45 protein-coding genes and 1 tRNA gene (2 of these 46 only partly in view) are annotated in these 57671 nt (G+C 49.7%); 26 read left to right on the forward strand and 20 right to left on the reverse strand.

Translation table 11 applies throughout. The features are described 5' to 3' along the window. Positions 1 to 483 carry the 5' end (the start) of a diguanylate cyclase gene (locus AT746_RS01415; RefSeq protein ID WP_197414308.1) on the reverse strand. 1203 nt of this gene lie to the left of the window's left edge, so the window shows 483 of its 1686 coding nt (coding positions 1–483); the start codon lies at positions 481 to 483; the stop codon falls past the left edge of the window. Between the two features lie 185 nt (positions 484 to 668). Between AT746_RS01415 and AT746_RS01420 the strand changes: the two genes are divergently transcribed. The 5 genes from AT746_RS01420 (at position 669) to AT746_RS01440 (ending at position 9136) form a co-directional block, all read left to right on the forward strand. Then, complete coding sequence (locus AT746_RS01420; RefSeq protein ID WP_062475429.1) at positions 669 to 3512, forward strand: PAS domain-containing protein; 2844 nt, start codon at positions 669 to 671, stop codon at positions 3510 to 3512. Next, positions 3512 to 5455 (forward strand): ATP-binding protein, encoded by a 1944-nt coding sequence (locus AT746_RS01425; protein WP_062475433.1) that lies wholly within the window; start codon positions 3512 to 3514, stop codon positions 5453 to 5455. The genes AT746_RS01420 and AT746_RS01425 overlap by 1 nt, the downstream gene beginning before the upstream one ends. 72 nt (positions 5456 to 5527) lie before the next feature. After that, positions 5528 to 6397: a hypothetical protein gene (locus tag AT746_RS01430; protein WP_062475436.1), complete on the forward strand. Its 870-nt coding sequence runs from the start codon at positions 5528 to 5530 to the stop codon at positions 6395 to 6397. Beyond that, the gene (locus tag AT746_RS01435; protein WP_062475438.1) at positions 6394 to 7017 is read left to right on the forward strand and encodes a UPF0149 family protein; all 624 of its coding nucleotides are present in this window, start codon (positions 6394 to 6396) and stop codon (positions 7015 to 7017) included. The genes AT746_RS01430 and AT746_RS01435 overlap by 4 nt, the downstream gene beginning before the upstream one ends. Before the next feature lie 106 nt (positions 7018 to 7123). Beyond that, entirely contained in the window at positions 7124 to 9136 is a 2013-nt protein-coding gene (locus AT746_RS01440) for a TonB-dependent receptor plug domain-containing protein (RefSeq protein ID WP_156413597.1), read from the forward strand. A gap of 7 nt (positions 9137 to 9143) precedes the next feature. On the opposite strand, the gene folE is transcribed toward AT746_RS01440, so the two are convergent. Beyond that, a complete protein-coding gene (folE, locus tag AT746_RS01445) occupies positions 9144 to 9698 on the reverse strand; it encodes a GTP cyclohydrolase I FolE (RefSeq protein ID WP_062475443.1) in 555 nt (184 codons plus the stop codon). 267 nt (positions 9699 to 9965) lie between these two features. Here folE and AT746_RS01450 point away from each other — a divergent pair, with 267 nt between their 5' ends. After that, a complete protein-coding gene (locus tag AT746_RS01450) occupies positions 9966 to 10655 on the forward strand; it encodes a DUF2982 domain-containing protein (protein WP_062475446.1) in 690 nt (229 codons plus the stop codon). Positions 10656 to 10684: 29 nt separating this feature from the next. On the opposite strand, the gene AT746_RS01455 is transcribed toward AT746_RS01450, so the two are convergent. Continuing rightward, complete coding sequence (locus AT746_RS01455) at positions 10685 to 13822, reverse strand: hybrid sensor histidine kinase/response regulator (protein WP_062475449.1); 3138 nt, start codon at positions 13820 to 13822, stop codon at positions 10685 to 10687. A 213-nt stretch (positions 13823 to 14035) separates the two neighbouring features. Between AT746_RS01455 and parC the strand changes: the two genes are divergently transcribed. Beyond that, the gene (gene parC / locus AT746_RS01460) at positions 14036 to 16336 is read left to right on the forward strand and encodes a DNA topoisomerase IV subunit A (RefSeq protein ID WP_062475450.1); all 2301 of its coding nucleotides are present in this window, start codon (positions 14036 to 14038) and stop codon (positions 16334 to 16336) included. A 437-nt stretch (positions 16337 to 16773) separates the two neighbouring features. Here the strand turns inward: parC and AT746_RS01465 are convergent, their stop codons facing one another. Beyond that, positions 16774 to 17922, reverse strand: coding sequence for an HD domain-containing phosphohydrolase (locus AT746_RS01465; protein WP_062475453.1), 1149 nt, complete (start codon positions 17920 to 17922; stop codon positions 16774 to 16776). Between the two features lie 175 nt (positions 17923 to 18097). Between AT746_RS01465 and AT746_RS01470 the strand changes: the two genes are divergently transcribed. Both AT746_RS01470 and rraB read left to right on the forward strand, forming a co-directional pair. After that, positions 18098 to 18826: a 1-acylglycerol-3-phosphate O-acyltransferase gene (locus AT746_RS01470; RefSeq protein WP_062475457.1), complete on the forward strand. Its 729-nt coding sequence runs from the start codon at positions 18098 to 18100 to the stop codon at positions 18824 to 18826. Positions 18827 to 18912: 86 nt separating this feature from the next. Continuing rightward, positions 18913 to 19260 (forward strand): ribonuclease E inhibitor RraB, encoded by a 348-nt coding sequence (rraB, locus tag AT746_RS01475; RefSeq protein WP_062475460.1) that lies wholly within the window; start codon positions 18913 to 18915, stop codon positions 19258 to 19260. A 35-nt stretch (positions 19261 to 19295) separates the two neighbouring features. On the opposite strand, the gene AT746_RS01480 is transcribed toward rraB, so the two are convergent. From AT746_RS01480 to AT746_RS01495, 4 genes are all read right to left on the reverse strand, one after another. Then, positions 19296 to 19481 (reverse strand): hypothetical protein, encoded by a 186-nt coding sequence (locus AT746_RS01480; protein WP_062475463.1) that lies wholly within the window; start codon positions 19479 to 19481, stop codon positions 19296 to 19298. A gap of 70 nt (positions 19482 to 19551) precedes the next feature. After that, the gene (locus AT746_RS01485) at positions 19552 to 19767 is read right to left on the reverse strand and encodes a hypothetical protein (RefSeq protein WP_156413598.1); all 216 of its coding nucleotides are present in this window, start codon (positions 19765 to 19767) and stop codon (positions 19552 to 19554) included. A gap of 7 nt (positions 19768 to 19774) precedes the next feature. After that, positions 19775 to 19975 carry a DUF4177 domain-containing protein gene (locus AT746_RS01490; protein WP_062475468.1) on the reverse strand — a complete coding sequence of 67 codons (201 nt, stop codon included), beginning with the start codon at positions 19973 to 19975 and terminating at the stop codon, positions 19775 to 19777. 9 nt (positions 19976 to 19984) lie between these two features. Continuing rightward, positions 19985 to 20836 (reverse strand): SPFH domain-containing protein, encoded by an 852-nt coding sequence (locus AT746_RS01495; RefSeq protein ID WP_062475471.1) that lies wholly within the window; start codon positions 20834 to 20836, stop codon positions 19985 to 19987. 126 nt (positions 20837 to 20962) lie between these two features. On the opposite strand from AT746_RS01495, the gene AT746_RS01500 reads away from it, so the two are divergent. Further along, positions 20963 to 21520 (forward strand): hypothetical protein, encoded by a 558-nt coding sequence (locus tag AT746_RS01500; protein ID WP_062475473.1) that lies wholly within the window; start codon positions 20963 to 20965, stop codon positions 21518 to 21520. Positions 21521 to 21665: 145 nt separating this feature from the next. Here AT746_RS01500 and AT746_RS01505 read toward each other — a convergent pair whose 3' ends face one another. The 5 genes from AT746_RS01505 to pepA all read right to left on the reverse strand — a co-directional run bounded on the left by AT746_RS01505 (position 21666) and on the right by pepA (position 28596). After that, a complete protein-coding gene (locus tag AT746_RS01505; protein ID WP_062475476.1) occupies positions 21666 to 22118 on the reverse strand; it encodes a host attachment protein in 453 nt (150 codons plus the stop codon). Between the two features lie 129 nt (positions 22119 to 22247). Further along, positions 22248 to 23696: a GGDEF domain-containing protein gene (locus AT746_RS01510; RefSeq protein ID WP_062475479.1), complete on the reverse strand. Its 1449-nt coding sequence runs from the start codon at positions 23694 to 23696 to the stop codon at positions 22248 to 22250. Between the two features lie 158 nt (positions 23697 to 23854). Beyond that, a complete protein-coding gene (locus tag AT746_RS01515; RefSeq protein WP_062483852.1) occupies positions 23855 to 26623 on the reverse strand; it encodes a valine--tRNA ligase in 2769 nt (922 codons plus the stop codon). After that, positions 26616 to 27077: a DNA polymerase III subunit chi gene (locus AT746_RS01520; RefSeq protein ID WP_062475482.1), complete on the reverse strand. Its 462-nt coding sequence runs from the start codon at positions 27075 to 27077 to the stop codon at positions 26616 to 26618. Before AT746_RS01520 ends, AT746_RS01515 begins: the two co-directional genes overlap by 8 nt. Before the next feature lie 7 nt (positions 27078 to 27084). Continuing rightward, positions 27085 to 28596, reverse strand: a complete 1512-nt coding sequence (gene pepA, locus AT746_RS01525) for a leucyl aminopeptidase (protein ID WP_062475484.1) — start codon at positions 28594 to 28596, stop codon at positions 27085 to 27087. 294 nt (positions 28597 to 28890) lie between these two features. Between pepA and lptF the strand changes: the two genes are divergently transcribed. Both lptF and lptG read left to right on the forward strand, forming a co-directional pair. Continuing rightward, positions 28891 to 29997, forward strand: coding sequence for an LPS export ABC transporter permease LptF (lptF, locus tag AT746_RS01535; protein WP_062475490.1), 1107 nt, complete (start codon positions 28891 to 28893; stop codon positions 29995 to 29997). Continuing rightward, the gene (gene lptG, locus AT746_RS01540; RefSeq protein WP_062475493.1) at positions 29994 to 31055 is read left to right on the forward strand and encodes an LPS export ABC transporter permease LptG; all 1062 of its coding nucleotides are present in this window, start codon (positions 29994 to 29996) and stop codon (positions 31053 to 31055) included. Before lptF ends, lptG begins: the two co-directional genes overlap by 4 nt. A 294-nt stretch (positions 31056 to 31349) precedes the next feature. Here the strand turns inward: lptG and AT746_RS01545 are convergent, their stop codons facing one another. Next, entirely contained in the window at positions 31350 to 31805 is a 456-nt protein-coding gene (locus AT746_RS01545; RefSeq protein ID WP_062475496.1) for a c-type cytochrome, read from the reverse strand. A gap of 225 nt (positions 31806 to 32030) precedes the next feature. Here AT746_RS01545 and AT746_RS01550 point away from each other — a divergent pair, with 225 nt between their 5' ends. Continuing rightward, complete coding sequence (locus tag AT746_RS01550) at positions 32031 to 33170, forward strand: GGDEF domain-containing protein (RefSeq protein WP_062475500.1); 1140 nt, start codon at positions 32031 to 32033, stop codon at positions 33168 to 33170. Here the strand turns inward: AT746_RS01550 and AT746_RS01555 are convergent. Both AT746_RS01555 and AT746_RS01560 read right to left on the reverse strand, forming a co-directional pair. Next, positions 33167 to 33676, reverse strand: coding sequence for an RDD family protein (locus AT746_RS01555; RefSeq protein ID WP_082633109.1), 510 nt, complete (start codon positions 33674 to 33676; stop codon positions 33167 to 33169). The genes AT746_RS01550 and AT746_RS01555 overlap by 4 nt on opposite strands. Before the next feature lie 68 nt (positions 33677 to 33744). Continuing rightward, the gene (locus AT746_RS01560; RefSeq protein ID WP_062475503.1) at positions 33745 to 34662 is read right to left on the reverse strand and encodes an SMP-30/gluconolactonase/LRE family protein; all 918 of its coding nucleotides are present in this window, start codon (positions 34660 to 34662) and stop codon (positions 33745 to 33747) included. A 642-nt stretch (positions 34663 to 35304) separates the two neighbouring features. On the opposite strand from AT746_RS01560, the gene AT746_RS01565 reads away from it, so the two are divergent. The 5 genes from AT746_RS01565 (at position 35305) to AT746_RS01585 (ending at position 40643) form a co-directional block, all read left to right on the forward strand. Next, positions 35305 to 35391: transfer RNA gene (locus AT746_RS01565), tRNA-Leu, on the forward strand. A 316-nt stretch (positions 35392 to 35707) separates the two neighbouring features. After that, complete coding sequence (locus AT746_RS01570; protein ID WP_062475506.1) at positions 35708 to 36859, forward strand: N-6 DNA methylase; 1152 nt, start codon at positions 35708 to 35710, stop codon at positions 36857 to 36859. A gap of 3 nt (positions 36860 to 36862) precedes the next feature. Then, positions 36863 to 37759, forward strand: coding sequence for a hypothetical protein (locus AT746_RS01575; protein WP_062475509.1), 897 nt, complete (start codon positions 36863 to 36865; stop codon positions 37757 to 37759). Beyond that, entirely contained in the window at positions 37759 to 39726 is a 1968-nt protein-coding gene (locus tag AT746_RS01580) for a hypothetical protein (protein WP_062475512.1), read from the forward strand. Before AT746_RS01575 ends, AT746_RS01580 begins: the two co-directional genes overlap by 1 nt. After that, on the forward strand, positions 39723 to 40643 hold the full coding sequence (locus tag AT746_RS01585; RefSeq protein ID WP_062475515.1) for a hypothetical protein: 921 nt from the start codon (positions 39723 to 39725) through the stop codon (positions 40641 to 40643). The genes AT746_RS01580 and AT746_RS01585 overlap by 4 nt, the downstream gene beginning before the upstream one ends. 81 nt (positions 40644 to 40724) lie before the next feature. Here the strand turns inward: AT746_RS01585 and AT746_RS01590 are convergent, their stop codons facing one another. Beyond that, the gene (locus tag AT746_RS01590) at positions 40725 to 41603 is read right to left on the reverse strand and encodes a WYL domain-containing protein (RefSeq protein WP_062483857.1); all 879 of its coding nucleotides are present in this window, start codon (positions 41601 to 41603) and stop codon (positions 40725 to 40727) included. Then, complete coding sequence (locus AT746_RS01595) at positions 41603 to 42973, reverse strand: helix-turn-helix domain-containing protein (RefSeq protein ID WP_062475518.1); 1371 nt, start codon at positions 42971 to 42973, stop codon at positions 41603 to 41605. Before AT746_RS01595 ends, AT746_RS01590 begins: the two co-directional genes overlap by 1 nt. Positions 42974 to 43270: 297 nt before the next feature. On the opposite strand from AT746_RS01595, the gene AT746_RS01600 reads away from it, so the two are divergent. The 4 genes from AT746_RS01600 to AT746_RS01615 all read left to right on the forward strand — a co-directional run bounded on the left by AT746_RS01600 (position 43271) and on the right by AT746_RS01615 (position 45821). Further along, positions 43271 to 44050: a restriction endonuclease gene (locus AT746_RS01600; RefSeq protein ID WP_062483859.1), complete on the forward strand. Its 780-nt coding sequence runs from the start codon at positions 43271 to 43273 to the stop codon at positions 44048 to 44050. Further along, positions 44047 to 44793, forward strand: coding sequence for an NYN domain-containing protein (locus tag AT746_RS01605; protein WP_062475521.1), 747 nt, complete (start codon positions 44047 to 44049; stop codon positions 44791 to 44793). The genes AT746_RS01600 and AT746_RS01605 overlap by 4 nt, the downstream gene beginning before the upstream one ends. Before the next feature lie 261 nt (positions 44794 to 45054). Further along, positions 45055 to 45342 (forward strand): hypothetical protein, encoded by a 288-nt coding sequence (locus AT746_RS01610; RefSeq protein WP_156413599.1) that lies wholly within the window; start codon positions 45055 to 45057, stop codon positions 45340 to 45342. An 89-nt stretch (positions 45343 to 45431) separates the two neighbouring features. Then, positions 45432 to 45821: a hypothetical protein gene (locus AT746_RS01615; RefSeq protein ID WP_156413600.1), complete on the forward strand. Its 390-nt coding sequence runs from the start codon at positions 45432 to 45434 to the stop codon at positions 45819 to 45821. A 56-nt stretch (positions 45822 to 45877) separates the two neighbouring features. Here the strand turns inward: AT746_RS01615 and AT746_RS20255 are convergent, their stop codons facing one another. Both AT746_RS20255 and AT746_RS01625 read right to left on the reverse strand, forming a co-directional pair. After that, the gene (locus AT746_RS20255) at positions 45878 to 47116 is read right to left on the reverse strand and encodes an ABC transporter permease (protein ID WP_420480309.1); all 1239 of its coding nucleotides are present in this window, start codon (positions 47114 to 47116) and stop codon (positions 45878 to 45880) included. 1234 nt (positions 47117 to 48350) lie between these two features. After that, the gene (locus AT746_RS01625) at positions 48351 to 49049 is read right to left on the reverse strand and encodes an ABC transporter ATP-binding protein (protein WP_062475535.1); all 699 of its coding nucleotides are present in this window, start codon (positions 49047 to 49049) and stop codon (positions 48351 to 48353) included. Between the two features lie 352 nt (positions 49050 to 49401). Here AT746_RS01625 and AT746_RS01630 point away from each other — a divergent pair, with 352 nt between their 5' ends. From AT746_RS01630 to AT746_RS01645, 4 genes are all read left to right on the forward strand, one after another. Further along, entirely contained in the window at positions 49402 to 53898 is a 4497-nt protein-coding gene (locus AT746_RS01630) for a PAS domain S-box protein (RefSeq protein ID WP_062475539.1), read from the forward strand. 186 nt (positions 53899 to 54084) lie between these two features. Continuing rightward, entirely contained in the window at positions 54085 to 54549 is a 465-nt protein-coding gene (locus tag AT746_RS01635) for an ester cyclase (RefSeq protein WP_082633111.1), read from the forward strand. A gap of 197 nt (positions 54550 to 54746) precedes the next feature. After that, positions 54747 to 57443, forward strand: a complete 2697-nt coding sequence (locus tag AT746_RS01640) for a hypothetical protein (protein ID WP_062475542.1) — start codon at positions 54747 to 54749, stop codon at positions 57441 to 57443. Further along, positions 57443 to 57671: the 5' portion of a hypothetical protein gene (locus AT746_RS01645; RefSeq protein WP_156413601.1), read on the forward strand. Its footprint extends 23 nt past the window's final position; 229 of the gene's 252 nt are visible here — the first part of the coding sequence; it begins with the start codon at positions 57443 to 57445; the stop codon falls past the right edge of the window. Before AT746_RS01640 ends, AT746_RS01645 begins: the two co-directional genes overlap by 1 nt.

A 57671-nucleotide genomic window follows, 5' to 3' on the forward strand; every position in this document is an offset into this window, starting at 1 on the left:
ACCGTAGTGTTTAAGCTCCTCCTGCAAAGAGGTATAGAAGGCCCCCTGGTGCTCAACCAATACCAATAGGGCATCTTCGTTGTCGTGGTTCTGACGTTCAGATATTGCGGCAGATTTTGGTGCTGAATCTCCCAGTAACCTGTCTAAGTCCTTCAGTTCCGGCAGAATCCTATGTTGGAGCTCTGAATAGATAGCCGGCCATTTATCACCCTTATTGTGAGGTTGCTGTAAAAGTCCTTTGACGAGTTGTTCCAGAGTCCGGCTTTGGTGACTGAATTGTTGCAAACCAAAGGTGCCTGCTGAGCCTGTGAGTCGATGCAATACCTGATGCAGGTATTCCAATAGTTCCCAGTCGCCATGTTGCTCGTCTGACTGACCGATTTTGTGTCTCAGATCATCCAGTTCCCGGGCAGTTCTGTGGCTGAAGCGCTGCGATAACAGCCTTAATTTATCTTCAACTGAGTCAGACGGATTTTCTGCCATGATCTTGGTTACCGTGTTCAGCCAGGGGCTTTTGATAGAAGAGTTCACTGGATTATTTAAAGTTAACAGACGGACCGGCATTCGTCATATCTTTCTCAAACTCTGCCATGCTCGACTATATTCGATATTTGTGATCTAAAGAGATATCTTCAATATCAATCATTTCGGTGATCAAAGGACAATCTATGCAACCTCCAGCTATTCCGGAAAATGAGCAGTTGAGGCTTCGGGCTCTGGTAGAATCAGGGTTGCTGGACTCTGCACCGGAGGAACGTTTTGATCGGCTCACGGCCATGGCTAAAGCCCTTTTCTCGGTACCCATAGTATTGGTATCACTGGTAGACAGGGACAGACAATGGTTTAAATCCAGGCAGGGTCTGGATGCCACAGAAACCCCCCGCGATATTTCTTTTTGCGGCCATGCCATCTTGCAGCACCAGCTTTTTGTTGTTGAAAATGCACTCGAAGATCCCCGTTTCAGCGACAACCCTCTGGTTGTCGGAGCACCACATATCCGCTTTTATGCCGGCGCGCCAATTCGGGACGAAGGGGGCTACAACCTGGGGACACTATGTCTTATTGGCACCGAACCGCAGCAGCTCAGTAAAAAGCAACAAAGCATGCTGCGGGATTTGGCAGTGTTAGTAGAAAAGGAAATTCAGTATCAGGATGTGCGCAGGCTAAACCGTCAGTTACGGGAGAGTCGCGATCAATATGCGTCGCTGGTGGAAAATATCCCCGGTATTACCTATCGCTGTTTGCATGATAAAAGCTGGACAATGTTGTTTATGAGTCGCGAGATCGATCCGCTGACCGGCTATCCTGTCAGCGACTTTATTCAGAACGCGAAACGAAGTTATGCCAGTCTGATCCCTGAAGAATATCATCAATATTTGAGTGATATGGTAGACAAGGCTATTGCGCAGAAAGACGCCTGGCATATTGAGTACCCGATACGACATGCCGACGGAAAGCTTCGATGGATAGAGGAGCGCGGTAATGCCATCTATGATGAGGACGATAATGTCAGTTGCCTGCAAGGCTTTTTGCTGGATATCAGCCGCGAAAAAGCCGCCAGAGATAAGTTACAGCGTCAGAACCAGGCGTTGAATTTGCTCAATAAGATCAGTTTTGAACTCAGTGGTGAGCTCCAACAGGTCATTGAGCGGGCATTAAAGCTTGGCTGTGAATTCTTAAATATGGATATGGCCATTGTCAGTGAAGTTCTGGCGCAAACCTATGTGGTCCGTTGGTTTCATAGCCATGAGCCCGGCCAGTTGCATCACGAACAACGCTTCGCTCTGGCTGAGACATATTGTGATATTACGCTTAGCCAGGGGAAGCAGGTGGCCATAGCGCATATGCGCGAATCGGCCTTCAGTTCACACCGTTGTTATCAGACTTTTGGTATGGAGAGCTATATTGCTCAACCGCTAAAGGTGGATGGCAAACTCTTCGGTACCCTGAACTTTACCTCTGCCAGTCCAAGACTCGGGGGGTTTGATGAAATCGACCGACTTTTTGTCAGTTTACTGGAGCGCTGGCTGGGGGCAAAACTCGACTGGCATCAGCAGCGCCGCAAACTGAAAAATCTGGTGGAGCAGGTGCCGGGGATGATCTATCAGTATCGACAATGGCCTGATGGTCGGATTTCACTGCCTTATGCCAGTCCCGGTATTGAGGAAATCTACGGATTAACAGCACAAGAACTGGAGCACGATGCCTCAGCCTTATACTCCAGAATCCATAACGAAGATGTTGAGCGGGTCAGTCAGGGGATTGCGCAATCACAACAGCAATTATCGCTCTGGCATCAGCAGTACCGGATCACCAATGCCGCTGGTGAGGTGGAGTGGATAGAGGGTCGGGCAGTACCGGTCAGATTAGAAGATGGCAGTACCGACTGGTATGGTTATATCGCCAGTATTCAGGCTGCCAAGCAGATAGAGCTGACGCTGGAAAGCAGTGAACAACGCTTACGGGCGCTATTTGAACTCAGTCCTATTGGCATTGCCCTGATAGACTTCAGTACTGCCAGGCTTCTTGATTGCAATGCGGCGTTGTTGCATCCTTCCGGCTATCGCCGTGGTGAATTGTTGGAGCTGCATATGATGGATCTCGTGCCCCCGGACTATCAGTATCTGCGCCATCAGATCCTCGAACAGTTGCAGTCTCAGGGGCGTTTTGATCCCGTTGAAGCCGAGTTGCAGTGCAAGGGAGGCCGTACCTATCCGATACGTTTGCAAGGAGTAAAAATAACTGACCAAGAACAAAACCCGCTGCTTTGGTGCCTGGTTGAAGATATCTCAGAACATAAGCGTATCGAACGAATGCAGAAGGAGTTTATTGCCACAGTGAGTCATGAGTTGCGCACGCCACTGACCTCAATTAAAGGTGCGCTAAGCCTGCTTGGTGGTGGCATGGTAGAGAATCTCCCGGAAAAGGCAAAGTCGTTGCTATCTGCTGCCTACAGAAATAGCAACCATCTGGGTGAGCTTATCGATGATATTCTGGACTTAGAAAAGCTTACCGCCGGGGCGATGATATTTGATACGCAAACTCTGCAGGTATCTGAAGTGATGCGGGAAGCCAAAGAGCTGTATCAGCATTACGGCCAGAAAAGAGGCATCCGTGTAAGGTTGCTACAGCCTGAGGGCGGGCATCATGTCAGGGCAGATAAGAAACGTCTATTGCAGGCGCTGGGGAATTTACTGTCAAATGCGATTAAATTTTCTCCTGAACAGGATGAGGTAACCGTTTCTGTCATCAATGAGCAGCAACAGGTACGCATACTGGTGCAGGATCAGGGGCCCGGGATCGCAGAGGCGTTTAAAGACCGGATCTTCAGCCGCTTTGCCCAGGCAGACAGCTCCGATACCCGTAAAAAAGGTGGAACTGGCCTGGGGCTGGCTATTACCCGTGAGTTAATGGAACAAATGGGTGGCAGTGTGGACTTCGTATCCGTTCCCGGACAAGGAACAACCTTTTGGCTGCAATTACCCCAAGCTGAACAACAACTGGAATCATGATGCCTCAGTTCAATATCTTCCGGCAGAAACACGACCTGTTTATTCCGCTTGTGTGGTTATTGCGCATTGCGATACCAGTCTTACTTGTTGTGGTGATGTATTTTGTCGATCGTCTGTACCTGCTTCAGCATCAGGAGCAGCAAAGGGAAGATGTCAGTCAGAAAATGACAAAGTTGAAGTGGCAACTTGAAAGTCAGATCCTGCAGAATATTCAGGTAGTGCAGGGGTTGACTGCCAGCATTGCCACAGAGCCTGATATGAATCAACAGCGCTTTGCCGAACTGGCTCAGATTATCCTGCAAGGGGGGCCGCAACTGCGCAATGTTGGTGCTGCGCCTGATCTGATTATGCAGCTTATATACCCTCTTGAAGGAAATGAGGAAGTGCTGGGCCTCGATTTTCGTGATTTGGCCGAGCAATGGCCTGGCGTTAAGCGGGCGGTTGAGAGTGGTGAAATGGTGTTTGCCGGGCCGGTTAATCTGGTTCAGGGCGGGCAGGGGCTGGTCGGGCGTATTCCTGTTTACACACAGAAAACCGGTGAGCTGTGGGGAGTGATTTCCGCGGTAATTGATATGGATGCCTTGTATCAGAGTGTTGGGCTGGAAGATGTAGAAGATCTGCGGTTACGGCTTGCCAGGGAGGACGCCTTTGGTCAGCCAGGAGAGATATTTTGGGGGGACAAGGAAAGCCAATGGCAAAAGCCGGTAATTAACCGCATTTATATTCCGGGAAATAACTGGCTGATGATGTCGATGCCGGCTCAGAGATGGTCCAGACAGGCCCCGGAAACACCCTGGTTAAGAGGAGCATTGATAGTGCTGTGGCTGGTACTCAGTGCGGCGGTATTCTGGCCGACTCGCCTGATGTTGCGGGAGCGTCAGACTCAACAGCGCTTTCAGGCATTATTCCGTTTTTCTCCGATCGGCATGGCGCTTAAAGATTGTCAGGATGATCGTCTGGTGGCGGTTAATCCGGCCATGGCGGCGATGCTGGAGTATGAACCGGCGGCACTTTTAGGCCGACAGGAACAAGAATTACAGGTTGGAGAACCAACGCCCAAAAAGAACAAACAAAGACAACGAGATTTTTCCAGGCAAGGCTATTCGGGCCCTTTTGAGAGGCAGTACTTAAACAGATGGCAGCAACCGGTTGATAGTAAATGCTATGAACTCTTAATTGATGAGGGCAGTAAAAGGAAGCTGGTATGGTTGGTGGCAGAGGACGTATCACATCAAAAACGCACCGAGAGGATGCAACAGGAGTTTATCGCCACCGTCAGCCATGAGCTGCGTACCCCCTTAACTTCCATTGCAGGTTCTTTGGGTCTGATCGCCAGTGGTAAGCTGGGAGAGCTGCCAGAAAAAGCACAGAACCTGATCAATATTGCTATGCGCAATACTCAACACTTACATCTGCTGATTAACGACTTACTCGACCTGGAAAAGCTCAGCACCGGTAATATGCTCATGGATATTCGTCCCATTTGTTTAAAAACACTGATCAAAGAAAGCACCGAGTCGCTGCAGCATTATGGTCAGGATAAAGGGATTAGTGTGCAGTTGAATGAGCTCTCAGATGACTATGTGATGGCCGACGAGCAAAAGCTGAAACAGGCCCTTAAGAATCTGTTGTCCAATGCCATTAAATTCTCCCCCCGGGACGGCAAAGTAGAAGTCTGTACCGAACAATCAGGCCAGAATATTCGCGTTATTGTCCGCGATTATGGCGCCGGGATCCCGAAGCAGTTTCAGTCGCGGATTTTTAATCGCTTCGCCCAGGCAGACAGTTCAGATAGCCGTACAAAAAGTGGCACCGGTTTGGGGCTGGCCATCACAAAGGAGCTGATGGAAAAAATGAACGGCGGTGTAGGTTTTGATTCAGAGCCGGGCCAGGGCGCCAGATTCTGGCTGGATATACCGCTTACCGGTGAAACCACGGGTTAAAACCATCTTTGTTATTACTAAATGTGCGAGATTTTGTTGTAATAGACATAAGAGTCAACCACAGTCTGCCAGATGTCCAGCCAAAACCATCGTATTTCTCTTGTGAAGGGCTTAGCCACCGGGGCTGACTGCAGTCAGTCTGCGGAAGGCGATTCAGGTCAATACTGGTGGCCGCTGGCGCAAAGGTTGTCAGAACAGTCCAGGCCATTCGTGCTGGGCATCAATGGTGCACAGGGTAGCGGTAAAACAACCCTGGCCAGAAGGCTGCAAAGTATGCTGGTACAGGCCTTTGGTCTGCAGGTGGCGGTGCTGTCTATCGATGATTTATACCATACCAAAGCACAACGGCGCTGGCTGGCAGAGCATATTCACCCGCTGTTGCTGACCCGCGGGGTGCCTGGTACCCATGATGTGACGCTGGGTATTGAATTGATACGCCGGTTTCGCGCAGGTCTGAGTCTGCAACTGCCCCGTTTCGACAAATCCCGTGATGACCGGCTGCTTGAAGCCCAGTGGCTGCAGGGGCCGGCAGATATTATGATTATAGAGGGCTGGTGTCTCGGTGCTCAGCCCCAATCTGAAACCCAACTGCAACAGCCGGTTAATCAACTTGAAAAACAGCAGGATGCGGATTTGGTCTGGCGCCGCTATGTCAATCAGTGCCTGGCCGGCGAATATCAGCGCTTTTTTGCACAACTGGATGAGCTGGTAATGTTGCAGGCGCCGGACTGGCAGACCGTGATCAACTGGCGCGGTGAACAGGAATTAAAGTTAACTGAGCGCACCGGCGAGGGTATGGATAAGCCCGCACTGGCAGAGTTTATGCAACACTATCAGAGGCTTACAGAATATCAGTTGGCTCATCCGGCAAGGGCGATCAATCGGCTCTACAGGCTGAATGCACAGCGCCGGATTCTAAGTGTGCAGGAGTTAAACCCATGAATCATCAGTTATTAGGCGGACTATGTGAGCGGTACCCGGAGCAGTTAAGGGGCCATCTGGAAATTCAGGGCCTGTGTTTTGCGGTTGCGGCGGCACCTGAAATTCCGCCGCCCCAACAGTGGATGGCCTGGGCACTGATAAGCCCCGAAGACATTGATCAGGTTCTGGCGGATAAACTGGCTGAGCCACTGATGGACTGTTTCAAGCAGCAACTGGTGCTGATGCGAAACGAACAGTCGGCGGCAGTGTTGCCCAAAGAATGTGAGTTTTATCCGGGTATGACACTGGAGTCTCCCCTGAGCCAGTGGTTATGCGGCTGCCTGCTGGGGCACCGGCAACTGGAGCCAGTGTGGCAAAAGGCCTGGCAAACAATGCAGCAACAGGAACCGGAGCAGGCACCACAAGCGGCTAAGGAACTGAGTCATATACTCAGGCTGCTGAGTACTTTTGCCAATGTTGAACTGGCAATAAAGCAGGCCGCAGAGCGGGGTAACCCGGATCTGAGTAATCAGTTATCAGACATTGCTCTGACGTTGCCAAGGGCGCTGCAAAGTTATGTGAAACTCTCCGGTACCCTGGCCGGATATCTTCCCAATCAGTTTGAAACCTTTAAAAGCTGATCGGCAATAGCTCACTTGCCATATTTTCTTTGTGACGCAATAATCGATAAAAAATCTATATCTGGCCTAGACTTAACCTTATCCCAAGGCTTAACCGGAGAATTCTTTGGCAATCTTCAGGCGTGTTCGATTTGTTCAGTCAGTGCTGTTACTCTGTGCTGCTCTCAGTGGTTTTGCGGGGGCAAAGGAAACGGATAGCCTGTTTCAGTTGTCACTGGACGATCTGATGGCCATGGAAGTGGACATTGCTTCGAATCAAAAGGCCACCTTACGTCAGCAGCCGGGTACGGTAACCTTGCTCTCTTCTTCCTATATCGAACAATCAGGTGCCCGTTATTTAAGCGATCTGTTGCGTCAGGTTCCAGGATTCTGGGTGGGTACCGATACCATTGGTACCTTCTCGGTGAGCTTCCGCGGCATATGGGGTATGGAAGCCAAGATCCTGCTGATGATTGACGGCATCGAACAGAATGAACTGGCCTTTGGCTCACTGGTATTGGGGAACAGATATCCGGTGGCCAATATCCAGTCGGTGGAAATTATCCGTGGCCCCGGTTCTGCCCGTTATGGTGGTCAGGCTGCGCTGGCGGTGATCAGTGTTACCACCAAGGGCCAGCAAAGTCAGGGCGGTGAGATCCACCTTTACAGTGATCTCGGTAAGGGGGGTAATCATCGGGGGCTGTTGGCTTTCTCTTATGCTGACAACCAAAGGGTTGAGGGAAACAATCTGCATCTGGGTGTGTCGGCCTCAGTGGCAACGGGGGATTACTCTGACAAAGACTGGCTGGCGCTGGATGGCTATGGTTTTTCGCTTAAGGACAACAGTGATAGCAGGCCGGTGAACCTTAACCTCAATCTGCAATATCAGGGCTGGCAAGCCCGTATGCAATACGACAGGTTTGAGCAGCAGGACAGAATGCTGTTTGGTGATGCCGGCTTATTTTTCTCACCCAACTTACGTTATACCGAGCCAAATACACTGAGCTTTGAACACCTTGCGGTAAGTCTGGATAAAAAGTGGCACACTAACCAGAACTTAAGCTGGGAAGCGGGAATCAGCCATGTTTCACAGCGGCCCTGGAACAGCCGAGGCCAGTATGGGCATGACTTGGTTCGCGAACTATCCCGCAGCCGGGCGGATATCAGCGCTCTGTATCAGTTCAGCGAACTGTCCAGTCTGCTGTTTGGCGCTACCGCGTATCGGGAACAGGCAAGGGTCAGCGAGTCTTATTTATTTGATGCCGACAGTCGTTTTGATGGACAGCCAGATACAGATAACACCAACCTGGCATTGTTTGCGCAATATCAGCGGGATCTGGGCTGGGCCGCTTTGACGCTGGCGGGGCGTTATGAAGATGATGGTGCAGTTGGCAGTAAGTTTGTTCCGCGTCTGGCACTGACCCGGCACTGGAAAAAGTGGCATACCAAGCTGGTTTACAATGAGGCCTTCAAGAGTCCGCAGTTCGATACCCTGGCCAGCGCCGCCAATGCCGGCAATGAGATTTCCGGGACTGAAACCACAAGCGCCTGGGAACTGGAAGCCGGTTATCAGCTTGATCAGAACCTGGCCTTCACGGCCAACCTGTTCTGGATGAAAGTGGAAGATTACATCGGTTTCAATCCACAAACGGCCAGTAACACGACCCTTGGTGATATTGCCACCTATGGTCTGGAAACTCAGGCACAGTGGCAGTCTGAGCATCTTGCCATGACAATCAGTCACTCCTATTTCACACTGGGTCAGAACAGCATCGGGGATATCGGTGTAGCCATTGATGAGGATGCGGTGCTCGGGATCCCCAATCAGATGTTTAAACTCAATCTCAGTTATTTTACTGACCTGCGAAGCAGTTTTAACCTCAGTGCACAACAAATATTCGGTCGCTACGCCTGTGTTGAGGACCTGAATTTTATTTGTGGAGTGCCACAGAAACTGGGGCATGAGTCTTTAATCGATCTGTTTTACCGTTTTAATCCCGGTCGCTGGAGCTTGTCTGCGGGGCTGAGCAATGTGTTGGACGAAACACAGTATTGGGTGCAGCCTTACCGCGGCGGACAATCCCCCATCCAGGGACAGGGGCGCCGTTTAATGCTGGAAACAACTCAGAGCAATGATTAAACCCGCGTTATTTCCCAATCAGGCGCAGGAATTCGTTGCGGGTGGCCTGGTTTGAGCGCATATGGCCGAGCATCACTGAGGTGACCATGGAGGAATTCTGTTTCTGCACGCCCCGCATCATCATGCACATGTGCTTGCCTTCCATGATCACGCCCACACCTTTTGCTCCGGTGACCAGTTGTACCGCTTCGGCGATTTGTTTGGTCAGGCCTTCCTGAATCTGCAGACGGCGGGCGAACATATCCACAATACGGGCAAATTTGGACAGTCCCAGCACTTTGCCAGTCGGCAGATAAGAGATATGACAGCGGCCGATAAAGGGCAGCATATGGTGTTCGCACAATGAATAGAACTCGATATCCTGGATGACGACCATTTCATCGGTGTCTGACTCAAAGACTGCACCGTTGACGACCTCGTCGAGGGTTTTGTTGTAGCCGTCGGTCAGATACTGCATGGCAGTCGCTGCACGTTTGGGGGTGTCTGCCAGACCATCCCGGGAGACATCCTCTCCGAGTAGCTCTATAATTTTCTGGTAGTGATGCTTAATCTCATCTGACATATTGGGGTCTCAATTAATAATCTATGGCAAAGATACGCGCCTGTGACGAATTTGGATTTTGCCGGTAAAAATAAATCTATGATACCACAGGCACAGGGCCTGGCATCTACCAGTAGACAGCATTCAATAGGATCTTATGCAGGCAAATAAACGTAATAACAATAATCGCGGCTTGTTTACCCAATGCCCCAATGTCGGCGGATCCGCGCTGCACTTATCTGGGGGGCACTGATGTATCTGCTACTGGAATTATTCTGGCTGTAAATTATGACTGACATCATACGTATCCGTGCCGGTGTTAAACGCAACGGTTTTACACTCTGTCTGGCTGGAACAGTGGCGCTCTTCCTCAGTGCTCTGTGGCTGGCCTGGATGCCTGAGCTGCTGAAACTGGCTGGCATTTTTCTTACCAGTGCCTCGCTGGTAGCGATATTGATCGGCTGGCTGAAGATACGTGAGCCAGCTTACAGCTTTGAGTTAACCCCTGAGAAGTTCCGCTATTTGCACCGTTTTGGCGGCTATAGTCTCGACTGGAGTAATATTCAGCGGGTTGATATTCCCCGTCTGCATACCGGTCTCAGCCACGAGCCTCTGGAGCTGGTTGGAATCAGGTTGAAACGTTATGACCCCTTGCTTGAAAGTATCTCACCCAGGCTGGCCAGCAATATTCTGATGCAGCAGCGTCCACTATTGTTACAGGCACAGCGGCAAAATTGTGTGGGGGGTGGTTGTTACAGTGACTCGCTGATTGAAAATGATCATTTCAGATCGGCCGACGGCAAAGAATACCGTGGCATGTTGGCGATGCTGGCGAATCGCATGGGCCGCATGCGAGAAGCCTTTGGTTATGATCTCTACCTGTACAGCTCCGAACTTGACAGAACTGAGCAGGACTTCGTGGCGCTGCTAAAAGCCTGCCAGCAACAGGCGCTGCAAAAAAGCAATCCGGTGGATTAATCCTCATCCAAAAGGGGGCGATTTACGAACTATTTGGTCCAGTTACTGTTATATTGCAGCCAATGCTGTTGCAGGAATGCTGTGGCTTCGTCAATTAACTGGTCGCAGGCCTCATCGAGAAACATCAGCCGGGTGATGGCGTCCTGTTTCCTGTCCTGTTTAAGCAGGTTTTCTGTTTCTTCACACAGGTGTTTCAGTGCCGGTACCCCGGTATAGCAGCAACTGCCGTGTAATTTATGAATTAACTGATACAGTTCAGGATCATCCTGCCGGGCCACTGCGCCGGAAATTTGTTCTTTAAAGTCAGGTAATTGCTGAATAAATGCCTCTAATAACTGATAGGCACTTTTTTCATCACCGTTGGCCCGTTGCAGTGCCATATTCCAGTCCAGTGTCGCTTCTTGCAGCTCTTCTGCGGGTTTACACCAGCGTTTTATCAGGTTGATCAAATCATCGAAGTCAATGGGTTTGGGCAGGTAATCGTCCATACCCGAAGCCAGTAGTTTTTCTTTTTCTTCCCTGAAGGCATGGGCCGTAACGGCCACGATGGGGGTGCCCTGGTTAAGTTGCAATTTGCGGATCAGCCGGGTAGCCGCCAGGCCGTCCAGCCCCGGCATTTGTACATCCATCAGGATCAGATCAAAGGCCTCCTTTTCACAACGGTTAACGGCATCCTGTCCACTGAAACTCAGGGAAAGTTCAATCACAGAGTTTTTCAGCCAGGTGCTTAACAGACTGAGATTGATTTCCATATCATCCACTGCCAGTATCCTGGCCTTTGGCAGGCTGTCCAGTTTGCCTTTGAACCTGTCAGGTTGCAGTAACGGAGCGGGTTCCAGCAGACCGGTCAGTTTATTCGGTGTCAACGGCCGGGTAATCTGGTAATCGAATACCCGCTCTTTATCGGGGTGCCGGAAGGGCCGCTGTGAACATTCGAGTAATATTTTCTGGCCTGCATTGATGTCGTCGAGGGCCTGCATCTGTAGCTGACAATAGTGTTTGTCCTCTTCAACACAGGAAAATACAAAGTAGTCAAAAGGCTGCGAGCAGGTGGTCAGATACTCAAGGCTGTCCACACTGGTGATCCGGGCTCCCATAGTCTGTAATAGTTTTGCTGCTGCCCGCCTGGAAGGAGGGTAGCTGTCGTAAATCAGTACGGCTTTGTCCTGCCAGTGCTCATTGAGATTCAGGGATAACCTGTAACTCAGCTTATTGACCCGCAGGCGGACTGTGAATTCACTGCCCTGACCCAGCTCGCTCTGCAGCTCGATATTGCCGTGCATTAATTTGATCAGCTCCTGGCTGATGGCCAGACCCAGACCGGTACCCTGGTATTCCCGATTGATGGCGGCATCCAGTTGCGAGAAGGCGCTGAACAATCTGTGCCGATCTTCGGCTTTGATGCCAATGCCGGTGTCCTCAATCACAAAGGTCAGCTCGTATAAGCCATTACTCTTGTCTTCACCGCTGACCGCGAGGCGCACATGGCCCTGGCGGGTAAACTTAATAGCGTTACTGATAAGGTTTGTAAGTACCTGGCGTATTCTCGATGCATCACCGATGAGCTTCTGTGGCAGAGGGCTGAGATCACAGATAAATTCGAGGTTTTTTGCCTGTGCTGAGCGGGCCATCATATCTGTGAGTTCTTCGAGCAATTCAACCGGTGAGAAGGGATCGTTGCTGATCTGCAGTTTACCGGCTTCGATTTTGGAAAAATCCAGCACATCATTGATGATATTCAGCAGGCTGTTGGCGGAGGAATTGATGATGCGTAAATGCTGTTGCTTTTGCGGTGGCAGAGGGGTTTGCGCCAGCTCCTGGCTGAAACCGAGAATCGCGTTGAGCGGCGTGCGGATTTCATGGCTCATATTGGCAAGAAACTGCGACTTTATCTTGCTGGCCTGGACCGCCTGCTTGCGGGCTATATCCAGTCGCGCATTTTGTTCTTCAATAATTTCGATATTGTTACGCAGATCTTCGGTCACCGTATCCACCGACGATGAGAGCTTATTCTGACTTTTCTCCATTAACGCCAGAGAAAACAGGAACACCTCAATAAAGACACCCATCTGGAAACAGTAGGTGGTAAACGTATTAGAGGGAAATATGCCCATCAGCCCGAGCATGCCTACCAGCGCAGAGGCCAGCAGAATACTCCAGGCAAAGATAAAATACCGGGCCGGCTTAAAGTGATTGGCATAACTTTCATAGCCGGCGTACAGAAAACTGCATATGGCCAGAATACTGGTCAGATATACCAGATTACTTTGCCATACCGGGGCTAATGCATCGGTCAGTGATAACAATCCGAGGATCACCAGCGCCGACAAGCTGGCATAGATGAGCTTAGTGGTACGAGGCGCGGTTCTGGGGCCGTTAAGAAACACCAGGGTGAACAGACCAGCGCACAGGGCAACGGCGATAAACAGCAGATCCACATGCTGATTCAGCCAGGGGGCAACGGCTGCCTGGGTATATTGTTGCAGATGTCCACCCCATACAAACTGCCACAACAATACGCTGCTGATATAGGCCGCATAGGCCAGTAAACTCGGATCTCTGAGGCTGACAAACAGAGTCAGGTTGTACAGCAGCAGGATCAGCAAGGCACCATAAAATGCCCCCCAGATCAGACTATCCAGTGTCAGAATCCGGCTATGTACAGGTTTGGACATCAGCTCTACAGGCGCAAGCCGCACCTCGCCTGAGCTTTGTATGCGGATAAAAAGGTCCAGCCTGGTGGCAAAAGGCAACTCGGCTTCAAGGGTCGGGAAACGGAATTGCTGATTGTGCTGTTTGCCCTGCACGCTTTGGGCGATGACCTGCGAGTCTGCGATGAGGTAAAAGTCTACCCTATCATTCTGGGCATAGCCCAGGTCCATCACCCACATCGACTCCTGACTGACATTACTGAAACTGGTATGTAGCCAGATGGCTTCGTCGCCAAAGCCGAAATTGGGATTCTGACTGTCAGGCCAGCTAAACGCCGGTAATTTCTGCATCACCTCATTAATACTCAGACTGGCCTTTTTGTCATAGAGGACACGAAACTGGCCTTTCAGTGATTGTACTTTGTCACCGTCGATCAGTTGCAGACTGGCCTGAGCGCTGACCTGCAACGACAACAGACATAAGCAACAGCCGAGTAACAGCCTGAAAAGGGGCATAGAGCTTCCGCTTGGATTATTTTTAATCTCTATTTAACCATTGTCCCATTGGGGATACCAATGCTAAGTTGTTTGTCTTGCATTAGCTAAATGCAGGATGCCTGAAAAGAAGCAATCCGGTAAGCTTGCACAATAAACAACAAGAATGATCAATCCGGTTGGTATTAACCTGATTTAACAACATCTGATTTCACAATAAGAAAATTTGCACCTATGAGTCATGAAATCACTATCAGCGCTGAGGGTGTTGAACAACTTCCCCTGAGACACTTTACTGAAGACGCCTACCTGAATTATTCCATGTACGTGATCATGGACAGGGCATTGCCGCATATCGGTGACGGCTTAAAACCCGTTCAGCGGCGTATTATCTATGCCATGTCGGATTTGGGCTTAAGTGCTAATGCCAAGTACAAGAAATCTGCCCGTACTGTCGGTGATGTATTGGGTAAGTTCCACCCCCATGGCGACTCAGCCTGTTATGAAGCCATGGTGTTAATGGCACAACCCTTTACCTACCGCTACCCGCTGGTGGACGGCCAGGGTAACTGGGGTGCACCGGACGATCCTAAATCCTTTGCCGCGATGCGTTATACCGAAGCGCGGTTATCCCGTTTCAGTGAAGTACTGCTCAGTGAACTGGGGCAGGGTACGGTTGACTGGCAGCCGAATTTTGATGGCACACTGAAAGAGCCTAAGGTGTTGCCGGCTCGCCTGCCGCATATTCTGGTTAACGGTATTACCGGGATTGCAGTGGGGATGGCCACCGATATTCCGCCCCATAATGTACGCGAACTGGCCCATGCCTGTGCTCACCTGCTGGACAACAATAAGGCAGAGCTGGCCGATTTGATGCAGTTTGTAAAAGGGCCGGACTATCCCACAGAAGCTGAAATTATTACCCCCCGCGAAGACCTGATTAAGATTTATGAAACCGGTCGCGGCTCGATTAAATCCCGTGCCGTTTATACGGAAGAAAGTGGCGAAATCGTGATTACCGCGTTGCCCCATCAGGCTTCCGGTGCCAAAGTACTGGAACAGATAGCGGCGCAAATGCAGACCAAGAAGTTGCCCATGGTCAGTGATTTGCGCGATGAGTCGGATCATGAAAATCCGACCCGTCTGGTGATCACTCCCCGCTCCAACCGGGTCGATATCGAACAACTGATGCAGCATCTGTTTGCCACCACAGATCTGGAGAAAAACTATCGCGCCAACCTGAATATGATTGGTCTGGATGGCCGGCCCCAGGTCAAGGATCTGCGCACCATTTTATCTGAATGGCTGGTGTTCAGACGTGAAACTGTGGTGCGCCGTCTGCAATACCGGCTGGATAAGGTACTTGCAAGACTGCATATTCTTGAAGGTTTGCTGATCGCCTTTCTGAATATCGACGAAGTGATCCATATCATCCGCACTGAGGATAAGCCTAAACCGGTGCTGATGGAGCGTTTTGGTCTGACCGATACCCAGGCTGAAGCCATTCTCGAATTAAAACTGCGTCACCTGGCCCGTCTCGAAGAGATTAAGATCCGTGGCGAGCAGGATGAGCTCAGCGCCGAACGGGATAAGCTGGAAGCGCTGCTGGGCTCAGACAGAAAGCTCAAAACACTGATTAAGAAAGAGATCCTGGCCGATGCACAGACCTATGGTGATGACAGACGTTCACCTCTGGTAGAGCGCGGAGAAGCCAAAGCCCTGTCGGAAAAACAACTGGTACCCTCCGAGGCGGTGACCATAGTCTTGTCTGAAAAAGGCTGGGCCCGTTGTGCCAAAGGTCATGATGTGGATGCTGCCGGACTCAGTTACAAAGCCGGCGATAATTACCTGGCGGATGCCCGTGGTCGCAGTAATCAGCCGGCGGTGTTTATTGACTCCTCCGGCCGTGCCTTTGCCTGTGATGCCCATACTCTGCCTTCGGCCCGCAGTCAGGGTGAGCCGTTGACCGGTCGTTTCAACATTGTCGCCGGTGAGAATGTAGAGCATGTGGTGATGGGTAATGAAGAGGATAAATTCCTGATTGCCTCCGACGCCGGCTATGGTTTTATCGGAAAATTTGCTGATATGGTCAGCAAGAATAAAAACGGTAAGGCGTATCTGAGCCTGCCCACGGCGGCTAAGGCTTTATCCCCGCAACGGGTCAGAAATCCCGATACGGACTGGTGTCTGGCCATCTCCAATGAAGGCCGGATGCTGATGTTCCCGCTCAAAGACCTGCCTACACTGGGTAAAGGCAAGGGCAATAAAATCATCAGTATCAGCTCGGCTAAAGCCAAAACCCGCGAGGAATATGTCAAGGTGCTGGCAGTGGTACCCGATGGTGCGCAGGTGAAGATTGTTGCCGGTAAACGGGGCATGAGCCTGAGTCAGGAAGATCTCGCTCATTTCCGTGGCGAGCGCGGACGCCGGGGCCATAAATTGCCGCGGGGCTTACAGCGGGTGGATGATGTGGAAGTGTTATTGCCACAGCAACCGGAGCCTGAAACAGACACCGATCCCGAGCTGCCGGATTAAGAAAGTTGTCAGCGATCAGCTGTCAGTGGTCAGAAAAAACAGGGCCCAAATTTATTGGGCTAACGGCGTTAAGCCCGGCGCTGTTGGTCGAATACATCCAGCAGGCAGAGAAAACACAGGTCTAAAATAATACTCACCGCGGAGCCGCTGAGTTCGCAGAGATTTAATGGGTCAGATCCTGTTTTCTCTGCGCCTTTGCGTCTCTGCGAGAGAAAAACAGAACAAGACCACGAAAATCACTAAAGACACTAAAAGGGTTAATAATACTGTTCGTGTAGCCCGGATGCAGCGAAACGGAATCCGGGCGACCAATAACTTTGTTCTCACCACAGAGACGCGCTGAGTTCAGAAAGCTAATACATCCAATCCTCTGCGTTGGAACAGCTTTTTATTCATAATTCATAATTCATCACTCATCACTCATAACTCAGCCCTAATCACTCTCCCTGCCTTAACAGCAGGTTGGCCATGGCCTTGTTAAATACCTTAATCCAGTGCGGGCAGAACTGGCTGTCGGCGACTTTGTTGATTTCCATTACGGCCCGTTTCTTGGGGCGTTTATGATGGCCCTGGTGAGCCCGCGAATGGGTCAGCGCATCGAAGGTATCGATGATGGCCAGCAACTTGGCTCCTTCACAGATATCCTCGCCTTTAATTCCAAGGGGATAACCTGAGCCGTCCATGCGTTCGTGATGCTGAATCACGATTCTGCGTGCCTCGTTCCACTGATCAAGATGTTCGAGCAGACGGGCACTCTTGTAAACATGGGAGCGCATCAGGTTAAATTCGTTCTGCTCCAGCGGCTCGACCTTGTGCAGCACCCTCAGCGGCATAAATGCCATACCGAAATCGTGTACATAGCAGGCCACCGCCAGCTGGTTCGGCTCTACCGGACTACCGCGCATTTTATTCAGAAACAGCGCCAGACGGGCAATACGGTCTCCCCGTCCCTGCCAGTATTTGGAGCGGCGCTCGACCGGCTCCATCAGTTCGCGGAAAAACAGAATATCCTTATGTTCGGCATCTTCGGTATCGGCGGTCAGGCCGATATGGCTGAGGGCCTGTTCTGCGCTTTGTTGTGCCGACTCCTCCGCCGCTTCACTCTTAGGCGCCGCATCCAGAGAAGGATCCAGCAACAGCACCGATTCGGTCAGCAGCTTTTCGTGCTCCGGACCGTTCTCAGGCTTGATCCGGGAGAGTTGCTTGGCCAGCAATTTGTACAGCTCGGCATCATATTTAGCCTGACCCGCCTGGCTGCAGGCTTCGACAAAGAGTTTGACTCTGTCCATGGTCAGCAGTACCAGGTCACTCATGGTGCTGGTGTATTTAATCTGTCCTTTACGCAGGTAATCGAGCAGATCTTCAACGTGCTGCAGCAGCGGGATCATGGGTGTGAAGTTCACCAGTCCCAAGTCGCCTTTAATGGTATGTATCGAACGAAACAGGGCCCGCTGCAGCTCATTATCCTCAGGCTGAAGCTCCAGCTCCATCAGGGTTTGTTCGCTGGCTTCATAGAGTTCGTTAATTTCTTCGAGCAGGTCGGTTAGAATGTCATCATCAAGATCTTCGGGTCGAAAACTTTGCATTAATACTGCTGCCTCGTTGAAAAAGTATCGTTTGATTATCGGCCGGTAATAATTAAATCATAGCAAGTGAGGTTGATCGCCTCTCAGTTTAGCAGAATTGTGGGACTGATCAGATATCCTGTCGACCTAAAGTCTGTATACTTTGCCGCCATGAATGACACAATGGAAGCCTGAATTGTTAGCCCTGATCCGCGTACCCCTTTTGCTGCTTTACTTTATCCTGCTGAATCTTGTTTTGTTACTGATGTGTATACTGCGGCCTTTTCATCGCAACAATGTGCATTACAGTGCCAGAGCCTACGGCAGTATCGCCTGGTTACTGGGGGTTAAGGTGATAGTCAGAGTATCGGATAAGCTGGATCCCGGTAAGCCCGTGGTCTACATCGGCAATCATCAGAACAGCTATGATCTGATCACTATTTGCTCTGCTACACAGCCGGGTACCGTCACGGTAGGCAAAAAGAGTCTGGCCTGGGTGCCCCTGATGGGTCAGTTATACTGGCTGTCCGGCAATATTCTTATCGATCGCAATGATTCCGGTAAAGCCAGCAATACAGTAAAGCAAACGATTAAAAAAATCCGTGAGCGGCGCACCTCAGTCTGGTTGTTTCCGGAGGGCACGCGCAGTTATGGTCGCGGCCTGCTGCCCTTTAAAAGCGGCGCTTTTCTGATTGCCCGGGGCACCAGGGAGCCGGTATCCATGATTTGTGCCAGCAACCTGCACAATAAGATCCGCCTTAATCGCTGGAACAATGGGGTGGTGCTGGTGGAGGTTACCGAGCCTGTTGAGCTGGATAAGTCACGGAGTGTTAAACAGTGGAGTGATTACTTTCATCAGCAAATGCAGGCAAAGATCACACAGCTGGACAAAGAAGTGTCAGAGCTGGAAGCTGCTCAGCGATAACACCAAACCGGATTGGTATAAAATCCCATTGGTATTCAGTATAAAGCAGACTACACTGCGGCTAAATTGATGTTGAGAATTTGATTATGAATCCAGAACACAGCCAATGGTATGATTTTAATCAGGAAACGATCCAGGCTCTGCTTGATGATGGCTCAAGTGCCAGCGAGCCTCATTCAATCGAATATCACTTTGCCAGTGACAATTTTGACCGCCTGGAAAAAGCCGCTGTGGATGCGTTTAAAGCTGGTTTTGAAGTGGGAGATGCCGAAGAGCTGATCCTCGATGACGGCGGTACCCTGTTCTGTTTCGATGCCGTGATCGAAAGGCCGCTGGAGCTGGAACAGATTAATCAGGATACCGAAACCCTGCTGGCCATCGCCGACAAACATCAGGTTCATTACGATGGCTGGGGCACGTATTTTGTAGAATAGTGCCCGCCACCAGAAGGTCTCTGGTTGAGACGCTATCAGTGGACGCCAGAAACCTGCTGCGCCATCTTCACCTCCTCCATCTGTTCGGGAGATGGTTGGTTCTGTGCCTGATTCAGCAACTCAGCCATTTCATCCATAATATCCAGAAACCGCATTAACTGCTTCTGATTTAAGGTAGTGGAGAAGGATTCGATACTGTTGATTAAGGCGCGCTGGCTCATTGGCTCTCCCGGTGTCAAAAAATTGTGTTGTTGATTGTCACCGGGGTGTTATTCAATTGCTGTGCCACCTTCAACTACTATTGTCGTTGTTATCTTCTGTTTCAGCTGGCTGAATTTCGGTAACCACTTTCTGCACCAGTTTGACTCTGCCGTGGCGAACCAAAGCCTCTCTGAGCACATATTCAATTTGCGCATTCACGCTGCGCAGTTCGTCATCGGCCCAGCGCTGCATGGCGGCCAGTACGTCGGCGTTGATTCTCAGAGGGTAGGCTTTCTTAGACAAGATAACTCCGTTATTTATGGCGTTTCAAAACGGCAACAGCTTCAGCGCCTGATAAACCTGTTGCCTTGCCGGGTAAGTTACAGTTAACCAGCTCCCAGCTCTGCCGTCCGGCCTCATTAATCAGGCTTTCAAAACCACTGAAGTCTGGCTTCAAACCCAGGAAGCCTTTCGGGGAAGGCTTGCAGGTAATGACTTTATATTCCCATTGCATATGCTTTTCCTAGTACAGGCTACCAGCGTTAATGACCGGCTGGGTGTGTTTATCGCCACACAACACCACTAACAAGTTACTGACCATGGCGGCTTTGCGCTCTTCATCCAGCTCCACCACGTTCTGGGCCTTGAGTTGCTCCAGTGCCATCTCCACCATACCCACGGCACCTTCTACAATCCGGGTGCGGGCAGCCACAATAGCAGAGGCTTGCTGGCGTTGCAGCATGGCACTGGCTATTTCCGGGGCATAGGCCAGATGGCTGATCCGGGCTTCATGAACCGTGACCCCCGCCTTATCGAGCCGGTCCTGAATTTCCTTTTTCAGGCTGTCGGAAATTGTCTGTGGGTGGCTGCGCAGGGCAATGCCTTCATCTTCCTGCGGATCGTAAGGATAGCTGCTTGCCATATTGCGCAGCGCCGATTCGCTCTGGATACTGACAAAACTCTCGTAGTCGTCCACTTCGAACACCGCTTCGGCGCTGTCCGTCACAGACCAGACCACGATGGTGGCAATTTCTACCGGGTTGCCCTGATTATCATTGACCTTGATCTTGCCGCTTTCGAAATTGCGGATACGCAGGGAGATATTCTTGCGCATAAAAAAAGGTATGGTCCATCTCAGACCATTGGTCTTAACCGTACCCACATAGGCGCCGAACAGGGTCATAACCTTAGCCTGATTGGGTTGCACCATAAAAAAACCGGCCAGACAGCCGAGTGCCAGTGCCAGTATGATCAGACTCACTAATACGGATGCGCTCCAGATCGGATTAAGGTTTAGAGCTGAGATGGGGATCACTACCGCCAGAATCAGTGCCATCAGGTAGCCATTTAAAGAAAATCCGGTTTTCTCGTTCATTGCAGTTACTCTAGTATGATATCAAAGTGATATCACTGTAGCTGTGTTTTTATAGCCGGTCAAATTATTAAGCGGAAATATTCAGCTATACTGGCAGACTGATTTTGCTTTAGCGGGATAAAACTAATGTTGCGACAAGCCACTGTAATGTTGCTTTGTATCGGGCTGATGGCCTGCACCTCCACACAGCATAAAACGCTGCAAGAAAGGCGTGCCGAGGTGCAGAAAATGCGCACTCAGACTATCGCTGCAATCGAAAAAAAACAGCCTGACATCCGTACTAAAATAAGCTCAGCCCCCGGGTATGCCGTTTTCAGCAATGCCAATGTCAATCTTATTTTTGCCAGTTTCTCAGGCGGTTACGGAGTGGCCAGAGACAACAGTAATGGCCGGGATATCTATATGAAAATGGGTGAGGCTGGCGTGGGATTCGGGCTTGGCGCGAAAGACTTCCGGGCCATTTTTGTGTTCAAGAGCCGCCCCGCCTTTGATCGTTTTATCGAGCATGGCTGGATGGTGGGCGCCCACGCCGATGCGGCGGCCAAGAGCAGTGATAAAGGCGGTGCAACAGGTGGTGAAGTTATGGCCGATGATGTGGAGATCTATCAGTTAACCGAATCGGGCCTTGCCTTGCAGGCGACCATCAAGGGGACTAAATACTGGAAGGATGACGAGCTTAACTGAGCTGGCTGTGATTCTGATACGCGGTCCGGTCTCTGGGTAGAACCACTTTCCCGCATAAACAGATCGGTGCCTGTACTCAGGACGTTTTTCTTCTTGGGGGATGTAACGGCACAGGGCTGCCGGGCAGGCAGCCCTGCTGAACAACCTAGACCGGTCTCTCTGCCTCTTTCATGTACTTCAGCAAATCCTCATTGCTGGCATTGATCAGATCCTTGTTGACCGTAGTGCGGACCAGCTTTTCGGTTTGTTTGTCGATTTTCTTGCGCAATGCCCCCAGAAATTGTGGCTCTGCGATGATGTTAAAGTGATAGGTCTTGCCTGCCCTGCGTTTTTCATCGAGTTTTTTCGCCACCCGCGAGGCAAATTCGTTCAAATCATGGGCTGTCTGATCCGCCCCGGTCATGGCATCGACGCCCTGTACTCTGTTGCTTGGGGCAGAAATGGCGCCGGGCCGGTCTGTGACCAGATCCTGTTCCTGCTCCTTACCCCGGGGATTTTCCAGACTTTCCACTTCTGACATGGAACTGGCATAGTCCTTCAGCTCAAAGATTTTTGCTTTGTTGCGATTTGCGACGACCAGATAGGAGTGTCCGATCATTTTATCCTCCTTTTTTATTCAGACTCTCTAATAGTCTAGTCACCGCAGGTGAGGATTGCAGAAAGAGGAGGGTAATTATTTAATCTGATCAGCATGGCAAAGCACAGCCGCCAGCACTTTAAAATCTGGCTAGGACGGGCTGCTTACCACCTGGTTGCGGCCCTGGCGTTTAGCCTGCAGCAGGTTGGCATCGACACGTTCAAAGGCTTGTTGCAGGTTTTCCTGCGGGTTCACTTCAATCACCCCAAAACTACCAGACAGTCTTCTTGGTGTCTGTGTCAGGGCGATTCGCATCAGGGTCTGGCGTAAACGTTCAGCAGTATCGGTGGCGTGCTGCAAATCACTGTTGGGTAACAGCAACATAAATTCATCACCACCAAAGCGGCCGAACAGGTCGGACTGGCGCAGATCAGTGAGAATCTTCTCAGCCACCTGTACCAGAGCGGTGTCGCCCGCGGTATGACCATAATCATCATTGATCTGCTTAAAGTGGTCGACATCGAAAAGAATCAGTGACACCGGCTGCTGATAACGACGGGCACGGGCGATTTCCTGTTCCGCGCGCTCAAAGAAATACATTCTGCTGGCGACCTGGGTCAGTCCGTCATTAAGTGCCAGTTTGCGCAGCTGTTTATTATGTGCTGCCAGCACAGGCACGGCGAGACCAAAATACGCGCTGGCAGCTATTACTGTGATAGCAAACTGATATACCAGGGCCTGCTCCATCAGTCCAAGCAGCGCGACCCAGATGGCTGTCAGTACACTGAAAATGGCCAGACTCATGGTGGCCCTGAATGCCGTTTCTGTATAGACCATCCACATCTGCGGGATGATCAGGAAGAATACCGCGAAGGACACCTCAGGATAGGGAAAGGCATAGGCCAGCAACATAATGGCGCTGAGCATCAGGATGCAAATGCCCTGCTTAATCAGGTAAGGTTGCAGAGGCTGATCCTGCAAATGAAAATCCAGCCCTGCCAGCCAGCTGTCAATCTGTGGATAACGCCAGCTTAACAGCCCCAGAAAAAGCGGAGTTAGCACGATCGTAGCAGCGAGATCACCAATCCACCAGGGTAGCCAGATATCTGCCACTTCGGAGCTTTGGATCATACCGCTGATCGCCAGTGCCTGGGTGCCCAGTAATGCTGCAGTGAGCGCAGTCACCGAGCCGATAACCAGAAAAGACAATATGGCTTTGGGCAGCACATCGGCGACGAGGGATTTGACCATAGAGCGCAGCAACGAAGCGCCTAACCAATAGGTAAAACAATGGGCCGCACCAAAGAGTATGCCGCTGTTGGCGAGTTGCAGCCAGTCTTGCTCTGACTGGTACATATTATCGACCCAGAAGGTGGCGATAATACTACAAAGTAACAATACCGGCATGGCCCGCAGGCCCATCACCAGAAAAGCCGCGAAGCTCAGGCCGGCCGGTGGAAACCAGATACTGGCGTGCGGCGCATACTCCATCAGCACTGCCAGCCGCCACAGCAACAACCAGCAAAGAAGAAGCAGAATGCTGCGCAGCATTTCAGTGGCAGAGAAAAAGATATTAAGCTGGTTTCTGAACGACCCCATCAGATGCCCATTTAATTAGAGTGAGCGTAGCAACGCTGTAGCATCCTTGTTACGGCTGGTTTCTATCGTCTTCACCTATTGTTGTTGAGATACTAAACAGATTGACGGGGGCCCGGCAAGTGAAGTTTGCCTGCCCCAACTGAGTCATCCGACAGATATTACAGATTCTCAATGGTCTGCTTTTGCTCCTGCAGCTTTTCGGTTTGCAGTCGGAACTCTTCCAGTTTAGCTTTTTCTTTGTCGATCACAGCAGGGGGGGCTTTGCTGACAAAATTCTGATTGTTCAGTTTGCCTTCGGTACGCTGCATATCGCCTTCTAGCTTCTCCATCGCCTTGTTGATTCTGGCCAGTTCGGCATCCTTGTCGATCAGTCCTGCCATGGGAATCAGCACTTCCATTTCACCAACAATGGCTGAGGCCGAAGCAGGGCCTTTTTCGCCAGTAGGCAATATCTCAATTTCCTCCAGTCTGGCCAGACGGCTGAGCAGCAGTTGTGTGTCTTTAAGACGACGTAAGTCTTGCTCACCTGCATTGCGCAACAGCACAGAAAGGGGTTTGCTGGGGCTGATATCCATTTCACCACGGATATTACGTACGCCGACAATCACTTGCTTGACCCACTCGATATCGGCCAGGACCTGATCATCGATCAGGCTGCTGTCCTGCTCCGGAAATGGCTGGATCATAATGCTTTGTCCCTGCGCATTGCGGCACAATGGCGCCACCCGTTGCCAGATCTCTTCGGTAATATATGGCATAAAAGGGTGCATCAGGCGTAGCAGACTCTCCAATACATTTACCAGGGTATGACGGGTGCCGCGTTTCTGTGTCTCGCTGCTGGCCTCACTGTTAAGTACAGGCTTAGATAGCTCCAGATACCAGTCGCAGAACTGATTCCAGGTAAATTCATAGACCGCCTGAGCCGCCATGTCGAAACGGTAATCCTTGATTGCGGATTCGAATGCCTGCAATGTTTGCTGGAACTTCGCCCAAATCCACTTATCTGCCAGGCTCAATTGCAGTTCACCGCCGCTTAAGCCGGTATCCTGCTCTTCGGTATTCATCAGTACAAAACGCGAGGCATTCCACAGTTTGTTGCAGAAGTTGCGGTACCCTTCTACCCGGCCCATATCGAAGTTGATATCACGGCTGGTGGAGGCCATGGCCGCAAAGGTAAAGCGCAGGGCGTCGGTGCCATAGGCGGCAATACCATCAGGGAACTGGGCCTGAGTACGCTGGGCAATTTTCTGGGCCAGTTGCGGTTGCATCATACCGGCGGTTCGTTTCGCTGTCAGGGCATCCAGTTCAATGCCGTCAATCAGGTCGATAGGGTCGAGCACATTACCCTTTGACTTGGACATTTTGTTGCCCTGCTCGTCACGGATAAGGCCGGTGATATAGATTTCTTTAAAGGGGATCTTGCCGGTGAACTTTTTGGTCATCATGATCATTCTGGCCACCCAGAAGAATATGATGTCAAAGCCTGTTACCAGCACTGAGCTTGGTACAAAGGTTTCCAGCTCCGGGGTTTCCTCTGGCCAGCCGAGGGTGGCGAAGGGCCACAGGGCAGAAGAGAACCAGGTATCCAGCACATCTTCATCCTGACGTAACATCACGTCATCCGCTAACTGATGTTTGGTTCTGACCTCTGCTTCGTCACGACCTACGTAGACATTCTGCTGCTCGTCATACCAGGCGGGAATACGGTGACCCCACCATAATTGCCGGGAAATACACCAGTCCTGAATGTTATACATCCACTGGTAGTAGGTTTTGTTCCAGTTTTCTGGCACAAATTTAATTTCACCGGACTCCACCGCTTCTATCGCCGGTTTGGCCAGTGACTCTACTGCCACATACCACTGGTTGGTCAGATAGGGTTCGATTACCGCACCGGTACGATCGCCTCTTGGTACTTTGAGCTTGTGGGCTTCGACCTTGACCAGCAAGCCCAGTTGTTCCAGCTCCTGCACGACTTTCTCGCGGGCTTCAAAACGGTCCAGCCCCCGGAACTTTTCGGGAGCATTTTGATTGATCTTCGCTTCGTCGGTGAAGACGTTGATCATCTCCAGATTGTGGCGCTTGCCGATGTCATAGTCATTGAAATCATGGGCCGGGGTGATTTTCACACAACCACTGCCAAATTCAGGATCCACATAATCATCGGCGATGATAGTGATCAGCCTGTCGGTGAGTGGCAGGCGAATCTGTTTTCCGATATAGGACTGATAACGCTCATCATCCGGATGTACCGCCACAGCAGTATCTCCGAGCATGGTTTCCGGGCGGGTGGTGGCGACAATCAGCTCACCGGAACCGTCTTCCAGTGGGTAGCGCATATGCCACATATGGCCGTTTTCTTCTTCGTTGAGTACCTCAAGATCAGAGACCGCCGTATGCAGCACCGGATCCCAGTTCACCAGGCGCTTACCACGATAAATCAGGCCTTCTTCGTGCAGACGTACAAACACTTCCTTAACCGCATTGGAGAGCTCATCGCTCATGGTGAAGGCTTCACGGCTCCAGTCAGGAGAAGTACCCATACGACGCATCTGTGAGGTAATAGTACCGCCGGATTCTTCTTTCCATTCCCAGATTTTGTCGATAAAGGCGTCGCGGCCCAGATCATGGCGGGTTTTGCCCTGGGCGTTAAGCTGGCGTTCTACCACCATCTGGGTGGCGATACCGGCATGATCGGTACCACATTGCCACAGAGTATTGTCCCCTTTCATACGGTGGTAACGGATCAGAGCATCCATAATGGTATGCTGAAAGGCGTGGCCCATATGCAGGCTGCCGGTAACATTGGGAGGCGGCAGTAAAATACAATAGGGATCACCCTTGCCACTGGCCTTGAAATAGCCGTTCTTTTCCCATTGCTGGTAACGTTGCTGCTCGATGTTCTGCGGATTAAACGTCTTATCCATTTTGGCTCTCATCTAAACTGCTTGCGGGGCGGGTATCCAGTTGATGGCCCGCGGCGCGATAATGTTTGTATCGTTCTCTGGCCTGCTGCTTTTGTGCATCTTCCCCAGGCACGAAATCGTAAATCTGACGGACATTGCCGGGCAGGGCCGGGCATTGTTGCTGAAGGTTAATCACCACTTGCTGGCTTAATCGTTGTGGCAGTTGCCAGTTAATCTGCACCGGTGTGCCCCGCGGCGGCCCTTCACCACTTAAATTATGTGGTACAAAGGCTTCGGCGGGCAGTTGCCAGAGTAATTCATCCATCTGCTCTGCCTGTTGTTGCGTCTCACACAGGATCATGCAGCTCTGTTTAGCCCGATAAAGCCTGGCTGCCAACTGACAAGCCAGCGCATGGGGCGCTGGCTTATCGTCGACCTTTTCCTGCTCAAGCAGGTAAAAGATTACCTCTGCCATCTGAGCATCAGTCCTCGGTTTCGATACCGGCGCGATTCATCACAAACTGAGTCAGCATGGGTACCGGGCGTCCGGTTGAACCTTTGATTTTGCCACCACTGACCCAGGCTGTGCCAGCCACATCCATATGTGCCCAGTGATATTTCTTGGTGAAACGGGAAAGGAAGCAGGCGGCGGTAATGGTACCGGCCGGCCGGCCGCCCACATTAGCCATATCGGCGAAGGGGCTTTCGATTTGTTCCTGATACTCATCCCACAATGGCAAACGCCAGGCTTTATCGCTGCTCTGTTCAGAGGCACTGATCAGCTCGTGGGCCAGTGGATTATGGTTGCTGAGCACCGCCGAGGCATGTTTGCCCAGGGCGATAACACAGGCACCGGTCAGGGTGGCCACATCTACCACCAGTTCGGGATTAAAGCGCTCAACATAGGTCAGCGCATCGCACAGCACCAGACGGCCCTCAGCGTCGGTATTCAGTACTTCTACCGTCTGCCCTGACATGGTGGTCAGCACATCGCCAGGACGATAAGCGTTGGCATCGGGCATATTTTCGCAACCGGCCAGTACGCCTATCACGTTTATCGGTAAGTTGAGCTCGGCGATCGAGGCCATGGCGCCCAGTACACCTGCGGCACCACCCATGTCATATTTCATTTCATCCATGGCCTCAGAGGGCTTGATGGAGATACCGCCCGAATCAAACGTCAGGCCTTTGCCGACCAACACAACAGGTGCCTGAGCGGGGTTGGCGGCGCCCTGATAATGAATCAGTGTCATGATGGATTCATTTTCAGAACCGCGGCCCACTGCCAGATAGGACTGCATGCCCAGCTCTTCCATCTGCTTTTCATCCACCGAATCAACGGTAACAGACTCGTGTTGTTCAGCCAGTTGAGTGGCCTGCTCAAGCAGATAACGGGGATTACAGATATTCGGTGGCATATTGGCCACGTCTTTACAGATTTTTACCCCGGTTGCCACCGCCAGACCATGATTAATGGCCCGCTCGCCTGTCGCCAGTTCGCGGCGGGTGGGTACATTGAAGACCATTTTTCTGAGCGGCCTGCGCGGTTCGTCCTTTTTGGTTTTGAGCTGGGTAAAGGTGTACAGACAGTCCTGAGTGGCTTCCACCGCCTGACGCACCTTCCAGTAGGTATCACGGCCTTTAACATGCAGTTCGGTGAGAAAGCAGACCGCTTCCATGGAGCCGGTTTCATTCAGGTTGCTGATGGTACGGGCGATGATTTGTTTGTACTGGCGTTCGTCCAGTTCCCGCTCTTTGCCACAACCGACCAGTAACACCCGTTCGCTGAGAATATTGGGTACATGATGCAACAGCAGCATCTGCCCGGCCTTACCCTCAAGATCGCCCCGGCGCAGCAGGTTGCTGATATAGCCACCGCTGATCTCATCCAGTTGCTCGGCTACCGGTGTCAGTCGACGGGGTTCAAACACACCCACCACAATACAGGCGCTGCGCTGTTTTTCCGGACTACCACTTTTTACACTAAATTCCATTCATCACCCCATCTGTACTGGTGTTACGTCAGTCTGTGCGTTAGCCTTTTGCTATTGTTCCGGCCCGTCATCCACAGACTGACAGATCAAACAGGATGTTGTCAGCCGGTTTTTTGAATCATTCTGTGCCAGAAAGCGTTTAAAAAGGCCGGAATCGCAAATTAAACTTGTGAAAATGTTAAGTTTACTTAAAAATTCACAGCATTCCACTAAAAGCGTCAGTTTACTCAGCCTCTGCAGATCCGCAAGCACAGTATTCAGGCGACGAGAACTCGTATTCTGTATGGAACGGCTGTGCTGATTTTCCGATATTTACTCAGGGAAACCCTGAAGTCTCAAATTGCCGTCTTTCTGGTGCTGATGGCGATCTTCGTGATCCAGAAATTTGTCCGTGTTCTGGCGGCAGCCACTGACGGTGATATTCCGGCCGGACTGGTGCTGGGTTTTCTGGCCCTGAACATGCCGGTACTGGCCTCTTTGATCCTGCCATTAAGTTTATTTTTAGGCATTATGCTCGCCCATGGGCGCTTTTATGTAGATCATGAAATGGCGGTAATGCACGCCTGTGGTGTCAGCGAATGGTATGTGACACGGGTAATGCTGGTGCTGGCGATGATTATTGCGCTGTTTTCTGCATTGCTGACCCTGTGGCTGGCGCCCCTGTCGATGGAAGTGGAATATCAACTGGAAGAACGGGTCAGTGCCGAATCGGGACTGACCAGCCTGATTCCGGGGCGCTTCCAGCAAACCGCCAACGAGAAGGCGGTGATTTTTGTGCATGATATCGGCTCCGGCGACAATCAACTGGAGCGGGTGTTTCTGGCCCAGCAGGAGCAGGAAGAGGAGCGTCGGGACTTCAGGATCATTTATGCCAATTTCGGTAGCGTTCAGCAGGAGGCCGATGGCGCTGAAAAGCTGGTGCTGAGCCAGGGACTGCAGTTTGAAGGCACAAAGGGGCAGGCAAGTTTCCGCAAGGTGGCTTTTGATGAGTATCAGGTGCAAATTGCTGAGCGTCAGGCCGAACACCAGAGCCGCAAGCTGGCAGCATACCCGACGCCTCAGTTGCTAGAGGATCCCAGTATCGAAGCACTGGCAGAATGGCAATGGCGTCTGGCAATTCCACTGTCTCTGCCATTGCTGGTGTTGATTGCGGTACCGCTCAGTGCGGTCGATCCGAGACAGGGGCGCTTTGGGCGTATTTTTCCAGGCCTGTTGTTGTATCTTGGTTACTTTATGCTGCTGATGGCCGGCCGCAAGGCCCTGGAAACCGGTGGCGTACCCGCCGTGATCGGTCTGTGGTGGGTGCACGGAGTGATGTTAATTATCGGAACCTTTCTGATTGTACGCAGGCGCCCACTGGGAGTCAGAATGCGGGCCAGGTTCAGAGGAGCATCACGATGATTCGTACACTGGATCTGTATCTGGCCAGGACACTGATCGGTACCGTATTTATTACGCTGGTGGTGCTGATTGGTCTGAGCAGCCTGATCAAGTTTGTTGAACAACTTAAGTACATCGATCGTGGCGATTACGATGTAATGATTGCCGGTATCTACGTATTACTGAGCATTCCAAGGGAAATTGAGCAGTTTTTCCCTATGGCGACCCTGATCGGCGGCCTGATAGGCATGGGTATGCTGGCCAGCAACAGTGAACTGGTGGTGATGCAGGCCGCGGGTATGAGCAGGTTGAGTATCATCGGCGCAGCAATGAAATCGGCACTGCTGATGGTGGTGTTTGTGATGGCCATGGGCGAATGGGTGGCGCCGGTCAGTGAGGCCCAGGCCAAGGAAATCCGGACTCAGGCCATTTCCGGCGGCAGTTTGTTTTCTTCCCAGCGATTGGTATGGGCCAAAGATGGTGGTGATTTTGTCAGCATTGGCGAAGTACTCAGTCGTGACAAGCTGTTGGATATCAGTATCTACCAGTTTGATGATGAGCTGAATCTGACCCGCATTGTTAATGCCGGGCAGGCCAACTTCAGTGGCCAGAGCTGGCGCCTGAGGGATGTGACCCTTACCGTTTTTACCGAGGAACAGGTTAAGGTTACCCGCCAGCCGAGGGATAAATGGCAGTCCAGCCTGACCCCGGACAAACTGGGGGTGGTAACGGTTAAACCTGAAGCCCTGTCGATCAAGGGCCTGAAAGATTATCTCACTTACCTGCGCAGCAACAGCCAGGATGCCAGTCGTTACGAGCTGGCCCTGTGGCGCAAGGTACTGCAACCGGTCACGGTGGGTGTGATGTTGTTGCTGGCATTGTCGTTTATCTTTGGCCCGCTGCGCAGCGTAACCATGGGCGCCAGGGTCATAATGGGGGTGCTGACAGGCTTCGGCTTTTTTATCGCCAATGAGGTATTTGGTCCCTTATCACTGGTGTATCAACTCCCGGCAGCAGTGGGGGCGCTATTGCCCAGCCTGCTATTTGCCGGCCTGGCCGTATACCTGCTCAGACGTTGACAAGATGTATCGCGGAGTTGCAGAGTTCAGTTGGCGTAGTCTGGATGCAGCGAAGCGGAATCCGGGACCACAGAAAATTATCATCCTATTTCGGAGGTGGGGATTGATTGTAGGTAGGGATTTATCCCGACGGCGAAGGCTGGCATATACATCTCTGTCGGGATAAATCCCGACCTACATCCGTATTCTCTGCGTTTTAGCGCCTCTGCGAGATCAACAAAATAAAAGCCTGAAATCACGCAGAGACGCAGAGAAGTAAGGGCATTAAGCCATTAATACCCCAGCGTTTCTGTCTTACGGGAAATACTGCGGGTAATTAGTGCGGTTAAAGGGCTTCAGATTATATTTCGGCTGCAGAAAGGCCACCAGATTGGTCATTTCTGTAACCGTCATCACATCATTGTAATTGCGCATTTTCGACTGGCCCTGCTCATCGGTGTAGCCCTTCCGCTTGAATCCCGGGGCGATTTTATGGGACGGGTTAATCACTGAGGTGACCAGTTCAGCATAGGTTTTGATGGTTTTTACGTCGCCACCTAAAGGAACTCTTTTTGCCAGTTGTTGTTCTGTATCAGTATCTTCAAATCCCTGCATGGTATGGCAGGCCAGGCACTGATAAGCAATGAACACCGCTTCTCCTGCCTGAGGATCGCCTTCTGGCAGGCTGAAACCTCTTGGGGATTCCGGCCCCTGAGTACAGGCTGTAAGTAACAATGCAGTTGTCACTGCTATCAGATGTAAATTTCTCATTTTCAATCCTTTTACATGACGTAGAGCTTTTAGCCTAGTCACGTTCAGAACTTTATGCCTTGATGTTGATCAATTATTGTTCAGTACCCGGCTCTAAGTGGATCAATAAATCAGGTATGGATTTGACCTGTCAGGTATTAAAGGCGCTCAATGGTTCATCCTTTGCTCATGCTAGACTGGCTGATGATTAGTCTTAGCCCATTCAACCAACCCGGTATCAATACAATGGACGTTTTGCTTCCTTCCGGTATCGCCGCCGCCCTGATGGTAAACCTGATGGTCAGCGGTTATCTGGTAGCGATTTACTTCTATCATGAGCGTGAACAGGCATTCCTGAGCTGGTCACTGGCCTGCGGATGTTTCGTGGCCGGAAGCTTGCTGCTGCTTTGCCAGCACTGGTTTAATATCTCACTGAATATGCCCGGCTACACTCTGTTGGTTTTTTCCTCCTATCTGTTGTTAAGGGGGGTGACGCAATCGAGTGCCGAAAAAGATACACACCGCTGGATATTAGCGTATCTGCCCATCTTCGCATTGACAGCGCTGATACTGGCACTGGCTGTTTTCATCGGTATCTCAATAGGGGCCGTGGCGTCTTTGATGATGGCGCTGTTTTTTGTAATTACCGAGCGCATGCTGGCAAAACAACAAGACAGCTTCGTGGCTGTTGTGCTGCTACTGCGGATATTGATGGTAGCCCATGCGCTGGTAATGACACTGCAGGGACTGTCTTACCTGTTGGTGTCCTCGCCGACAATAGCTACCGCCGGGGTCGGCCAACTGGCGTTGTTCAGCCATCTGTTGTTAACGGTTGCGACCGCGTTAATCCTGCCGATGTTTCACGCTATCAGAGAAAAACGTAAATGGATCCGGCTGGCAAATACAGATGTGTTGACCGCCACGCTCACACGCCGTGGTTTTTTTGATCTGGCGGCGAAGCAACTGACGTTGCCGGCCTCACAGCCCTGTACACTGTTGATGATCGACATCGATCATTTCAAGCCGATCAACGACCAGCATGGTCATGCCACTGGCGACCTGGTATTACAGCAAGTGGCAAAAAGGATCCAAAGTGGGGTCAGAAAAAGTGACTTAGTGGGCCGGCTCGGGGGAGAGGAGTTTGGCGTGCTGATGCCGCAGACTGACAAACGGGAAGCCAATGCGATTGCGAACCGGCTGTTACAGCAGATAGCCTCGTCAAAATTCATGGGCGAAAAACAGCAAATCAGTGTCACTGTCAGTATCGGTGCCATCACCGGGGTTGCTTCCCGGAGCGGTCTGGAAGGCTTATTACGGGAAGCGGATAAAGCCTTGTATCAGGCCAAATCCAGAGGCCGTAACATGCTGCAATTTGCAGAAAGCTAAACCTTGCCCCAGGATCGGTGATGGTTGGCTTCTTTGCTGAGTACCAGCATTTCTGTTTTTGCCAGGTGGTCCTGTAAAGACTGTTTATGTCTGACATCCAGCAACACCAGCAAGGTCCCTAAGCCACACAAAGAACATAAGGTACGCCACAACGCACGGCTGTAAGTCAGAGGCTGGTCGGTAGTGCTGAACAAACGTAAACGCCAGGCCCGCATGCCAATAGTCTGGCCGCCATTGCGCCAGAACCAGACAAAAAAGCCGAGCACCCAGCCACCGACCCAGATTTGGATCAGGGTCTTATACAAAGATGAGGTCTGAATCACCGCGCTGCTGTGCTCCATGCCCTGCTTATCCAGCACATTATTCTCCAGCAATATCACCAGCACCACAATCGCCACCAGTGCCGCGCACATGCCCACAGCCACGGCAACCAGTGCATCGTAGATCATCGCGGCAAGCCGGCGCAGAAAACCTGCCCGGGGAAAAGAATCACCTTGCTGAGTCATAAGTTCGTGAAAAATATGTGCTTGTGGTCGCAGTGTACCAGCCCGGATAAAGGCTGGCGACCATCGGGTTACTGATGCAGTTTAAAAGCCCGGCCCGGATGCCTGGCCTCAAAGGTTTCGATGGCACCGCGTTTTTGCATGGTTACATAAACCTGTCTGCCATCTTTACCACCAAAGGCCAGATTAGTAGGGTGCTGACCTTTGAGGCGGTATTCATCAATTTTTTTGCCCTCAGGTGACAGCACCACGATGCTTCCTGCGCCGTAGCGGGCAATATAGAGGTTGCCGAGACTGTCGCTGCGCATACCATCCAGACCATGATCCTCAAACTGATAAAACAGGGTTTTATCCACGGGGCGCCCCGACTTACTCAGCGTATAGCGCCATACCCGCCGTTGCACCGATTCATTCACATACAGGTACTGTTCATCGGCGCTGACTTCAATACCATTGGTGGTACCCATGCCAGACTCAATCAGCTCGCTGTCACCCTCCGGGGTGATCATCCATAACTGACCTGTGCCTGAAGCCCAGTCTGGATCGCTGGCATAGACAATATCATCAGCACTGATGGCAATATCATTGGGCTGGTTCATGGCCGGCTCATGGGCATACACAGACAAACTGCGGTCTGACATATCCACCGCCCAGATATTGTGATTCACATAATCGGCGATCAGCATCTGCCCGCGGCTGTTGAAACGAATACCGTTGCCCACCGAATCGCCCGGTAAAATCACAAAACCGTCGGCCTGATTCTCGCCCATTATCCGGCCAATGGTGCCCTGTTCGGCGAAGTTGACCGCATAAAGAATACCATCCTTGTCTACCGCCGGGCCTTCAATGCCCTGAGTAAATACGCCGTCTGTGATCATATCCTGGCTATGTCGGGTTGGTGATTCCCCGGCGCAGACCGGCAGCCAGCCAACAAGCCCGGCAAAGGCCAGGGTGCGGACGATAACTCTAGCTGTTATTGCAATTCTCATCAGTGGTACACCGCTTGATTAGTTGTTGTCATTATTCTTACCAATGGCCGGGAAAACAAGTGTAGCGGAGCTCCAGGTGCAAACATCCCGAAGCTTGAATGGAGTGTATCTTTTTGAAATTAATAGGGATTATTTCAGATTTCGGGTAGTTAATAAATCACAAAAAACATATCATTATATGTTATCGGGTAACATTTTGTGTGAGAATAGCCTGGGTAGTCCCCGATGGCTGGAGTCAGCAGCAGAGGCTTGGTTTTTAGTGAGCGTGCGCTAACGTCACTGCAACGGTGCCGGATTCCGGCACCGTTTTTTCTATGGGTACGACAAAATACTTGCAAGGCCAAAGCCAGCCGCTATAATGCGGCCCTCTCGCTATCAAGGTGAGAGAAACACAAAACAGTGCCAGAGTGGCGACAAATTTGTCGGGAACAAATTTGAACAGCTTTAGCTGGCCTGCGTAGCAGGTGAGTCACAGGAGGTGACGAATAAATGGGTAGATGCAGCGGATTCGAAAAACAACGCGTCTAATCATGATAGCACTGGCAAGTCATTGAAAGGTAAGCACCTTTTGACTATAAAAAGCGAAAAAATGCTTGCAAAGATTTGCAAAGTTTTAGAGCTTTGCACATCCGAAAATAGGATGCCAGAGTGGCGAAATTGGTAGACGCAGCGGATTCAAAATCCGCCGGTGGCAACACTGTGCCGGTTCAAGTCCGGCCTCTGGTACCAACTCCTTGAGAGTTACTTAAAGCCGACGTGAGTCGGTTTTTTTGTACCTGAATTTAATTAGCCAGACTAGAACCGGTATCCGAAGTACTCAGGCCATCCATGGCCTTCGCCCTTCGGGCCAGCCTGCGGCTGTTGACGCTTGTTCCGGACAATCGTGCTCCGGCCTCTGGTACCATTCTTTGCAAGATAATAAGCTTCAATAAACCGACCTTTGAGTCAGTTTTTTGTTTTATGTTCCATTTGTGGTAAAACACCACATCAACTAATTATAAAAAAGCTCATATCCTCTGGGAAATAGCACAGCTTGGTATTTGCAATGGAATTGAACCAGTACTATACAGACGAATTTTACAGTGACGTACTTGTCAGAAATTTGTCATGTGGCGTTCCCAAAACTGCTTTAGATATCGGTTTTGGAAAAGGTAGCCTTCTCTATGCTGTAAAAAGGCGATGGCAAGGAACAAATCTCTTTGGTGTCGATATTGACGAAAGTAATGTTTGTAATGCAAGAAGAAATAAAGATATACAAGCTCTCTTGAGTGATGGCTTTGATCCTGATCTGCCAAGCAAGATAACAGAAGAGTTCGGTAATGTAGACCTCCTCGTGAGTAACCCTCCATTTTACTCTCGGACTATAGATACTAAAGTTAATAAGATTCTGAGGGATTCAAAGATCAGTGATGCAATATCATTCAATACAAAGAAGATCCCGGCTGAAATAGTATTTTTAGCGCAAAATTTAAGGCTATTAAACTTTGGCCAAGAAATAGGAATCATTCTTCCTGCTGGTATTATTTCTGGTGAGAGATGGAAAAGTCTTAGAGATTTACTTTGCAGTAACTATACAGTTTCTAAAGTGATACAGCTCCCGCATAGTATATTTCAAGGAACAGATGCTCAGACCTTTGCTTTGTTCTTATCGAATACGCCACAATCAAATCATGAAAAGATAAGAATCTGTTATGGCGAGAATAGTGAATCTTTCTGGATTGACAAAGAACAGTTCATAAACAGAGCTGATTTTCAATACTACAAAAGCAACAGTTTAAGCTCATCGTCTAATATAAATTGTGATGAATTTAAAGTATTTAGGGGGAGTAAATCTTTTAGATTTCTGAACCAAAGCGAAAAAGAGTTTATACATACCTCTCATTTACCAATGTCTCCAGAAATACTAAATCTTAATGAAACAAATCTCTCTGGAAATGATATAGCTATTCAAGGCGATATCTTGATTGCGAGAGTAGGTACTAGATGTTTGGCCAGAACCGCCATTATTGGTACTGGAAGTATTCGAGTAAGCGATTGCGTTATTGTGGTAAGGGCTTGCTCTACTCAAACAAGACAACATTTGTGGTCAATTCTTTCTGATCCCGATGCATTATTAAGGCTAAAGAATAATTCGATGGGAGTGGGCGCTAAATACTTGACTCATTCAACATTAAGAAGCTTCATCATTCAAGGATAGCTCATGTTTGATATTCAGTTACCAATGGACTGGCAGGATTTCAGAACCGTCGTTCTCGATAGGGTTAAGGCGTATTGTCGAGCTAATATTTGGCCATGGGAGTATGATCTATTTACGAGTTGGTTATCAAACTTTGACAATGGGACTGATGAGTATATAGCTCTCCATCTATTAGATTCATTAATTGTTCGCAGCGAAAAAATGGCGGAATCCGGTTTTTCTAGATTATTTAATAGTGAGTTACTTCAATATTTGATTAGTATCGATGTATTTCCACAGACCATCTCTTTATCTGAATGGGATGAACTGCTAAAAAATCCACGGAATTCACCAATACAGTTTTTACCTGTAAGAATGGAAGGTGATGAAGGAGAATCTGGAGGAGCTATATTCAGACAGCTTTCTTCATTAATAAATACTAATAGGCTGTCAATGCGAAGCAAAGATACTAAGGCAGTTGTACTTATAGACGATCTATTGGGTAGTGGAGACCAGATTTCAGATTATCTTATGGCAAACAACTTATGTTCAATTGAACCGAAAATCATATACTGTCCTCTTATTGCCATGGAATCGGGTATGGTTGCTATTTCGGATAAATATTCCGACTTAAAGATATTACCTGTTGAAAGAGTTGGCAGAAGGCACTCATTATTTGATTTGGATAAAAGTAAATTTAGGAACGACCCAATTAATCCCGTACAAAATGTACTGGCTCATTACCGAGGGATGAAGGCTAGATATGCATCACAGAATATGCCATTTTGGTTAGGAAGAGACGATTCTGCATTGCCAATAGCCTTTGAGTGGGGTTGTCCCAACCAATCTCCTTCAATATTCTGGATGCAAAACTCCCCAATTAAGCCAGAGTGGCGGCAACTTTTTAGTAGGAGAGCCTAGTGAAAGTAATTGATATATTAAACAAGCTTTCAGCCGCTAGGATGGAGCAGCAAAATGAAAGTAACAGTGTATATAACAGGTTTGTTGTTCCATTTTTTATCGATCAATGTGATCTCAGAAAGATTTCACATTCTATAGCTTTAGAGGGAAGCCGAGGCTCTGGAAAAAGTACTTATATACAATACTTTTCTCATGCTACTCGGTTTGATAAAGCTCGGATTAACGTTTCCAAAGAAGAACTTGATGCAATTGTACTGTATTGGAAGCCGGATACTGCTTTCTGTCAAGGTTTAAAAAAAGAGTGGCTCAATGAAAAAGCAGAATATTTTTTTAACGCACATATGGGATATTCTATTCTTCTAGAGTTAAACTCATTGATTGATAAATTGTTTTATCATTTTCCTGAGGTTAAAACACATTTAGATAACGGGAAGTGTTTTTTTAATCGAGTTTCTAAGGTTTTAAAAAAAGAAGTAAGAAGTACAAATGAAATAAAAAATGTAGTTGATGAGTATAATTATGAACTTTCCACAAAAATAAACCCTCCGGTTATAGACGGCGTGCTTAGCCTCATTCCACAGAAAATGTTTATTTATTTGATGGATGGTTTGAAGCAAGATACTCTTTTACTTGAACATACGAAAATAAAAATATTTGTTGATGAGTTCGAACTGCTTTCTAATGACCAACAAGCAATCATAAATACCTATAGGAAAGAATCCACGAATGTTTACTGTTGGAACGTCGCATATAAGGCGAATGCTAAGCCCTCAGTGCAGACATCTAGCAACCAATGGCTGCAAACTCCCGATGACTTCAGAGTCGAGAATTTGGATAGTTTAATATTAAGCGATTATAAGCTTTATGCCGCTGAGATATTTTTACTTACACTGCAAAATGCTGGCTTATCGACAGATCTAATTATTGAGCCGATATTTTTAGGTGATAGAAGAAATATTGAGCACCGAAAAAAAGCTGAGTATAGGGACGCGGTGCTGAGCCTTATTAGAAATATTTTACCAACACCTTCTATAGAAAATCTGTCAGCGATGGCGTTAAGTCTTAATTCAGTAAAAAACAAAATAACTGAAGCTTTGTCTAAATCTGCCTTTAATCAGTCGCAAATAAAGTGTGTGCTGTCTGATCCAAGTTTAGCTATTACCTTTTATGGAACGTATAAGCAAAAAAGCCATGATAGCAAAGCCTACATGGACGATATTGAAAGAAAATCTAGGAGAACTAAGAAAATAAAAGATAAGATTAGTACCTATGAATTCAATACGTTGCTATCTTTAAATTTACAATTATCATCCGTTAATCTTCCAGTATACGCAGGGTTTGAGAGGTTCATTACTATGACAACTCCAAATGTGCGTCACTTTAAGGAATTATGTTTTAATGCCCTCAAACAACATAATGAAGAAGATTCAACTAATGAATTTGGCCGCATTGAAGATATGCCAAAGGTTTCCCCGGAAAGATCTCATAAAGGTGCTGTTCTTACTAGCTCCGCTTTAGTGAAAGAGGTAATTAGTTTTCCACCACACGGCAATAAGTTATCACAAATGGTAAATAGAATTGGTGAGCTTTTCAGAATATCCCAGAAAAGCAGTTACCAGACAGAGCCCGAACGTGACATATTTACTATTGAGTATGATTTTTCCGGAAAGGATTCAGAGTTGGAAGATTTCATCGAATCAGCCAAATCATGGAGAGTTCTAATTGTTGACGATTCAAAGCGGATAAAGGATGAAACTCAAATGACATCGCAAGAGTTTCAACTTAATCCAATATATTCACCCAGGTTTGGAATTTCTCATCGAAAGAAACGTGGGATTTCTTTTTCAGTTCGGCAATTCAAGAGTATTTTGGTCGGCTCGTATGACGAATATGAAAAGATTAAAAAACATTATCAGACCGCATGGCGAGCAACAGAAGATGAGGAAAAACAGGGTATATTATTGTGATTTCATTTGAAAAGTGGCAAACGAGAGTTGCTGATGAAATTCAAGTGGAGAGTAATAATTTGAGATACTCTTGTGCATTTTATTGTCCCACAGAATCGATTGATAATCGTACGATATGGTCAGAGAGTTATATCAAAACTCGTAGTCATGTTTTGACTTCTGCAGTTTATGATAGAGACTCGGTCTCGATAAACATAGCGAACGAAGATTATTCCATCAATAATCTTTCTGACTTTAACCTCCCAGAGGGCAGAGTACTTGTGGATGCAACCTCTCTTCAAGTACCTGAGTTGTTACATATTCTGAGGATGTTGGATGCAAAGTCCCGTAACTTTGACGTAATGTATGTGCAGCCAACTGCTTACACAGAAAAGAAAACTAATGCAATAGGAGTCTATTCTTTTGACCTGTCTGATGATGGTCCAGGAGCTGAGTACCTTCCTCCATATGTGAATTACTCATTTGATTCGACGTTATTTGTTTGCTTAGGATATGAAGGGCATAGGTTTGGTGCCTTGATAAACTCTGAGTCATTTAGCACAAACTACACAAAAGGTTTAATAGGAGTTCCACCATTTGCCGTGGGAATGGAGTATAAATCTTTATCTGCTAACTACGAGCATATCCTCAGTACTGTATCTAGCCCAGACTCAAGTTTTAGTGTTTGTGGTGCGAATGACCCGTTAAAAGCTTATAGTTTCATTGAACAAGCACATCGTTCAGCAAGTTATGATCGCCGACCATTTTCTGTTGCTCCTCTCGGAACTAAACCTGTAGCGCTGGCTACCTTGGTATATGCTGTGAACAACAAAGGTGTATCACTTGTTTATGATTTTGTTCGTAAAAAGAAAGGCAGGTCGTCAGGAAAAGATATTGTTCACATGTGGAGCATGAAAGTTACTCCAACACCTGAATGAGTTTTTATTTTTTATATATAACGCCTTTTTATACTATTAAGCTTAGTTGCTGATCACGGGGTCGTAGTAGTTGATCGAAGATCACCTATTACCTCCTTTGCCATACCCCGGCGCAATCGCCAGATTATCCACATTATTCAGGGTAAAGCGATTCTGCAGCCACAACTGGTATTCCGCGCCTTTTAAGGTGCCGCGTTCGGTGCAGTCCACATTCCATCTTCTTAGCAGGTAGCCTGCCATGGCGGCTCTGACCTGGATAAGTAGCTGGCTGTTTTCCATGCCGTAGTCCATTTCTATTGCTGTTGGGTGCTCTACGTTCTTTGGATGCGGTACCAGTTGCAGCGGTATCAGCCGTTGCCATTCTGCATCGGCTTGGGCCTGTTCCTGTTGTTCTGGCGAGTCTTTAATGGTGACTTTGCTGATACGGGTCAGCACAAAATCCCGGAAGCTCTGAGTTTTGCGATCAAAGGCCCGTACATGCCAGCGCAGGCCGTTATCTACAATGGCATGGGGCACCAGCTCCCGGCTGCCGGAGCCGCTGGAAAGGGAGGTGTAGATCACATTTACAGCTTTATTGTTGAGTATGGCCTGTACCAGCCGCGCCACAATAAAAATATCCGGCACATTAAGGCTGGAAGGGGATTCCACCGGGAAGTGAATATCGCCGATGGCATCAAAGCCGTCAGATATATCATTGGCCAGTTTGGTCAGGGTACGCCGGGCATCGTGCTCAAATACGGGTTTGAATTGCGGGGTCTGAAAATAACGCCGTTCTCTGGCATCGTAATGCAGGTTATCCGGCGCCAGCTCTTTATAAATATTCAGGTCACGGGTGGCGGCAGACAAGCCCACTTCAAAGCGGTTGATTACATCCTGGCGGTAGATAACGCCTTTAAACAGCAGACTGAAATCAATATAAGCCAGGCGCTGCTTCTGGGAAAAACTGATGGTGTCGAGCATCATCCCTTAACCTTCCAGTAACCGCCTTTGGCTGGCCCGATACGATCGAGTTTGCCTTGTTGTTTGAGTTGAGCGATCTGCTTTTCAACGGCTCTTGAGGTAATACCCAGTTCTTCAGCCAGGGATCTGGCGCTGATTTTGGGATCCCGCTGGATCAACGCAAGCAGTGATGGTGTTTTCTCCGAACTTTTCTCCGAACTTTTCTCCGAACCTTCCGCATCATCGGTTGAAACCGTTCGGTGAAACTCGATATCCACAAAGTCCCCGGTTTCCTTAATTGTTGGTTCAGGGTTGCCCGCTTGCTGGCAAAGCTTGCGAAGGCGGGTAATACCGCTGCCCCATTGCTCGATATAGCCCAGTTCTTTAAATACCCTGGCGATGACTTTATTGCGGATTTCCGACCGGCCCTTGAGGGCCTCATCCAACGTTAATCCATTGGGTAAGCCCCCCGGCGACACAATATTTACCATGTCATCATAAATGCCTACTTTAATATCCCTACCCGTATTGCTGTAGTCCCTATGCACGAAAGCGTTAACCAGCGCTTCACGGATTGCGGTTATGGGAATTTCGTAGGTTTCGGTACGTTGCAGACCAAAAATTTCAGCCTTCAGATGTAGATGATTTTTTATAAAGGCTTCAGTTTGTGCCAACTGGCTGAACAGATTACCGGTGTATTCCTTTTTATCCAGAAATACTGCCATATCAGTGCCTTTGAAGCGGCTGCACTTGATTTCAGCCTGTTCGTACTGGCCCAATAGGATCAGCAGTCCATGAGTAGGATAATCCTGTCCTTGTTCTGTTTTAATGAGTTTAAGGCTCCGCATTCTGGCGTTGTCGAAGGGTTTCCCGATGCGCTCAAAGGCACTGCGCAGAGGTGCCAGCTCAAGGTTGGCTAAGGGTATATCCCAGGCGGCTTGCTCATCAAAACTCTGGTGTAAACGCTGGCGTTCCAGCTCATGAATCATTTCCAGGCTGGCTGGCCGGTTAGTGGCGCTGAGACGCACATAGGTGCCTTTTTCCCGGCCTTTGGATTTTAGATAATAAGGCAACTGGCTACCACGGTACACTTGCACGATGACCAGTGTTTTTCCCTGCACGGTTTCCAGATGGATGTTAGGCATCAGGGTGGGGTGGCAATGGTCATGGGCCATTGAAGCAATTTGGTCCATCAGATCAAATTCATCTTCCTTTACACCCACAACCTGGCGCAGATCATTCACACCGAGTATCAGCTTTCCGCCGCTGGTATTGGCGAAGGCAATCAGGGTTTTTGCTAATTGTTCCCCTTTCGGCAGCTGTTGCTTGAATTCCAGAGTCTTGCTTTCGCCCTGTTGGATCTCCTGCCAGAGCGAGTGCTCTGAGCTCATACTCCTACTCCCCAACAATTCCTTTTCATTTCCGATTCCGGTTTTAATCTATTAGCAAAAGGCTTAGCGTTGTTCAGCGGTTCCACTGTATTCATGATCATTAATTATTATTTTCGAATCATAGTGATTTATTTTGAAACGGTTGTAAAGTGGATGCAGGCGTATCGCTGCCTTATCCGGCTCTTTAGATTGTGGACATTGGGTATGGCATTTTGTTGAATAATGTTTCCGGGGATACTTACTGTTGTTCGGGTATCGGATATGCTGGCGTTTTATCTGATTAGGGACGATCACACCATGCCACGCAAAAATCCTGCTTTTTTTTATTTGCTGGTTCAGGCCCCCTGGTGGGTAGCGGTGTTGTTGGCCGGGTTGGTTTATCTGGTCATGGCAATTATTCTGCCTTCTGTTAACACCGCAAACCCGGTGCTGAAGACGGTGTTCAACTCACTTGCTATACCGGCACCTTACTTTGCACTGATTATATTACTCGCCGCGCCTTTTTCGTTTTTGAATGCTCGTCGCAAAGCCAGGCAGCTTGATGAACAACAGGATCTGAATTCCATCCGCCAGCTGCACTGGCGCAACTTTGAAGAACTGGTTGCAGAAGCCTACCGGCGACAAGGGTATCGGGTTGTAGAGGGGGATTACGGTGCTGATGGTGGCATTGACCTTCAGCTTTCAAAAAATGGCGATATCAACTTAGTTCAGTGTAAGCAGTGGCGAGCACAAAAAGTGGGTGTTAGCGTCGTCAGAGAGATGTTTGGCGTACTCACTGCCAGCCATGCCGCCAAGGTTGTTATTATCTGCTCCGGCTACTTTACTCAGGAGGCTAAGGCATTTGCTCATAATAAGCCCATTGAGCTGATTGATGGTCATAGTCTGCTTGCGCTGATTCGCGGTGTACAGCCTTCAACTCCGGTTGATGCCGATGAAAAACCACACTGCCCCAGATGCGGGCTGGAATTAACAGAGCGAACCGCCAAACGAGGTCATCATGCCGGGAATCGTTTTTTAGGTTGTTCGGGCTTTCCGCAATGCCGCTATACGCAAGAACTGAATAAGGATGTGTTATGAAAGATCTGGATGTACAAAAGAAAATAGCCGTGTTGATTGATGCGGATAACGCTCAGCTTGCCAAACTTGGCGCCATACTCGATGAGATTTCCGCTCATGGCCATGTACTGATAAAGCGGGCCTACGGTGACTGGTCGGTCGATCAGCTTAAAAACTGGAAGAAGCCCTTAAACGAGCTGGCCATTCAACCTATTCAGCAATTTGCCTATACCACGGGTAAGAATTCCACCGATGCCTCGATGATTATCGATGCCATGGACTTACTTTATTCAGAGCGTATTGATGCCTTTGCGCTGATCTCCAGTGACAGCGACTTTACCAAATTGGCATCCCGGCTCAGAGAATCAGAGAAGTTTGTGTTTGGCGTCGGAGAGAAGAAAACGCCGGTATCTTTTCGTAATGCCTGTGACGACTTTATTTTTACCGAGAACCTGGATACCGGGCAGGCCAAGCCAGCCAAATCAGAAAAGAAGCCTTCAACCACCACCAACGGCGCAGAAGAGTTGATCCCCGCTCTGTTAAAAGCCTGGGAGCTTTATCAGAATGATGACGGCTGGGTGAATGTCGGCCCGGCTGGCAGTTTTTTAAAACGGGCCAAGCCGGACTTTGACCCCAGAAGCTATGGCGCAACCAAAGTCACCGATGTAATAGCAGGTCTTTCTGGCGTATTTGAAATGACCAAACAAAAGGGTAAGGGCACAGCACAGATCATTCTTTACCGGCCCAGGATCGCAGCGGGTTAACGTCTTTGGACTGATCGTTTTTAGCTTCATTCGGATGCTGCTAAGAGGTCCATGCGTTGATGCAGTATTCTGCCAGCTCAGATAATTTATAGCTTGCCATCTATGTCCTTACTGATTTCAGCAAAAATACCCAATGTTGATTTGTCCGATGTCTGGCCCTGGGGTAATTGCTGCAAGCCTCCGCCAGCGACGAATTTCACGGCAGTTTCACAAGCCTGCCGCTAGGTTGATAGCCTGTTTTGTGTAACAAAGAGGCATATTATGAACGTCAGGTATGGGTCGTTGTATCTTTGTATGGGGTTTGCGGCACAGCCCCTGGCTTCTGGCCCGGAGCCTTTACCACAGGCTGAGTCTCATACGGTGCGTACCTCACAGCACTACTTGCAACAGACTGTTGCGCGGGCCATCACTGAATTTGAACAAAGCTCCCGTGAAGACTGGTCTTATCGCATCTCTCGCTATGAAAATGAAGAAGGGATATCAGCAGCAGTATTGAGCTTTTCGAGCCGACAAAAGAGCTTAACCGGCAATGGACTTTGCTTAGCATGAATGGGCAAACGCCAACCAGTAAGCAGGTACGAAAGTTTGTTAGGAGTAAGCAAAAACACGCTGAAAATGGCAATCCCCAGAGTTCCTCATTGAAACTGCGTGACATCATTCAAATTGAGACGTTGCAGCTTCTCTCTGAAGATCCACATCGTTTTCAGGCAAGTTTTGCTGTGTATCTGAACCAGTTGGGTGAAGAGGCTTCACAGAAACTTAAGGGATCGCTCATCTTCGACAAAGGTCAGCAATATATTGAAACCATTGAAATTATTAATACCGGAACCTTTTCTCCGGTATTCAGTGCCGATATCAGTGAGTTCAGGCTGACGTTGCGCTTTATTAAAATCGATACGGTGGTACTTCCTGAGCGGCAGGAACTTGCCATGAAAGGCACCTTTGCTTTTTTTACCGAGATTGACGAAGTATCGACGGACAGGTTCTCCGATTATCGCTATACAGGAAGCTGGCATACTGGAAAGTGACCATCACATACGGCAGCGACCGAATCTTGCTGTTGAACGATATTCGAATGCAGGGGTTATTCCGCCATAAGCTGCCGAATTGAGCCGGACAGACTATTCTTGCTGGCGGCAATACCCACTGATGCCACCACCAATAAGATCACGGATAAGGTGCCCAGCAGCCAGATGAAATCAGGATGATAAGGCATCGAAAACTGGGATTGATAAATCAGCAAGCCCGCTGCCCAGGTACCGGCAATGGCACCGGATGCGGCAATAGCGCCAGTCACCAGCCATTCAATGGCATTGAGTTTTAAGCAGGTGCTACGGGAAAATCCAAAACTCATAATGATGCTGTTCTTTTTCTTTTCTTTTGCTTCAAGGGCATGAACAGAAGACACAATGACAATCCCCGCAAGGATGATAATCAATGCCGCAAAGCCACTGATAACCTGGGTGACCATTGCCAACGTCGTATCAAAGCGTTGTGTCATCTCCTTCAGTGACACCATGCGCAACGAGGGATGAGCCTGCCATAACTGGCTGAGCAGAGAAAACTGATGACTCTGCAGTTCCAGGCTGGCCATATAGTATTGCGGGGCCAGGATATGGCTAAGCGCCGAGCGCGGCATTTGTAGCCAGAATGTGATCGATCCGGCTCCTGGTTGGTAGGCGTGACTGGCGACAATAACCAAATCGATATGTTGTCCGGCAATAACAAAGCTCAGACGATCTCCCGGATGCAAACCCAGATCGGTCATGACTTCCTGCTCTACAGAAACCTGCTGCCAGTTTTCGTCACCGGGCTGCCACCACTGCCCGTCGACAATACGGTTGTTGTCGGGTACGGCATCGCTCCAGTGTATACGAACCGGGCGCTGAAAGGTGGCCAGACTATCGCTTGGCTTCTGGCTGAAGTCAGGCAAATGCAGGCCATTGATGCGGGTCAGTGTTGCGTACATAAAGGGTTTTCGTTGGCGTATTTCAGCATTATGGGTTGTGGCCCATGCATCGATATCCGCCATTTGCACGCTGCTGGCCTGCGACACCAGTAGGTTGCCATCGTGCTGACGCTGATAAGCCTGCATACTGCCCCCCAGGTCTCTGAGTAGCATCAGCGTAAAGAGCAACAAAAAGGCGCACAAACCCACCCCCAGAATCTGGATGGTTTTACTCAGTAATCGTTGTTTCATCATATACAGCGCGAACGGCAGTAAGCCGGAGATGTTGCTGGTTAATTTTTCTCCCAGTGACAATGCCAGCCAGCTGATAAACAAAATAAGCACAATGCTGATGGCCATTGCGCCCAATACCATGGCGGTCAACAATCCGTTATCTGAGTAGGCAACAGCCACGGCCGCCAGAACAAGCAATGCGCAGCCGAAAGACAAGCCATTGCTGAGCCTGTGGCTGGTGTTATAAATAAGTTGGGCAACGGAGGAATGATTCAGTCCTGACCAGACCGGCAAGTGAAACACGAAAAAAATAACCGCCGTGGCAAGCAGGGTTTTCAGCGCCGACAGGAGGTTCCAGTGCCACTCAAGCCCGGCAAATGTTGTTGTTAACCATTGTATGACCGCCCAGTGACACAAGGCCGAAATCAGCAGTACCACGGGCAGCACAAACAACACACCCAGCAACCATCGGATCACGGAGATTTGTACACCGGTTTTTTTTGATGCACCCAGGCTCAGGCATACAGCGGTGAAAAACTGTTCTTTTTGCATTTGCACCTGAGTCAGCTGTTGGATGGCAATTGCTGCCATAAAAAACAGAATGATTGAAGCCAGACCCATAAAGTTTTCAGTCCGTTGCCAGAACAACGCCAGAGGGTGCGACCCTTGCTTGTGGTGCAGTTGTGCGGCGGGTAAATGGGCTTTTTGCCATTTAACGATGGTTTCTATTTGCTCAGGGCTGGCGGCAAACAGATAACGGTGCTGCACAATATCTTCCGCGAAATTGAAGTACTCCAGATCCTGACTATTGATTAAGGCGCGCATATTCACGTTATGCCCTTCCATCAGACGGTCTGGCTCATGCTGCAAAATCCGGGTCACGCGAAGCTTCTGACCGGCAATGGATAATGGCTCACCAATCTGCATTGATAAGCTCGCTAACAGTCGTGAATCGAGCCAGATCTCACCCCTTGCCGGGCCTCCCGGGGTGGTTGTTTCGCTTCCGGCCAGTGCAGTTGATGAGCGCAATTCACCCTGCAATGGGTAGTCTTCCCCAACGGCTTTAAGCGTTGCGCGCTGCCATTGGCCGTTGTGGGTCAGGGTGGTGGTCAGGCTCCTTGTCAGCACCATCTGCTGTGACATCTCCGCCAGCTCCGCCTTTTGTGTGTTACTCAGGGCGCGCTGCTGGCTGATCACCAGATCGGCGCCGAGCAAATTATTTAAGTTTTGGGTCAGATAAGCCTGAATTGTGTCACTTGTCTGACTTAAGGTGACAACAAACACCATCAGAATGGTTTGCACCCAACGCAGAAAGCGTTGATGCGTGTGGTGCTTTTGCTGGCGATAAAAATGCCAGGCCAGTTGGAGGTTGTTGCTAAACACATTGCACCTCCGACCGGGTCTTTTCAACCAGTGCACAGGTGCCATTGCTGAAGGCAAATACCTGCTGTGCACGAGCGGCGAGTTGCTCACTGTGGGTCACCATAATCAATCCCGCCCCGTTTTGCTGGCAACAGGAAAACAGAAGGTCAGCCACGTCTGCTGCACATTGGGTATCCAGATTTCCGGTGGGTTCATCGGCAAAAATAAATCGGGGTTCAAACACCAATGCCCTGGCAATCGCCGCCCGTTGTTGCTCTCCACCACTGAGTTGCTGTGGTTTATGACCGAGCCGATGGCCAAGTCCCACTTTTTCAAGCCATGCTCTGGCCTTTTGTTCCGCCTCTTTGTGTCCCCGCAGTTTCAGCGGCAGCGCAACATTGTTCAGTGCAGTGAGTTCCGGCAATAAGTGAAACTGCTGAAAAATAAACCCAATTTGTTCACGCAATTGATGCACAGGCATCATACGCCCGCCCTGAAGGTAGCTTACCTGCCCCTGTGTTGGCTCCTCGAGTCCCGACATCAGCATCAGCAGACTGGATTTACCCGAGCCCGAAGGGCCGGTAATGGCATAAGACTGGCCCTGCACTATCGACAGAGTCAACTTCCGGAACAGGTGAACCTGGTGGTTCGTGTTAGTGAATGACTGACTCACATTGTTTAATTCAATTCGACTGACAGGGGATACCGGCATCGTCACACCTCATGGTTGATAAACTCTTCGGAGCTTATGCGCCGCGCCGTGAAACAGATGTGAAATTACGTGTTGAGAAGTCTTCTGCAGGTTTCAGGTATAATTTAAACTACGCTTTTACCGGGCAGGGTCTGTTAATCAGCATCCCAAACAGGTTGAGGCAGCGTTGATATCCTCAGGGCAGGGCGAAATCGCCATACTCTGCTATGTTTTCAGTAATCGGCCATGCTAATCGGTAAAAGGTATAAAAACGAACACGTTAATTGCATCAGCGACCCTTTATCAGTGCTCGTTAACTACTATAGTGTGGGCTTTCTTTAACTCGACTTACCACTGTCGGAATCGAATTGCTATGTCCTATCCAGTGCCTTTGTCTTTATCTGTGATGATGAAGTCATTTGTTATCCTGCTATTGAGCTTACCCTCCTTTTCAGCATGGGCGTTTTATGGATCGTTACAAACCCTGAGCTCACCGGTATTTACTGGTCTGGTGACCCTGGTGCTTATTGTTATTCTGGGTTTAACGATCTCGGTTATCGTTTTAAAGTTTCGGATTAAGGCAAGGGAACGCGCTGTGCTGGAGTCCAATCAGCAGAGGCAGCGGGTTCAGGAACAGATTGATCGTTCAGCCAGTGGCATTATTCAACTCGATGATGCAGGGACTATCCTCTATGCCAACCCCATGGCCGCTTACTTTTTTGAAAAGAAAATCGAGCAATTGATTGGCACGCCCTTTGTTGGAGTCTGCCCTGAGGAGTTAGCAGATGACATCACCGATGCACTGGAACGGGTAAAAGAAGTACATATTCATTGTCAGTTGGGGCATTACCATCATCATGCAAGGATGCGTATAACACCGCAAAAAAAACCTATTGGTGATGTCACCACATCTGTCGCAATAGATGATATTCACGGCTATCAGCAGAAAATTGATCAGCAAAAAGCCCTTAACCTCCATCGGGAACAGGCCATTGAGCATGCAGATATAGGCGTCTGCGTATTAGACCTTGATGAGACTACGCTGAGCCTGAACGCTGCATTCAGCAGTCTGCTCGGGCTGGACTCACAGCGAGAGTTATCACTGGAAAGTTTCAGCCAGTTTGTCGCCAGCGATGACAGACCCAAATGGGACAGCTTTATACAGCAGGTAAGCGAAGGTCAGGCCCAGACCTTCAATGGCAAACTGGAAGTGAAAAACCAGTTTATACCGGTAAAGATAGATGGGCAGCCGTACAGTACAAAGGACGATAAGACGGTCAGTTCAGCCACGCTGATTGTTACCAACCTTGCCCGGGTTGAGCAACTCAGACAGCAGGCTGAACTTTATCAGAGACAAGTTAAAACCCTTATGGGTGTGACCCCGTTACCTGTTTATTTGCTTAATGCCAGCAAACAAATAATCGATTGTAATCAGGCCTTTGCCAGCATGTTCGGGGTTCAGGTAAACCTGCTCAAAAACAAATCTATTGATCAGATTGAAGCCTTTGATGATGACTTTAAAGCGTTGCATGGTGGTCATGGAAGTATTGGTACCAGGAAAAAGCCTGCGTCCATTAATGTCAGCGGCGCTAAGCGGCTGGATATCAATCTGCACTTACTCTCCTACAAGGTCGGTAACGAGCATGCAGGCACTGTGGCCATCATTGAAGATTTAACGCCGATTAAAACCATGCAGCAGGAAGTGGCTGCTAATCTGCAAGCCCTGAACAGTCTGATTGAGCGGTCGCCTCTGGGTATCGCTGTTTTTAACGATGAAGACAGGATTCTCAGTGTCAATCCAACACTTACAGATTTACTTGGAAAAGATAGGGAAACACTGGAAAAACAAACATTCTATCAACTATTTAATAATCCTGAGCAAGCCGCTAAAGCCGCCAGATTATTGCACCAGACGGGGCACATCAACGACTTTAACGCCAGTCTGATAGGCGCCGATGAACAGCTGTTCTCTACCCGGCTGGATGTGACGAAACTGGCAGGTAATGAGACAAAATATGTTTGCTGGATCACAGATTCACGCAATCAGCAGTACCTCAGTGATCAATTAGAACGACTAATCAGATACAGTAATATGCCCATTGCCGTGCTCACCAGTGACGGCTTCACTAAACTCAACCCGGCCGCCTGCGCATTTTTTGATGTTAAAAGTGAAGAGGAGCTGATTGGGCTTTCGCCGGCCAGCAAGAAACTCAACCAGACGGAACAAAGTGCCGAAGAGATGGCTGGCCATCTGGGCCGGCTGCAGAAAGACCAGCAGGTAATCGAATTTTCCTGGGTGCATCAACACAAAGGTGACCCCCTGCCTTGCGAGGTCACCCTGGTTCCTTTGTTTTATCAACAACAGCACACCGCCACATTATGCATGTGGACAGACTTGCGCGCACTCGAACGAGCCAATGAGGCCAGATTAGAAGCCGTGAACCTGCGCCAGGCGGCTGAGCGTGAAATCGCTGAGAAGCAGCAATTGTTAGAAAACAGCCAGGATCTGCTCGCCAGTCGGGCCAGGTCTTTACAAAATACGCAGGAAAAACTGCAAGCGGCAGAGAGCGATCTTGCTACAAAAATGGACACTATCAAGGGTTTACAGCAGGCCCATGAAGATATCAGTGATCATTTAAAATCAGTACAGGATGACTATGCGCGGAACCTGGAGTTACTGACCCAGAGTCAAAAGGCCAACGCGGAGCTGGAGGCCCAACTGGAAGAGTCCAGTGATAAAGTCAACCGGCTACAAAACCAGCGCAATCAGATTGCAGACGCACTGCAGCACAGTGAGCGTAGTCACAAGCAGGCGCAAGAGAAACTGGCGATCAGCGAACAAGCCACTCAGCGCTTAAAAGAAGAGCAATCAAAACAGCAGGCCTCGCTGGAGGCATCTCAGGCAAAAATCTCTTCACTGAAGGATTCGATTGAAAACAAAGACAAGCAAATTCGTGATGTCAGCGGGCAGATCAATAATCTTCAGTCTCAGCTTGTCAGTTCCGCCCAGGCCAGTGAGAAGCTGCGTGAAAGACTGGCCAATCAGCGTAAGGCCAGTGAAGTTGCAGAGAGAAAACGCCGAGAACTCGAACTTACCTGCCAGGCGGTACAGGCAGAGCTGGCGAATAAAACCAGTTACACAGAGCACTTGCAGCATGAGATGAAAATGCTCGAACAGATGTCACAGCAGCAAAAAGGTGACATGGAAAAACAGACTCAGCAACTCGAGCGGGAATTAGCCGCTAAACAGCAGCAACTGGATGACACCGCGCAACAACTGAATCAGGCTAAGCAACAGTCTGAGCATGAAAAGCAGCAGAGCGCCGCCCGTGAAGCTGAGTTGAATCAACTGAAATCAGAACTGCAGGAAGTTGAGAAGCGTCATGCAGAGCAACAACAGAAAATAGCTGAAACCGATGAAAAATGGCAGCAACAGCAGGCCGCGCTGCAGGATGAATTAAAAGCAAAACAGGAAAAGTTACAACAGGTTACCGAGCAGCTCAACAGCACTCAACAGCAAACAGACGAAGAAAGAGCGCAACAAGCTGCACTGGTAGAGAAACTGGAAGCAGAGCTGAGGGATGTTGAGCAACGGGCCGCCGCTCAGGTTGATAAAATTGCCCAGAGCGATCAGCAGCGGCAGGCCGAGCAGCAGGCGCTGGCAGAGGAACTGGCTGCTAAGCGGGCGCAACTGGATGCCACCCAACAACAGCTCGACGAGCACCAGCGGCAGGTGGAAGCGGAGAAACTGGCCCGTAAAGCACAACAGGACAAACTGGCACAACTCAAACAGGAAATGGCCGATGTAGAGTCCCGTGCCAGCAAACAGCGGGAAATGATGGAGGGCAGCGATGAACAATGGCGCCAGCACCATGCTGAAATTGAAAAACAGAAACAGCAATTACAACAGGCATTAGAGCAGGCCGAAGCACAAAATCAGCAGATGCAGTCGACCCTGGAGGCTAAGCTGGAAGCGCTCAAGGGTGCGGAATCGACCGTATCTAAAACACAGTCTGATGAACAGAAACTGCAAAAAGAACTGGCCACCGCCAAAGAGCAGGCTGAAGCGCTGCAGGCTAAACTTGCGCGACAGGAAGAGCAGGAAAAGCAGCTTAAACAGCAGGTCAGTGAACAGCAAAGCAGCCTGCAGCAACGGGAAGACAGCATACAGGCACTGCAACAGGAGCAGCAACGATTAACCGAAGCGTTACGCAAGGTCAAAGAGGAATATGAGCACAGCCAGAGTTCGCTGAACGATCAGAACAGCAGTCAACAACAGCTGAGTGAGCAACTGAAAGAACTTGAAACCGAGCTCAAGAACAGCAAACAGCAACTTAATGATAAAGAAAGTGCGTTAAAAGATGCTCAGGAACTGATTGCCAGCCATGCCAGCAAACTGGCTGAGCAGGAGCACGCCCTGATTGATGCACAAAAAGAAGAGCTAAAACAAGCCAGTGGACAGCAATCCGGTAAAGCCGCACAACCTGTGCCGGAGTTTGCCAAACTGCCTATGCCTGATGAACCCGAGGTATGGTTCGAACTGCTGCCCTATCTGCAGAACCAGCGTGGGATCACGTCGCTGGCCACAGCATTACAACAATTAATTGAGAATTTGCAGAGTAATATCAATTCCATGGATAAAGCCCTGCAGGAGGACTCTGAGCGGGATATTCAACTGTCTGCCCGCAAACTGAGCGCGTTACTCGAAACCATCCCTTCAGTGCCTCTGAATGATATGGCTAAAAAGCTGGCGTATTTTTGTGAGAACAGATTTATCGACAACATATCGATTGGCTGGCCAGCCTATAAGGCACAACTCATGTCCACCTTAAGGGTGATCTACTCCCACCTACATGCACAAGATGATTGAGCTGCGATTACTGCTTAATTATTTAATCCTGTTGGTGGTAAAGAGTTCTTTTTGAAATAAATCTGCTCGCCGGCGGGTCTGTCCCGAAGTCAGAACGCTTTTGTGTTCATAAAAACAATGTCTCACGGGCTTTGTCACGGGATATCGTTTTACACAGATAAAATAAAAAACATAGAGAGTTAGATTATGTTTAACCCATATAAAGTGTGGCTGTTGTTTCTGATGATGTCAGGCAGCGCCATGGCTGATAATCCACCGGTGAGTGCCATTTCTGAAGCCGAACAAATGGTCGTTGATTTTTATCAGCTTGTGTTTGTCAAAAGACAGAATGTAGAAGAAGCCGCACAGCGCTATTTGCATCCTGATTATATCCAGCACAATCCCTATGTCGCCACAGGACGGAAAGCTTTTACGACGGCTATAGGAGGTTGGCTTAGCCAACGCCCTGCCACTCATAAAATGGAAATCAAAAGAGTGATCAGCTCGGGGGACTATGTGGTACTGCACGTTCACGAATATGACACCAGCAGCGACAAACCCGGCAAAGCCGGTGTGGATATTTTTCGCGTCAGTGAGGGGAAAATCATAGAGCACTGGGATGTATGGCAGGATATCCCAAAGACTATGCCCCATAACAATGGCATGCTTTGATGAGAAGTCATAGCTGACAACAATACTACGCTTTTCTGATAGCGCAGTAATACTACGCTTTTCTGATAGCGCAGTAAGGTCACCAGAATATCAATCCAGACGTATATTGCAGGCAGTTTCAGTGAAGTCAGTTTGATTCCCTGTCAGGCTGTGACTATGGTCAATAGTCCCCTTTGTAGCAAAGAGGAGTTATTGCCATGCTGGTATTCGGCCATCAACCAGAAACCCTGCCCGTTTCCGTGCAGCAGGATGCCACCACCGGTTTGCCGCTGCTAAGCGAGCGTGACGCTATTATTCAGGTGGTACTGGCCTACCTGGCGCTGCCCTATTCCGTGGTCGCCTATGGTTGCGGGAAAAAGACCAGCCTGATCATTGATCAATTGATCGGCATGGGTATCCCCCCTTTTGCCATCTCCCGGGGGCTGGTGCTGGAATACGATATGTCACCCAAAGCCCTGGCTGAGTCCGACTATCGAAATCGCCGCCACTCCCTTGTGGCTGTAAACCCGCTTCACCAGTTGGGTAAAACCAGTGATCCGGTGCTCAGAGAACTGCTCAGGCAGAATTGCCAGCAGGTGGAGCTGCTGGAGGATGACAGCATCAAGGTTGGGCGCTTTGTGTTGCGTAACGAAGAGCAGGTCCAGTTGGGAATTACCCGTTCTCATGTGTTTGCCCGCCTGACCTTCTGGGATGAAGAAAACGCCCGGGTAGTGGAGCAGGTTATTGACCCGGGACTGAACGCCGCAGAGGGCTTTAAAGTGGAGAAAATTCGTGACTACCTGCATGCGCCTCAGGCACTGATTTTCGATGCGCCTTTGTTGGCTAATTTCCGTCTGGATGCGGAATATCTGACCGACACCCAGCAACAGGCTCTGGAATCCATACTTGGCGAGCAGTCCCTTGCGACACTGAATCACGAGCAGCATGCCGGGATGATCCGGGAGCTGACAGGTGCTGAGCCAGGCTCACTGGGCGATCCGTTAACCTGGACCTATGCCAATAACCTGCCCGTCAGGGAAGAGTACCCGAAGAGCGACAAGGAACACTTTCAGCAGCAGAAATACTATACCGGGCGCGGCGACAAGCTGTTTGATGCCAGACGGCGTCTTGGTCAGGCCAGGGAGCAGCGCACTGGTGATGCCCCCGCCATCCTTGCCGAGTTGCGGGATATCATCGATAACAGCGGCGCCAGACGTATTGCCAGGAAGGACGCCCGCTGGTCCATAAAGCAACTGGTGCCGCTGGCGGATGCAGCAACGGTGTTTGTTTATTACCATTCTTTGAAGAAACTGGCTGAGTGCCTGCAACAAAAGGGCAATCTGCTGGACTACCTGCGCAGTGCGCAAAGCCTTCAGGATATGCGTGGCATTGGCGCCCGGTTACGCCGGCGTATTGACTGGCTGGGTCGTGTATCCCGCGAAGAGGATGGCCGCATCGATGCCCGTGCACTGACCCCCGGATTTACCCGCGCCACGCTGGAAACCATCCGGCAGATGAATGTGGCGGGTCTGTGCGTCTTTATTGATAAAGTCGGCAATATACACGGCCTGCTGCTGAGCGACGGGCAACAGGCTGCGTTGCGCCGGGGTGATATAACCTTGGCAGAGCTGTGTGCCAGGTCTGTTTGCCACGGCTCTCATATCGACACCGTCAATGACGCCGGCAAGTTTGACGGGCGGCTGGGGGTACTGTCGGGACTGGAAACCCTGCATGTGCTGACCGATCTCAAACGTTACTTTGATATTGACTGGCAGGTCGAAGCAGGGGCTTGCTCCCATATGTCTGCTTTTATCGGCGAGGAGATGACCTTCACCGGAGAAGGCGTCTCCATGCCTGGCAGTGCCGCCGTGGCGGGTCAGGCAGCGCCAGAAGCCATTCATAAAATGCGCAATCAGCAAGGCGAGCAATGGGGAGAGCGCCTGCAAACTATGTTGGCCGAGCTGAAACAAGCCCAGGCCGAAGGCCGGATCCAGTTGTTCAACCAGCTCGACAAGGCGGCTGATGAGGGCCTGCTCGATGCCTGTTCTGACCCCCGTGACTTTTACAGCCCCCACAGCTACGAGCGGCATATTGAGCAGGGGCCAATCCTCGACCGGGCCAATGTGCCCATCGTGCAGGTGGGTACCATCATGGGTATCTATCAGGAAGATTTCACCTTTTCAGGGCAACTGGCCGAAGCCGCCGCGCTGGAGCTGAACCGGCAAGTACGTGCTCTGACACAGCAGCGCAGATTCAGCGATGTCAGGATCACAGTGGGCATCTTGGAGGGGCAGGGCCAGCCTGAAAGCCTCGAGAACGTTTATCCGGCCCTGCGCTGGACCCTGGATGGCGAAATGAATCACGCCGGCGCAACGCCGACACCGGATCGCCGAGACCCCGGGGTAGCGGCGGCCAGACTGGTGAGGGAATTTCTGGACTGGTATGACAAAGTCATCCGCCCCGATGAAAGCTTTGCCGGCATCAAGCCGGTGGTGGGCAATATCCGTCTGACACCAGGTTGCAATCGGAATGTTATTCCCGGCTCAGCCAGTATCACTACTGCGCTGACCTGCGATGACCGCCCGGTGCGTGGTCTGATTGATGAGTTGACCCGGGAAGATTTGGCCCAGACACTCGAAGGCTATGTCATCGGTACGCTGGCCAGGCAGGTGGCCGGTGGCGGTGAGGGAATACGCCTGTGCCGGGTCGATCCGGTCAGCTATGTAAGTACCTATCGGCAGGCCACCATGAGTATTGATCTGCGCTCGGACAAGCAACAGATCACCGACCAGTTCCGGGAGGAAATCGACGCTATTCTCACTGGCATTCGTGAGCGCTATGGAGTCAGTATCACAGGAGAACAGCAACAGAAATTACCCCTTCGATTTTGTCAGAATCCGGGCAGGCCCTGCTGATGGAGCGCAGCTACGGCGGCAGCCACAACCCGAGGGAAACCGAATTACTCAGCGACATTGTAAGGGGCAGCCTGCTGCAAATTCAGATCACCCGGCAGGTTCTGGCCCGCTCCGGACAGGACAACTTTAATCTGTTTCAATTGGTAGAGAACAGCATACCGGCTGAGTGGCGCAGCAAGATGGATAAATTCATCAGCGGCGCCCTGCACGACACCTGTAATATTGCCG

The organism is Lacimicrobium alkaliphilum, from assembly GCF_001466725.1.
GTDB lineage: Bacteria > Pseudomonadota > Gammaproteobacteria > Enterobacterales > Alteromonadaceae > Lacimicrobium > Lacimicrobium alkaliphilum_B.

Bases quoted from the DNA above. Each gene is read 5' to 3' on its own strand.
- AT746_RS01490 (WP_062475468.1), bottom strand. From the start codon at position 19,975: ATGCAATGGGAATATAAAGTCATTACCTGCAAGCCTTCCCCGAAAGGC.
- AT746_RS01430 (WP_062475436.1), top strand. From the start codon at position 5,528: ATGTCCAGCCAAAACCATCGTATTTCTCTTGTGAAGGGCTTAGCCACC.
- AT746_RS01450 (WP_062475446.1), top strand. From the start codon at position 9,966: ATGACTGACATCATACGTATCCGTGCCGGTGTTAAACGCAACGGTTTT.
- AT746_RS01480 (WP_062475463.1), bottom strand. From the start codon at position 19,481: ATGAGCCAGCGCGCCTTAATCAACAGTATCGAATCCTTCTCCACTACC.
- AT746_RS01575 (WP_062475509.1), top strand. From the start codon at position 36,863: ATGTTTGATATTCAGTTACCAATGGACTGGCAGGATTTCAGAACCGTC.
- AT746_RS01610 (WP_156413599.1), top strand. From the start codon at position 45,055: ATGAACGTCAGGTATGGGTCGTTGTATCTTTGTATGGGGTTTGCGGCA.
- AT746_RS01500 (WP_062475473.1), top strand. From the start codon at position 20,963: ATGTTGCGACAAGCCACTGTAATGTTGCTTTGTATCGGGCTGATGGCC.
- AT746_RS01640 (WP_062475542.1), top strand. From the start codon at position 54,747: ATGCTGGTATTCGGCCATCAACCAGAAACCCTGCCCGTTTCCGTGCAG.
- AT746_RS01635 (WP_082633111.1), top strand. From the start codon at position 54,085: ATGTTTAACCCATATAAAGTGTGGCTGTTGTTTCTGATGATGTCAGGC.
- AT746_RS01605 (WP_062475521.1), top strand. From the start codon at position 44,047: ATGAAAGATCTGGATGTACAAAAGAAAATAGCCGTGTTGATTGATGCG.
- AT746_RS01515 (WP_062483852.1), bottom strand. From the start codon at position 26,623: ATGGATAAGACGTTTAATCCGCAGAACATCGAGCAGCAACGTTACCAG.
- AT746_RS01555 (WP_082633109.1), bottom strand. From the start codon at position 33,676: ATGACTCAGCAAGGTGATTCTTTTCCCCGGGCAGGTTTTCTGCGCCGG.
- AT746_RS01465 (WP_062475453.1), bottom strand. From the start codon at position 17,922: ATGCAAAGTTTTCGACCCGAAGATCTTGATGATGACATTCTAACCGAC.
- AT746_RS01600 (WP_062483859.1), top strand. From the start codon at position 43,271: ATGCCACGCAAAAATCCTGCTTTTTTTTATTTGCTGGTTCAGGCCCCC.
- AT746_RS01625 (WP_062475535.1), bottom strand. From the start codon at position 49,049: ATGCCGGTATCCCCTGTCAGTCGAATTGAATTAAACAATGTGAGTCAG.
- rraB (WP_062475460.1), top strand. From the start codon at position 18,913: ATGAATCCAGAACACAGCCAATGGTATGATTTTAATCAGGAAACGATC.
- lptG (WP_062475493.1), top strand. From the start codon at position 29,994: ATGATTCGTACACTGGATCTGTATCTGGCCAGGACACTGATCGGTACC.
- pepA (WP_062475484.1), bottom strand. From the start codon at position 28,596: ATGGAATTTAGTGTAAAAAGTGGTAGTCCGGAAAAACAGCGCAGCGCC.
- AT746_RS01420 (WP_062475429.1), top strand. From the start codon at position 669: ATGCAACCTCCAGCTATTCCGGAAAATGAGCAGTTGAGGCTTCGGGCT.
- AT746_RS20255 (WP_420480309.1), bottom strand. From the start codon at position 47,116: ATGGTATTGGGCGCAATGGCCATCAGCATTGTGCTTATTTTGTTTATC.
- AT746_RS01455 (WP_062475449.1), bottom strand. From the start codon at position 13,822: ATGCCCCTTTTCAGGCTGTTACTCGGCTGTTGCTTATGTCTGTTGTCG.
- AT746_RS01425 (WP_062475433.1), top strand. From the start codon at position 3,512: ATGCCTCAGTTCAATATCTTCCGGCAGAAACACGACCTGTTTATTCCG.
- AT746_RS01570 (WP_062475506.1), top strand. From the start codon at position 35,708: ATGGAATTGAACCAGTACTATACAGACGAATTTTACAGTGACGTACTT.
- AT746_RS01520 (WP_062475482.1), bottom strand. From the start codon at position 27,077: ATGGCAGAGGTAATCTTTTACCTGCTTGAGCAGGAAAAGGTCGACGAT.
- AT746_RS01590 (WP_062483857.1), bottom strand. From the start codon at position 41,603: ATGCTCGACACCATCAGTTTTTCCCAGAAGCAGCGCCTGGCTTATATT.
- AT746_RS01550 (WP_062475500.1), top strand. From the start codon at position 32,031: ATGGACGTTTTGCTTCCTTCCGGTATCGCCGCCGCCCTGATGGTAAAC.
- AT746_RS01560 (WP_062475503.1), bottom strand. From the start codon at position 34,662: ATGAGAATTGCAATAACAGCTAGAGTTATCGTCCGCACCCTGGCCTTT.
- AT746_RS01510 (WP_062475479.1), bottom strand. From the start codon at position 23,696: ATGGGGTCGTTCAGAAACCAGCTTAATATCTTTTTCTCTGCCACTGAA.
- AT746_RS01595 (WP_062475518.1), bottom strand. From the start codon at position 42,973: ATGAGCTCAGAGCACTCGCTCTGGCAGGAGATCCAACAGGGCGAAAGC.
- AT746_RS01495 (WP_062475471.1), bottom strand. From the start codon at position 20,836: ATGAACGAGAAAACCGGATTTTCTTTAAATGGCTACCTGATGGCACTG.
- parC (WP_062475450.1), top strand. From the start codon at position 14,036: ATGAGTCATGAAATCACTATCAGCGCTGAGGGTGTTGAACAACTTCCC.
- AT746_RS01505 (WP_062475476.1), bottom strand. From the start codon at position 22,118: ATGATCGGACACTCCTATCTGGTCGTCGCAAATCGCAACAAAGCAAAA.
- AT746_RS01630 (WP_062475539.1), top strand. From the start codon at position 49,402: ATGTCCTATCCAGTGCCTTTGTCTTTATCTGTGATGATGAAGTCATTT.
- folE (WP_062475443.1), bottom strand. From the start codon at position 9,698: ATGTCAGATGAGATTAAGCATCACTACCAGAAAATTATAGAGCTACTC.
- AT746_RS01435 (WP_062475438.1), top strand. From the start codon at position 6,394: ATGAATCATCAGTTATTAGGCGGACTATGTGAGCGGTACCCGGAGCAG.
- AT746_RS01545 (WP_062475496.1), bottom strand. From the start codon at position 31,805: ATGAGAAATTTACATCTGATAGCAGTGACAACTGCATTGTTACTTACA.